This is a genomic window from Chryseobacterium barbadense, assembly GCF_042849955.1.
Taxonomy (GTDB): domain Bacteria; phylum Bacteroidota; class Bacteroidia; order Flavobacteriales; family Weeksellaceae; genus Chryseobacterium.
In genome coordinates, this window is the sequence record NZ_BAAFHL010000001.1 from 57,672 (window position 1) to 115,342 (window position 57,671).

Genomic DNA, 57,671 nt, shown 5'->3' on the forward strand with positions numbered 1-57,671 from the left:
AATATCCGAAATAAGATACGTTCGGAACCGTGGTAATCACATTCATATTGAACTCTCTGTCAAGTCTTTCCTGAACAATTTCCATATGAAGCATTCCCAGGAATCCGCAACGGAAACCGAAACCAAGGGCAGCAGAGCTTTCAGGTTCGAAAACCAAAGAAGCATCATTCAATCTTAATTTTTCAAGAGAGAATCTTAATTCTTCGAAATCCTCAGAATCAATTGGATAAATACCAGCAAAAACCATTGGCTTTACTTCCTCAAACCCTTCAATAGGGGCTGATGCCGGTTTTTCAGCAGAAGTAATCGTATCTCCCACTTTTACTTCTCTGGCATCTTTGATTCCGGAAATAATATACCCCACGTCTCCTGTTAAAATCTCTTTTTTAGGAGCCTGTTTCAATTTCAATGTTCCTACTTCGTCAGCTTCATAGGTTTTATCTGTCGCCATGAACTTTACTTTCTCTCCTTTTCTTATGCTTCCATTCACTACTTTGAAGTAAGCCTCGATACCTCTGAACGGATTATAAACGGAGTCAAAGATCAATGCCTGAAGCGGTGCGTCCGGATCTCCAACCGGTGCGGGAATTCTTTCAACGATCTGTTCCAGCAAATTATGAACCCCTTCTCCTGTTTTCCCTGAAACTCTCAGTACATCTTCATATTCACAACCGATCAGGTTCATGATCTCATCTGTTACTTCTTCAGGATTGGCAGAAGGTAAATCAATTTTATTAAGAATCGGAATGATCGTCAAATCATTTTCCAGTGCTAAGTAAAGATTACTAATCGTCTGTGCCTGAATACTTTGCGCAGCATCCACAATAAGAAGCGCTCCTTCACAAGCCGCAATGGAACGGGAAACCTCGTAAGAAAAGTCCACGTGTCCCGGGGTATCAATAAGGTTTAAGATATATTTCTCTCCTTTGTATTCATAATCCATCTGGATTGCGTGAGACTTAATAGTGATCCCGCGTTCCTTTTCCAAATCCATATCATCTAAAGTCTGAGCCTGTAACTCTCTTTGAGAAACAGTATTTGTATATTCCAAAAGACGATCTGCCAAAGTACTCTTACCGTGGTCGATATGGGCGATTATGCAAAAATTTCGTATGTTTTTCATTTAAGAACCTTGTAATTGGCAAAGATAAAAAAAAGGAGGGACAATATCGTCTCTCCTGATTTTATAGTGTGAAATTAATTTTATGGATCCATAGGAAAATCATATTTCCTGGTTAACGGATCGATATATACTTTTCTTTAATCCTTCTATTTATATTTACGAAAACCTTCTGGTAAGATATATTCTCCTGTAAGCTTATCAATTCCTACTCTATGATAGGTTGCATTTTGCCTACGAATTTTTGCAGCAACAACATCCATTACAGCTCCAACTATCCCTCCTATTGCCCCGCCTGTTGCTGCTCCTACAATAGTTGATGTATTTTGCTGCGGAAAGATCTCTTCTTCGGATGCTATGATAAAATATCCGTCATTATCTTTTTCAACCTCAATAAGACTTGTCGGAGTTCTTTTATAAGCAATTCCATTATCTACAACTGCAAAAATTGCTTTAAAATTATCATAATCATCAATCCTTTTCACTCCTTTAATCTCACCATTTTTATTCTTTTTTACAACCAGCTCTTTATCCGGTTTTTGTTGTGCAAAAGATTCGTAATCTGTATAAACACCATCTATAAAAGGATTGGAACTAAAAATTGGCATTTTTTCTGATATAGCATTTTCGTAATTCTCAAGCTCGTTCTCAGAAATGGAGATATTCAATATAGGTTCTTTATACGATTCCTTAACAATATTCGTCATTTCTGATGATATCCTGGCTGCTATAGCTCTGGTAATATAGGCAAAATCTTTCTGCGTATAATCTTTTGAAATTTTGAATTTTTTTAAAAAATAATATTGTCATTTTTCCTTAAAAAAGTAGCCATTTGCATTTTTAAATGCCCCTTTACTGATTTTTCTGTTGGAATATCATGTACTTTTAATTCTTCCAGCATAAGAAAATATTCTTTGTTCCCTTGTTCTTTATTATCCTCTATAAACCAATCTGAGAATAATTTTTCAAGATCTTCTTTTTCAAATTTTACCTCATAGGGCTCGTCTCTGTGGGAAACAGTTCCTATGGCTTTATCTTCTCTTCTGTCAAGTAAAGTGAGGGACTTAGCCGAATGGCTTCTATCTTTAATGCTGTTTCTAAGCTCTATAAATTGTGTTTTTTGCCCAAAAATAAAATAGGGAAATAACAGGAATAGTAATTTTTTTATCATTGAGTCTTTAAATTTGAGTAAAATTAAGATAATCTTTCTTTACGTATAGTTTACTTCTCAAAGATATATAATCCTGTTAGTGAATCTACATAAACATTTGATAATGTAGTTGATCTAAAACCAATTGCGGGAATTGCACCTTTATTTTTTCCTGAATCAACAGCGGCTCCGATAAGCGCTCCCACAACTCCTCCGGCAATGGCTCCTACAAACATTCCTCCCGTTTGTGTTTGAGCAAAAAGATCTGTTCTGGATGCTACAATATAGAAGCCTTTATCATCTTTGGACATTTCCAGAAATCCTACAGGTGTTAAACGAAAAGCTTTCCCTGCTTCTACATATCCAAAAATCTGATCCAGGGGAATTTGCTCATCTTTATATTTTACTCTTACAACATCCCCTTTTCTATTTTTCTCCGTATAATACCCGAAAGCCGGTTCCTGCATTGAAAAGCTTTTAAAATCTTTATAAACACCGTCTTTTAATACGGAAGCATTATATGCCGTATTATTTTTAATTAAATAGGCATTATAATTATTGATCTCATTTTCAGGAATATACTGCCCTGAAACAGAGGCAGTAAAAGACGCTTTAATAATTTCAGTGATAATTTCAGAAATAGAATTGGCCAGGTATTTTGGCATATTGGCCGTTCTCAGTGGATCAGAGACAATTACATTATCGTAACGGTTAATGAAATAATATTTATCATTTCTCTTTAAAAAACTTGAAATTTTAATCTTAGCCTTCCCAAAAGCACGCTTCTGCCCATTATCCAGTTCATCATACACTTTAAGGTCTTCCAGCATCAAAACAATATCTGTACTTCCCTTTTCTTTATTATTTTCTGAAAACCATTTTTCTATATGGCTTTTTAAATCTTCATCATTGAAATGAACATTTACCATATTATCTTTAAAGGTTAATTGTCCTATTTTTTTATCCGGCCTGTTGTCTATCATTGTAAGAGACTTCACCATTCCTTTTTTGTCCTTTATATTTCCTTTAAGATCAATGGTTTCCGTTTTTTGCCCCAATATGGAAATAGAAAATAAAAAGAACAGTATAATTTTTTTCATATTTTATTTTTCGCAAAAATAGTAAACTTCTTATGATCCTTTAAAATTAAACGACTCTCGCAATAAAATTACAAGAGTCGTCCAACATTAAAAAAATAAACTATTATGGGTTTTGTCTGTTTTTTGAAGTTTTTCCGTGAGGTTTTCTTTCATTCATCTTATCTCTCATCATTCCCTCAGACTGGAATAGCTTCAAAACTTTTTGGCAAGGAATTACCTGCTGCATTTTATCAGCATATTTTTTTCTATTATCTAGCAGTTTTTGCCCTACTTCAAAGCTTTGCTGTAATTTTAGCTTGGCTTCTTCATCCGACAATGTTTCAGGGTTGAAGTTAGGATCAAACTGGCTTTTTATTTGTTTCTGGCTTTCCAGATATTCATTATAAACTGCCGTAAATTCAGCCTTATCTCCGGGATCAATATTCAGGTTATCCATCACCATATTGTTCCTGAACTTTGTTAAAAGTTCCTTTCTTTCCTCCGGAGAAAGATTATTTATTACTTCTTTTCTTTGTTTTGGATCCATTTTTTTCCAGTCATAATCCGTCCTTTGAGCGTTCAAGCCAAAACTATAGACTATAAAAAGTGTAAATAATATCTTTTTCATCTTCCTTTTAGTTATATAAATCCAAATAAACATCCTGGGTTGAATTATTTGCTAATTCCGAAATTTCAGAATTGGTAAATGAATCCAAATATTCGTTCATCTGAGTTTCTTCTTGTTTTGAAACTGCCTTTACTGTTGGAGCCACCTTTTCAGTGGGAGCTTTCTGCATATAGGCAGTATTCTTACTTTCTTGGTTTTCAATTGTTTGATTATTATTTTCAACAGAAGTTAAATCTGCCTTCAATGTTTCATAAGCCAGCTCGCTTTCCGTTTTAGCGGTTTGGTTATTGGCAGCATATGAATTCGCAGAATTGATATTTTCTGTTGAGCCATCGCTTGGGTTTACAACAAAAGTAATTCCAAAAATCAAAGCGATAGCAGCCGCAACAGCATATGCCCAATTCATTCTGATGATTGGTGCTTTTTTCTCCACTTTTACCTCGCTCATTACCTTTTCCTGAATGTTTTCAAACAATTGATCCGTAACTTTGTAAATATTCTTTCGTTCTAGCTTTTCTATATCGAACTCTTTCATCTCTTTGTTGTCAAAAATTATCTTTCGTAATTTTCCTTGATATATTCTTCTATTTTTTGTTTGGCGTAATGATAATTTGTTTTTAAAGTCCCTACAGACATATCCACAATTTTAGATATTTCCTCATAGGGCAAATCATCATAATACCTCATCATAAATACCAGTTTCTGTTTTTCGGGCAGGCTTTGTATAGCATTCTGTAATAATATTTGTATTTCTTCCGCATCATTTTCCGCATTGTCTGCTACGAGATTCTGCATGTGATATTCCGCATCTTCATCCGTTTTTTGCATCTTTTTAAGCTTATTGATCTGCTGTAACGCTTCGTTGGTAGCAATCCTGTACAGCCATGTATACAATTGGCTGTCATTTTTGAACTGATGAAAATTCTGATACGCCTTAATGAATGTTTCCTGCAAGGTATCTTCCGCAAGGGCACCATCCACAGTAATTCTTCTTATATGCCAATACAATCTACTCTGATAAGCATCCATCAGCGCACGCAACCCTTTGTCCTGGGTCCGTGGATTCTGCATGAGCGCAATAATCTCTGCGTCCTTAATCTTCATAAGATGCTTTCATTGTTTTGGATTACAAAAATATCTAAAAGTTAAATTAACTATTCAATTTTTAGTCCAAATATTTAAAATAATATCAGGTAGTTACATCATAAGCTTTACGTCGCAGACAATAGGCGGATTTTTCAAAAGCTCCGCTTTCCTTTCTCCCATCGTCTTTTCTAACTCAACGCAAAATATTATCTTTGTTATATGCAAACTGTAATTATCGGTTCCGGAAATGTTGCCTATCATCTGGCAAAAGCTTTTGTTCTGAACGGCATCCCTTTAGCTCAACTATTTGCGAGGAATGAAAAAGAGGTAAAGAAAATCTCTGATGAACTGAACATTCCTTATTCTGCAGAAAAACTGGACGAGGCAGATCTCTATATCATCTGTGTAAGTGATAATTCTGTGGAAAATGTTTCCAAACTCATCGATAAAAAGGATTGTCTTGTTGCGCATACTTCCGGCTCTTTGCCCAAAGAAGTTTTAACAGGGGAGTATAGAAAGGCAAGCTTTTATCCATTACAAACCTTTTCAAAGTCTAAAGAGCTGGACTATAAAAAAATTCCTTTTTTCATAGAAACAGAAAATGAGACAGACAAAGAACTGCTTTTTGAAATCGCATCCAAAATTTCGGAAAATATAATGGAAAGCTCCCATGAAAAGAGAAAATATATCCACCTTACAGCTGTTTTTGCCTGTAATTTTGTAAATCATCTTTTCTCAAGAGCTAAAGAAATTTCAGATTCGCAGCAAATTCCGTTCGATTATTTTTTGCCTTTGATTGATGAAACGGTTCAGAAGATCCATGAAATTGATCCGAAATCTGCACAAACAGGACCTGCTGTGAGAAACGATGCAAGGGTTCTGCAGTTGCATGAGCAGTTATTACAAGGGGAAAGCCTTGAAATTTATAAAACAATGAATCACTCTATTAAAAAAATGTATGAGTTATAAAGAGAAATTAAAAGATATTAAGGCATTTGTATTTGATGTGGATGGTGTTTTTACCGACGGAAGCGTTTATCTTCTTCCCGGAGGAAATATGTGCAGGGTTATGAATGTGCTTGATGGTTATGCGGTGGTTAAAGCTTTAAAAAACAATTATTTAATAGGAGTGATCACTGGCGGGAACGACGAAATGGTAAAGCACAGGATTAATTATCTTGGTATTCAGGATTATTATCCTAAATCTCATGATAAAATGGTTGATTTTGAAGACTTCAAGAAAAAATATAACCTAAAAAATGAGGAAATTTTAACGATGGGAGATGATCTTCCCGATCTTCATATCATGGAAAACTCAGCGATTGCTGCCTGTCCCGAAAATGCGGTCCCGGAAATCAAAGGAATTGCCCATTATATTTCTCCGAAACAGGGGGGAAGCGGTGCGGTACGCGATGTAATTGAGCAGGTGATGAAAGTTCAGGGAAATTGGCATGATGATAACACCCAATCTGTTTAATCCTCAAGAATGAAAATACTTTTAGCATCCCAGTCTCCCAGAAGAAAAGAACTGCTGTCTAGTTTAGGATTCAGTTTTGATGTGGTGAAGATAGACTGTGAGGAAATTATTCCGGAAAATATAACAATAGGAGAAGCGGCAGCATATCTTTCCCTATTAAAAGCAGAGGCGTACGGAAGTCTGAAAGAAGAGGAGGTTCTGCTAACGGCCGATACAGTGGTAGCCATTGATGATCGGATCTTAGGAAAACCTGCGGATGAAGCTGACGCCAAAGCTACACTGAAGGCTCTTTCAGGGAAAATCCACCAGGTATATACAGGAATTACTGTAAAAACTATGGATAAGACCATTACTGAAACAGATGTAGCAGACGTGGAGTTTGATAAAATTTCTGATGAAGAAATAGAATACTATATTCAAAATTATAAGCCTTTCGATAAAGCGGGAAGCTATGGCATTCAGGAATGGCTGGGTATGGCCAAGATCAAAAAAATGACAGGCAGCTTCTACACGATAATGGGGCTTCCTACCCATTTAGTTTACAAAATTCTGAAAGAAATATAATATTTTTCAATATAAAATTTTACTATTTTTACAAAATCATCAAACTGCTTATAATAAAAAGCAGATTAGCGAGTTATATTGAATAAATGAAAAAGAATATTTTATTCCTTTTAGCAACGTGCATCATTGTTTCCTGTGCTACCAAGACCAAAAAGCCGGAACAGCGATCTAAGTTCATGAAAGGGTTTTCCACATATTATAACACTCTTTTTAATGCCAAAGATGCATTAAACAGTGAATTTACGAGCCGGGATAAAGGTCATAAAGATAATTTTTATGCACCCTATATTCCTATTCTTACCCATGAAGACCAGCCTTTAGGAAGTGATTTGGGGCAATCTGCAGCTTTTGCCGAAAACTCTATGAAAATGGCGGAGATCAACAGGCCTTCCGAAAATAACAATAACGGCAGAACAGCCCCGGGAAAGCCACCCGGAATGCCCGGAACTCCAGGGATTCCTAATGAAGGTATCCTTACAGCTGACCCCAACCAGCCGGATGCGAAAGGAGCCACCCCTTTAGAAATTGCTGAAGCGAAAGCTTTAAAAGCGATCAATAAATACTCCGTTATCAAAAACGGTGAGGAGAAAAATAAAAAAATTTTTGATGCTTATATGATCCTTGTGCAATCAAGAATTTACCAGAATAAATCGCTGCAGGCATTGGATGCCTTGAATTATGTGTTTACTCACATGAAAGACGATAAAAGATTGCCATTGGCAAAAATTTATCAGGGTGTTGCCTATGCACAGCGTCAGGATTATCATAAAGCTAATGAAACTTTTGCCCGGCTGAAAAGCGAAGGAATGGATAAGAATTATGATAAATTATTAAGTATTTACAGTTCCGAAGCTCTTTTAGATGCCGGTAAGAAGGAAGATGCAGCCAGAGAACTCGCACGTGCTTTTGATCTGAATAACAACAGAAAACTAAAAAGCAGAATTGCTTATTTAAGAGGGCAGGTCTTATCTGAATTGGGTAAAAATGAAGAAGCGAGAGAAAGCTTTCTCGATGCTTACAAATATGCCAATGATTTTGAATTTGAAGTAAAATCCCAGATTGAAATTGCCAAAACATTCAATGGAAAAGGAGATTATAACGGAGCTAAAAAATATTTGGAGGATATCAGTAAAAAAGGAACTTATGGTTCCCGGAAGAACGAATTCTATTATGCTTTGGGTTTAATGGCCAATAAGGCAGGTAAAAAGGATGAAGCGCAGGAATTTTTCAGAAAATCTTTATTGGAGAAAGTTTCAGATCCACAGGTTCGTGGCCTTACTTATTATGAAATTGGAAAATCTTATCTTGAAAAGAATGATTATATCGGGGCCGGGAGCTATTATGACTCTGCACTCGTGGCAATGACTTATGAGCCGTCCAAGCTTCTGTTAAAGGATCAGGCTGAAAATATCAAGAAGATTTCCAAAAACTATTACCTGATCAAGAAAAACGACAGTATTCTTGCTTTAGCTAAGATGAATGATGCCCAAAGAAATGATTATTTCGCCAAGCATATTGAAAAATTGAAAGCCAAAGAAGCGAAGGAAGAGCTTGAAAGAAAACGTGCGGAAAGAGCCAAAGGTTTTGATACCGGAGATTACAGCGCCAATTCTATTTTCGCGAATAGTGGCGGGAATTCTTTTGAAGATTTCGGAACTACTACCAAAGGTTTTTATTTCGGCAATATGAACACGGTGAGCAAAGGATCTGCATCATTTAAACAAATATGGGGAGACCGGGCTCTTGCAGATAACTGGCGTTATTCTAAAAAAATGAGCTCTCTTGAAGATCTTAAAAACGAAGCTTTAGGAGTAACTTCCGCTCCTAATCCGAGACGTTATGAGCCGGCTTATTATATTGAGCAGATTCCAACAGATGCCGGAAAATTAGGACAGCTGAAAAAGGATAGGGATACGGCTTCATTAGGTCTTGGGATCATGTATCAGAATTACTTTACCAACACACCTTTAGCTACCAAAACGTTATATGACCTGGTAGATAACAAGCCTGAGGAAAAAGTGATGTTACAAGCATTGTATGAGATTTTCGCCATGAATTATGAAAAAAATCCACAGGCAGGAGAGAGGGCTAAACAAATCCTTCTAACGGATTATCCTTATACTTCTTATGCTGAATTTGCGAGAAATCCTAAGAACAATTCCTTTGTAAAGTCTTCCACAGATGTGGAAAACGAATATAAAAAAGCTTATGCCTTATTTGAGTCGGAAAAGTTTGAGGAAAGTAAGGCTGTGATAGACCAGGCCATTCAAACATATCCTAAAGACGCGCTGGTTCCTAAACTCTATCTGCTGAATGCTTTTAATGCCGGGAAATCGAGCGGGAAAGAGGTGATGATCTTACAACTGGAACAGATTGCCTTGAATTATGCCAAAACACCGGAAGGAATAAAAGCGAAGGAAATGCTGAATTACCTGAAAAGTGATCTTTCCTTCCAGGCTACAGACAATAAAGGAAATACAATTCCTCAGAATCCGGGAAATAATATGCCTTTGCAGCCTTCTCAGAATAACGGGAATATCGCTCCAAAAAATTCCCCCAGTAACCTTAGCGGACAGCCTATGAATGGTGTTCCTAATCAGACCCAACAAAAACCTGTCAATAAAAATCCGCAGCAACAGCAGCAGATGAACAAACCAAATAATACAATTCCTACGAAACCACAATAATAAAAAGCGAAGATGAAATCATCTTCGCTTTTTATATGTTGTTACTTATATTTAAATCATACAGAATCTGACGATTTCTTTTTCTTTACCCCATGGAAATCTTTTAAATAAAACGGTTCAAAATACGCAGTATCTTCAAACTCTTTTTTCTCTATTTTTTCCACCGTCCTTTTAATCAGATATTGCGCGGAAGGGTAGACGTCCTCATTAAACTCAGCGTTCGGAAGCTGTACAATCTCCTTTGTCTTTTTAGCTCCGTCGCCTACGAATAATACTTTTTTATCTTTTAATTCTTCAAAAGACTGCTCATTCAAAATTTTGGCTTCGGTCTCTGAGATCTCCTTGCCCGTTCCACCGTCATAAATGGCTGTATAAACCTCCATTCTTCTTGCATCGATCAAAGGAACTATATAATCATAGTTTTGTCCCAAAAAAGGCTCTATCATGCTTTCTAATGAATTTACAGCTATTAACGGAATTTTTAATCCGTAACAAAACCCTTTTGCAGAAGAAGCTCCTATTCTTAATCCTGTATAAGAACCGGGTCCTTTACCCAAAGACACCACTTCAATTTCCTGTAAAGAGATTCCTGCTCCCTCCAATGCCCATTCCACAAAAGTGTGAAGGCTTTCGGATTGTTTATAGTTTTCTGAAACTTCTTCACAAAGACATAATAGTTTTTCATCGTCCGAAATAGCTACTGAACAGTTTTTAGAAGAGGTTTCGAGGTATAAAATTTTCATTTTTTAAGCTAATTTGTAAAATAACGAAATAGAAATCGCTTTATTTCTTGCAAATTTATGGCTTTATTTCGACACTTTGCCGGCTCCATAATTTCCAGGCAGAATTCTTTTTCTTCCAGATTTCCAATAAGGCTAAGTTCAATTCAAAATCCTGGTTTTTATAACTCCCAAAAACCTTTTTGTTCTTCTGACACTGGCGATATTTTTATATCTTTTGATTTCGGAAATTTCCAATTGCCTGATTTGTTTATACACCACTTTCCTTGAAGAAAAGTCCTTTTTAAAATCTTCCAGGTTCTGAACCCATCCGTTGGAATGTCCGAAGGATACATCTGAACAAAGAATATCGGCAATATGATCGTCATTATTCTGCAAATAGCTGTCTAAAAGCTTTATGCTTTCAACTAGTTTTTCATCTTTGGGACTTGTCCGGATATTTTGACAGCTCCAGAAAGTGAATGAAAAGAGCAGAATAAAAAGTGATCCTTTTTTCATCCTATTTTCTGTAAATAGTTCTCGGTTCAGCCTGAGCCGCAGGATAAATAGTCATATCGGAAATACAGACATGTTTTGGAGCATTTACACAATAGGCGATTGAATCTGCTATATCTTCCGCTTTTAAAGCTTCATAGCCTGCATACACAGTAGCTGCTCTTTCACTGTCTCCTTTAAATCTTACCAAAGAAAAGTCCGTTTCTACTGCTCCGGGCTGAATATTGGTTACTTTGATTCCGAATTCCGTTAATTCAAGTCTCATTCCTTCGGAAATAACGTCTACTGCTTTTTTAGTAGCACAATAAACGACACCATTAGCATACGTTTGTCTGGCCGCTACGGAGCTGATGTTAACAATATGCCCGGAATTTCTTGCTTTCATTCCCGGAATAAGCATTTTGGATACGTATAAAACACCTTTTACATTTCCGTCGATCATAGAGTCCCAATCATCTGTTTTCCCTGCTGAGAGAGGGTCTAAACCATGCGCATTACCTGCATTATTAACCAGAACATCAATGCTTTTCCATTCTTCAGGGAGGCTGTTGATCGCATTTTCAACATCTTTCAGGTTTCTTACATCGAATTGTAAACTAAATATTTCAGTGAAGATGGAAAGTTCTGTTTTCAATGCATCTAAAGCTTCTCTTCTTCTTCCACAAATGATAATTCTGTTTCCTTGTCTGGCAAGTAATTCTGCAGTAGCTCTCCCTATTCCGGAAGTGGTTCCGGTAATTAATATTGTTTTCATAAAAATTATAAATTTTAATGTAAGAATCTATCAATGTAGCAGTTTATCAATTGTTACATTGTTATATTTTTAAATTGTTACATTAATTGGCATCGAATGCTTCAAAAGCATCAGTGATATGTTCAATACTTAAATTTCCTTTTTCATCGGGAAGTACAGAAATAATATCAAATCTGACTTCATTCTGTTTATTGAATTCTTCCATGTAGTGATTGGCTGCAGAAACAATTGACCGTATTTTAGTTTTGGTAACGGCTTCCTGCGGCAACATAAAAGCATCTGTAGATCGGGCCTTGACTTCAATAACTGCAATCCTGTTGTCTTTTTCTGCAATAATATCTATCTCAACTTTCCGGAAACGGAAGTTTCTCACAAGAATTGTATAGCCGTTTTTCAACAGATATTCTACAGCCTGATCCTCTGCTTTTTTTCCAAAATCATTGTGAATAGCCATTCTTACTAAAAATCAACCTTTACCTCATCCCCAACCTTCATCTTAACCTTTCCTCCGATAATTAATGGTCTGTTATCTTTGATATGCCCGTTTGGAAAGCTAAAGACAACAGGAAATTTATATTTGGAAAGCCTGTCTGAGATCAGCTGATAAGCAAATTCATCAAAGCTTTCTTCATAGTTTTTATTCTCCTTTTCGTCACCCATATTGGTCATTCCGCCTACAATAAGGCCACTGATTTTATTGAAAACTCCGGCCAGTTCAAGACTCATGATCATACGGTCTAATGCATAGAAGTTTTCACCGATGTCTTCAATGAATAAAATTTTATCTTTAAAATCAAACGAATATTTGGTTCCCAATAAGGCATAAATGAGGGCTAAATTGCCCCCAACGAGTTCTCCTTCACAATTACCCGGTTTATTCAATTCATTGGCTTGTAAAGTATATTTTGGCATTTTCCCTTTTAGAATATCAAATATAAGGTCATAGCTTTCATTCGTAACTCCAAAACTGGAAGTTTTAATGGTTTGACCATGAATCGAAGCAAACCCTTTTTTCAATAAATAGCTTTGAATAACCGTATTATCTGAATATCCTATATACCATTTCGGTTGTTCTTTAAACTTGTTAAGCTTTAAATGCTGAACCAGATGTTGGCATCCATATCCGCCTCTGGAAGCCCAGATCGCCGAGATTTCATTGTCATTTAAAGCCCAGTTGACATCTTGTATTCTTTCTTTTTCTGTTCCGGCGTAATTATAGCCGTTAGAAAATTTAGTATACAGATGTTCCCCTAAAACAGGTTCAAAACCTCTGCTTTTGATCATTTCTATTCCCTTTTCAAGCTGAGTGGTATCCACAGCTCCCGCAGGAGAAATAACCGCTATTTTATCACCTTTTTTCAGAGATTTCGGAAAAATATTTTTCATTATTGTGTCTTTTGATATTTTACTTCTTTTTTTTCTGCTTCTTCTAATTTCTTATCAAACTGATTGAACTTTTTAAAACTCTGCAAAAAGATGAAGAAACTGAAAATAATAAGAATTCCACCAACAACCCTTCTGATCTGGTTGGCCAGCTTTTGTGTTAATTTATAGTGAAATTGTTTTGCCAGGAATATTTTAGCAAGATCTATACACAGGTACGTAGCGATCACAATCCCGATGTAAAGAATGAAATTGCTGGTATCCGGATACTGATTCCTTACCGAGATCACCGTTACCAGCCAGAAGAGAATGACTCCTACATTTAAAAGATTAAAGAAAAAACCATTAATGAATGTCTTGAAATAATTCTGATTAATGATTCTTTCTTCACCAGGCATGTGCATTTTGGTCCTGGTGACCATCATAACGATACCATAGACAAATATAAGTATGGAGGTAATCCTGTAAAATCCGGGATGTTTGTCAATTAAAGTTACTATATCCGCACTTGCATAATAGGACGCCAAAATACATAATAAATCGGCGGAGATTACCCCCAGATCCAATGCTAGAGCATGTTTTGGTCCTCTTGAGAAGCTGGTTTCAATAAGCAGGAAAAATATAGGTCCTATGAAAACCAGGCTTAACATGAATCCTAATACAATAGCAGAAAGTATAAGTTCAAACATGTATAATTCTTTTAAAGATGAAAAACATCATCTCTTACAAAGTTATACTTTCTGATTTAATTAATCAACTATCTTAAAGTCCAGTTGTTTTTGAATTAGGTTGGCTTTTACCACTTTGATCTGAACCTGATCTCCCAGTTGATACTTATTCCCTGTTCTTGATCCGTAAACCGCATGGGTTTTAGCATCGAACATATAGGAATCGTCCACTAAATCTCTCAATTTAATCAATCCTTCCGCACCGTTTTCAGGAATTTCCACCCAGAAGCCAAATTCCGCTACTCCGGAAATCACTCCCGTGAAAATTTCTCCGATGTGTTTTTCCATAAATTTCACCTGCATGAACTTAATAGAGTCTCTTTCTGCATCAGCAGCTAATCTTTCCATAGAACTGCAGTGTTTGGCTTTTTCTTCCAATTCATGTTTACTCGGCGATTTTCCGCCATCCAGATAATGCTGAAGTAAACGATGGGCAATCAGATCGGGATATCGGCGGATAGGCGAGGTAAAATGGGTATAATATTCAAATCCCAAACCGTAGTGCCCGATAGGTTCTGTAGAATAAACCGCTTTGCTCATACTTCTCATGGCCAAAGTTTCAATCATATTTTCTTCTCCTTTTCCTTTGACATCATGAAGTAATTGATTCAAAGATTCAGCTACTTTTTTGGTGTTGGCCAAATTCATTTTATAACCGAAAGTGGACACAAAGTCTCTTAATGCTTCCAGTTTGGCAGGATCCGGGTCATCGTGAACCCTGTAAATGAAAGTATTATTGGTAATTTCTCCTTTTCTGGATAATGATACAAATTCAGAAACTTTTCGGTTCGCCAACAACATGAATTCTTCGATCAAATGATTGGAATCTTTACTTATTTTAAAATAAACTCCTACCGGTTCATTGTTTTCATCAAGATTGAATCTGACTTCACTTCTGTCGAATGTAATGGCTCCTTTTCGGATACGTTCTGCACGCATGATTTTGGCAAGCCTGTCCAACACAAGAATTTCTTCTGCCAGATCTCCCTGCCTGGTTTCAATCCGTTCCTGAGCTTCTTCGTACGTAAACCTTCTGTCTGAATGGATCACTGTTCTTCCAAACCACTGTTTCTGGATTTCAGCATTATCATTCAGTTCAAAAACGGCTGAAAATGTATATTTGTCTTCGTGTGGGCGAAGCGAACACACATCATTACTTAAAACTTCGGGCAACATCGGAACAACACGGTCGACCAAATAGACTGAAGTAGCTCTTTGATAAGCTTCATCATCTAAAATAGTTCCCGGAACCACATAATAAGAAACATCCGCAATGTGGACTCCGATTTCCCAATTTCCATTTTCCAGCTTTCTTATAGATAAGGCATCATCAAAGTCTTTGGCATCTTTTGGGTCTATAGTAAAAGTACAGATACCACGCATATCCCAACGTTTGGCTACTTCCTCATCGGTAATGTTTCTGTCTATTTTATCCGCATCTCTTTCCACTTCATGAGGAAACTCATAAGGTAAACCATATTCTGCTAGAATAGAGTGGATCTCCGTCTCATGTTCTCCCGGAGCTCCTAAAACCTGGATGATTTCCCCTTCCGGGTTTTTGTCACCCGGTTTCCATTCTGTCATTTTTACGATGACCTTATCACCGTTTTCAGCACCTCCAAACTTTGTTTTCGGGATAAAGATATCTGTATTGATAGTCTTTTTATCACACACCACAAATCCAAAATCTTTATGATTGATAACCTGGAATGTTCCTACAAATTCAGTTCGGGCTCTTTCCAGAACTTCCAAAACAGAACCTTCAAGCTTTTTACCTTTATAATGATAGGTTATAATTAATACTTTATCGCCTTGTAAAGCATCTTTTACATTTTTGGAATGGATAAAAATATCATCTTCCAGTCCTTCTACATTTACGTAGGCATTACCGCTCTGATTAAAATCTATAATCCCGGTTAATGTTCCGGCAATATTAAGATTGACAATATATTTCCCTTTTTCCGCTTCTTTAATCTTTTCAGAAGCTTGTAATCTGTGCAAAGCCTGGATCACCTGTTCCCTTTGTCTGGGGTTTTTATAATCTATTCCGTCTGCAATTTGCTTATAATTATAGATTTTAGACGGATTTTCGTTCATGAAACGCAGGATCAGTCTTCCGATCTCCTTCAGTTTCATATCATTTTTATGACTTATATATCTTCCTTTTTTCATTTTAGTTATTGTTTAATTCAACTACATCAATTTTCCTTCCATCTTTTTTACAATGGGTTAGTTTGTATAAATTTAATACAAAAAGTGGTGCGGATAGGGGGAGAAAACCTTTTTATTAATATTGAAGGTTTTTGGACGGGAATAAAAGAATGTGTTTCAACTTGACTTTGCAAAGATAAGTATTTAAAAATAAATAAGGCTTGCCAATTGACTGACAAGCCTTTATAAGTTTAGCAGTATGCTATTTTATCTACTCTGTTCTGGTGTCTTCCACCTTCAAAATCGGTGGAGAGAAACTTATTAACAATTTCTATGGCTACTTCTTTTGCAATGAATCTTGCCGGAATGGAAATCATATTTGCATCGTTATGTTGTCTTGCCAATTGAGCAATTTCAGGCATCCAGCAAAGGGCACAACGGATTTTCTGATGCTTGTTAGCTGTAATCTGCACGCCATTTCCGCTTCCACAGATCAAAATTCCCAATTCACTCTCTCCATTTTCCACAGATGTTGCTGCAGGGTGCACAAAATCAGGGTAATCTACACTGTCTGTAGAGTAGGTACCAAAATCCTGAACTTCAAACTGCTCTTCGAGATGCTTCTTAATGATCTCTTTATATTCGAAACCTGCATGATCAGCAGCTATAGCTATCTTTCTTTTCATAATTATAGTATTAGACTTATTAGATTTTCTTTCCCTGCAAAGTTAAGTATTCTATTCACAACTGTTAGCTTTTCATTAGTTAATTGTGAAAACTCATGTGAATAAGTGTGGAAAACTTTTGTGAACTCTGTGTTTTTAAATTAAAAAAAATGGTTATTGAAATTGGGCTTCAAAAATTTGATAAAGAATTTTCAAAATCTTTTTTCCAGATAATCTTTAGTTTTTCCATAGCTGAGAAATTAATAATAGTTGCTGTTTACAAGTTATCCATAATTGTTAATAACCATAAAAAATATCAGATTTACAGCCAGTTATATTGTTAATTAAATATGAATTGAAAACACATTTCATGTTATGAAATTTTTGAACAAAAGTTATCCCCGAAACTCACAATACTTAACAACAATCACCGACTTTCTTTTTTTAAAAAAAATAAAATTGTTGATTAGTGGATGATTGGGGTTGTGGGAAGTTTTTTGAAAACTTTTGTCAGGATGGGGGTTTTCAAAAAGTTTAAAATCTTACATTTGTGAAAAGAAAATTCAAAGCAATTTATGAAGACAATCAATGATTTCAATTTTAGAGATAAGAAAGCTCTGGTAAGAGTAGATTTCAATGTTCCGCAGGATGATCAGCTTAATGTAACAGATAATACAAGAATTGTTGCCGTAAAGCCAACTGTGGAGAAAATCCTTAAAGATGGAGGTTCTGTGATCTTGATGACGCATTTAGGGAGACCTAAAGGAGAAGTAAAAGATGAATTTTCTCTTAAACACATCATAAATGAAGTTTCTAATGTTCTTGGGCAGGAAGTTAAATTTGTAGAGGAATCAGTAGGGGAGAAGGCAGAACATGCTGCCTCAGTACTTCAGCCGGGTGAAATCTTATTATTAGAGAATCTTCGTTTTCATAATGAGGAGGAAAAAGGAGATGAAGAATTTGCTCAACAGCTATCTAAATTAGGTGATGCTTACGTGAACGATGCTTTCGGGACAGCTCACAGAGCACACGCTTCTACAGCAGTTATTGCTCGATATTTTCCTTCAACTAAATTTTTCGGTTTATTAATGGCAAAGGAATTACAAGCTATTGATAAAGTTTTAAAAAGCGGTGAAAAGCCTGTTACAGCTATATTGGGAGGATCTAAAGTTTCAACTAAAATTACCATTATAGAAAATATCTTACCTGCTGTAGATAATTTAATTATTGGTGGTGGAATGGCGTTTACATTCATTAAAGCTTTGGGAGGTAAGATCGGTAATTCTTTGGTGGAAGATGATAAACTTTCTTTGGCGATAGAGATTTTAGGAAAGGCAAAAGAACATAATGTTAAAGTATATCTTCCTTCTGATGTTATTATTGCTGAAAGTTTTAATAATGACGTAGAAAGAAAAGAAGTAGATATTTATGCCATCCCTGAAGGATGGATGGGATTGGATGCCGGTCAGAAATCAAGAGATCAGTTCAATGATGTCCTTTTAAATTCAAGAACTATTTTATGGAATGGCCCTATCGGAGTTTTTGAAATGTCAAACTTTGCTGCAGGAACGGTTGCATTAGGAGACAGTATAGCAGAAGCTACGAAACTAGGAGCTTTTTCACTAGTTGGGGGAGGAGATAGTGTTGCTTTCGTAAAACAATTCGGATACGGAGATAAAGTAAGCTATGTTTCTACCGGTGGAGGAGCAATGTTGGAAAGTCTGGAAGGTTTGGAACTTCCGGGAGTGGCTGCAATCAATAAATAATATTTTTAAAAATTATAAATTTAAGTCCGCTGATCCTTCAGTGGACTTTTTCATTTAATTATAAATTCAATTTTCCTCTAAGATGTTAAAAAATGACGTTTAGAAAATAGCTCTACAATTAAGATAGGTTTTTGATATTTTTAATTTAAGTGAAATTTTAAATTTTCAGAATTTTAGATTGATATAATTTTTTGATAAGTTAATTATATTTGGACTTTTTTATTCCTCACTTAAAAATAAAAACTCTGAAATTTTTCAGAGTTTTTTTAATTTTTTATTTAAAAATGCTAAAAATTAACCTTCAGAAATAGGTCAAAAATCGATTTTCTATTTTTTTTCGATAATATAGATCAAACTGGAAAATTCGTTGGAAAAAAGTGCCTTTATGTTAGAAATCGTTCCGTAGCACATTGCTTTTAGCCAAAAAAGTGGTGATTTTTGGTATTTTTCGCTTAACATGGAAATATAATAAGAATCTAAAATTAAAGGTTTGATTTTTCTCATTTTCCAATTAGGTTTGGATGAAATTAAATTTTCCATTCCCTTTTTTGAAAAATGATAGATATGTCTCGGTACATCATAAGCTGCCCAATATTCCTTATAATGTATAGCATCATAAGAAGTGGGGTTGGGAACGGCAATAATTAATAATCCTTTTTCTTTTAATTTTTGATGAAAAACGTAAAGCATTTCATCCTGATTTTCTATGTGTTCAAACACGTGCCATAAGGTAATAGCATCCAAACTTCCATCTTCAATTGAATGAAGATCATCAATTATTTTTGCTGTGGAGATCTTATTTTGTGCTGCTGTTCTTGCATCGGAATCAGGCTCAAAACCGAACGCTTCAAAATCATTTTCAATATATTTTACAAATTCTCCGGCACCGCAACCATAGTCTAAAACTCTTGAATTTTTCTTTATTCTGTCTACAAGAATATTTTTCTTGTATTGTAAATTAAAAGATTGTAAGAATTTATAAAGTTTTTCTTTCAAACTCCCGGAATCCTGATGATGGGAAATATAATCTTCACTTTCATAATATTTGGAAATATTGGATGGAATAGGAGAGGTCTTGAATACTCCTTTGGTTTCCGTTTCTTTAATTTCAAATATTTCCTGAGAAAGAAAATGATCTTTAATTTTCATATTTAATTAATTCAAAAATTAAAAGATTCAAAAATTAAAAGATTGATTAATTGGCTAATTTTTTAATTCTTGAATCTTTAATAAAAGTTGATGTTTCACGTGAAACATATAACAATTATCTTCCTAAATACACTAGTAAAACGTTGATATCGGCTGGTGAAACCCCACTTATTCTTCCTGCTTGTGCAATGGTTTTAGGTTTTACATTAGACATTTTTTGTTTAGCTTCAGCAGAAAGACTTGAAATCTTGGAATAATCAAAATCTTCAGGAATTTTAATGTTTTCCAGACGATTCAATTTAGCCACATTTTCCTTTTCTTTCTCTATATAGCCTCTATATTTGATATTGATCTCTGCCTGTTCTCTTACTTCATCGTCGTACTGAGAAGCTTTTTCCTTAATGGTTTCAATATTTTCAAGCTTTTCCAACGTCATATTAGGTCTTGTAAGTATCTGAGCGGCTCTGTAAGCCTGATCTACCGGACTGCTTTCTATACTTTCCAGGATAGGATTTATAGCGCCCGGTTTTAAAGAAATTTCTCGTAAAAAATTCTCAAGTTCTTCACTTTTAGCTACTTTTTCTTCCACTCTTCTTAATCTTTCTTCTTTAGCCAAACCTAAATTATATGCTCTTTCAGTAAGTCTGATATCTGCATTATCTTGTCTTAAAAGCAGCCTGTATTCTGCTCTTGAAGTGAACATTCTGTAAGGTTCTTCCGTTCCTTTTGTGATTAAATCATCAATTAAAACGCCGATATAGGCTTCATCTCTGTTTAAAGTGAATTCACCCTTGTCATGTACCTTATTATGGGCATTAATCCCCGCCATAAAGCCTTGTCCGGCAGCTTCTTCATATCCTGTAGTACCATTGATTTGGCCTGCAAAATATAAATTGTCAATAAGTTTTGTTTCTAATGTATGCTTTAATTGAGTAGGCGGAAAATAATCATATTCAATTGCATAGCCGGGACGGAATACTTTTACATTTTCAAATCCAGGGATATGTTTCATGGCTTTGATCTGAACATCTTCGGGTAGGGAAGAACTGAATCCGTTTACATAAATTTCCACTGTTTTCCAGCCTTCCGGTTCTACGAAAAGCTGATGTCTTGTTCTTTCTGCAAAACGGTTGATTTTATCTTCAATACTTGGACAATATCTTGGACCTAAGCTTTGAATAGTTCCATTAAACATAGGGCTTCTATCAAAGCCTTCTCTTAATATATCGTGTACTGTTTCGTTGGTATAAACGATATGACAGCTTAATTGTTTGGTTAACTTAGGAGTATCTAAATAGCTGAATTTTTGAGGGTTTTCATCTCCTTTTTGTTCTTCCATTTTGCTGTAATCCAAGCTTCTTCCGTCTACTCTAGGTGGAGTGCCGGTTTTCATTCTCCCTGCTTCGAAACCTAAGGATACAAGCTGTTCCGTGATTCCGAAAGCTCTTGGTTCACCCATTCTTCCACCTCCTAACTGCTTGTCTCCAACATGGATCAAACCATTAAGGAAAGTTCCATTTGTAAGAACTACGGATCTTCCTTTTATCTCAATTCCTAAAGAAGTGATAACGCCTGTAACCTTATTATTTTCGATAATAAGTTGTTTAACCATATCCTGAAAAAAATCAAGATTTGGAGTATTTTCTAATGCTAAACGCCATTCTTCTGCGAAGAGCATTCTGTCGTTCTGTGTTCTCGGAGACCACATTGCGGGACCTTTGGATAGATTAAGCATTTTGAACTGGATGGCTGATTTATCCGCTACAATTCCTGAATAGCCTCCCATAGCATCAATCTCTCTTACGATTTGCCCTTTTGCAATGCCTCCCATGGCGGGGTTGCAGCTCATCTGACCAATAGTTTGCATGTTCATAGTCACAAGCAAAGTTTTTGAGCCGAGATTAGCTGCTGCAGCTGCCGCTTCACATCCTGCGTGCCCTGCACCTACTACTATTACGTCGTATATTTCTGAAATCATTTTATCTCATATTTGGTTTTAAAATCAATGTTTTTATTTTGTAATGTTTCACGTGAAACATTGATTAAAAAACCGGCTTATAATGGTTGTTTCCGTTTATTTAATAATAGTTTTTAAAGATATGAATCTTTATATTTGGCTAAATAAACATCTTCTTTTCTTCGCATTTCTTTTTCCTCTTCTTCTGTTTTATCCTTATATCCGCAAAGATGAAGGATACCATGAGCTAAAACTCTTCTCAGTTCTTCTTCATAATTTTTAGACAGGGTAGAAGCGTTATCCGAAATGCGCTGCAAAGATACGAAAATCTCTCCGCTTATTGTTTTACCTTTTACATAATCGAAAGTAATAATGTCTGTATAATAATCATGCTGAAGATAATCCTGATTTACTTTCAACAAATATTCATCATCACAGAAGATATAATTGATTTCACCCAGTTTTTTTTCTTCTGAAATAATAAGATCTTCCAGCCATTGGGTGTATTCTGTATTGACAGATTCGGGCAAGTTTTCGTAGAAAAATTGTATCATTGTTTAAAACCAGTGTCCTAATATCACACTGAATATGCCTTTTTGATTATTTTTAAGTGAGTGACTGAAGTTGACTTTGATTTGGCCGAAAGGAGATTTATATCCTGCCGTAAGTCCTAAAGAGCTGTAATTTAATTTCACGGTATCTTCGAAACTGATGTCATCAGAAAGATTCGCTAAAGAAAAATTTCCACTGATGAAATAATTCTTATTGAATTTAAACTGGATATCATTAGAAATTAAAATAGTATTGTTAGTATTCAGCTGTGCAAAATAAAAACCTCCGAAGTTTTTAAAATTAATTACGTTTTGTTCAAAAATTCCTCCTAATCTGTATTGGTAGAATTCAGGCAGATTGTCACCAATGGTAATTCCACCATATAGATTAAGACGATAAGAGAACTGTTTGGCCAGAGGAATATTGATTCTGATATCAGCTTTTACCTGGACAATTCTTTTTTCCACTTCAGACTTTAATAAATCTATAACTTTTCCTTCGGCAGAGATATAAATACCCTTGGAAGGGAAGTCCTTGTCGTCCTGCGTATCACTTTTTAAGAATACATAAGGGTTCAAAAAACGTTTATATCTTTGATTGGTACCATTGGCCTCGGCTTCAAAGTAATCGTGGCTTATTCCGCCTCCTATTGCGAATTTATCTTTCCATATTGATTGGATATAGGCCTCGTTCCTCAGCCACATCCAGTTATCAATTTCATAATTGTTCTGGTCTTTGATGTCAAAGCTCATTCCTGATGAATAGATTCCAAATCCGGGGATGTAACCGTTATCGATAAAATAGTTGAGATAATATCTTGGTTTATCGCCTACAATAACATCTACGGAAAGATTTGTATTTTTGAACAAAAGACGCTTGGCAGAATAATTGACCAATAATCCTGTTTTGAAAACTTCATCGTAATGTAAACCGAATTTCAGGAAATGCCTTGTATCATCTTCCGTGACATATAATTTAAGATAATTGGCTTCATTTCCCGGGATAATATCATAATTGATAAAACGATAATTATTAGTAGCAACCAATTTATCAATCATCTTATTAATACTTCCATAGGTATGCATGGAGGGAAGCCTGAGTCCCATCTTTCCTAAAACATAGTTTTTGCCATATATTTTGCTTCCTTCTATATCAATGCTGTCAATCTTATAGACATTTGAATAAATAGGATTTACACGTTCTCTAAGACGGTCGAATGAGCGTTTTGGAAGCTGATCCAGAACGGCTGTATATTTTAAACCTTCAGCATAGCCACTATCAAGTATTTTCTTCTTTTCGTCATAGCTTGTGGCCGTCATGCCTTTCAGATTAGGCTTGATATTGATATCGGTGTATTTATACTGGCGTTTTGTATCTTTTTTGATCCCGAAATCAATAACCTGGTTAAGAATGGCTATAATGTTGTTTAAATCCTCTCTTTTGGATAGATCCTGATTCAGGTCCACCCCGATAACGATATCGATTCCTTTGTCCTTTAATGGCTTTGAAGGATAGTTTACCGACATTGCTCCGTCAATGTAAATGCTGTCTCCGATTTTTACGGGATCCATCAAGGAAGGAAATGCAGAGCTTGCCATAATGGATTGCACCAGATCTCCTTTCTCAAAAATTTCCATATTTCCGCTTTCCAGATTCGTCGCCACACACATGAAAGGAATAGGAAGCTTAGAAAAATCATCGATATTGGAAACGTTCTTGAAAAGCTCTTTCAGCAGGTAAACATTCTTTTGTCCTGTGCTAATGGAGGAGGGAAGGGTTATTTTACCATTTTTAAGAGGAATGGACAGCAGGTATTTATCGACGGATTTATTGTAAAAAGTGGCTTCTTTACGGGATTTAGGGTCCATAATTAAGGAATAAAAATCCGTATCCATCACGATTTTTTCTATTTCCTTTCCAGAGTATCCTGAGGCATATAACCCCCCAACAATGGCCCCCATACTGGTTCCGGCAATATAATCAACCTTGACTCCTAAGGAATCCAGTACTTTTAATACTCCGACGTGAGAGAACCCTTTAGCTCCGCCTCCGGCCAGGGACAGTCCAATTTTTGGATTTTTAGGAATCACCAGGTCTTTTTTTACCTGCGAATGAATCAAAAGGAGTTGAAGAGTAAATAAAAGTATCAGGAGCTTTCTCATAGCTAATCTTTGATATATATCCGCTTCACCCGGGGTGAAATGGAGGTTAATACTTCGTATGTGATGGTTTTGCAATAGCCTGCAAATTCTTTTAAACTAGGGTAAGCATTAAAAACAGTTACCGTATCACCTTCTTTTACATTCGGTATATTGTCTACATTAATCATCATCATATCCATACAAATATTGCCTACAATAGGTGCTAAAGTTTTATGTACCCCGACATTTCCTACCTGGTTTCCGATCAGTCTAGGAATTCCGTCCGCATAACCTACGGGAATTGTGGCGATTTTTGTCTTGTGATCCGTTTTATATTTTCTGCTGTATCCAACGGATTCTCCTTTTTCTACTAAAGAAATCTGTGAAATTACCGTTTTAAAACTCACCACAGACTGTAGCTGCTTTTGAATTTCAGGATTGGCAGATTCTCCAAGCATTCCAATACCGATTCTCACCATATCATACTGATGATCGGTATAACTTGTTATTCCTGAAGAATTTAGAATATGCCGAATAGGTTGATACCCTAATTTTTCAATTAAATAGGCTGAATTTTTATCGAAAGTCTCTAATTGGTTCAGTGTGAATTCTCTTTCCTCCGGTACATCTGAAGATGATAAATGACTGAAAATACTTTGAATTTTTAAATTCTTATGTTCTAAAACTTCACAAAGTTCGTCCAGTTCAAATCCTTTGAAACCAAGACGATGCATTCCCGTTTCCAGTTTAATGTGAATAGGGTACTTTTTATCATATCCGGATCTCTGAACGGCTTCATAAAATAATTCCAATACCCGGAAACTGTAAATTTCAGGCTCCAGATTATATTCGATAATAGCTTCATAGCTGTGTTGCTCAGGATTCATTACTACAATAGGAGTGGTAATTCCTTTTTTACGAAGCTCTACGCCTTCATCGGCAAATGCAACACCCAGATAATCAATATGATGGTGTTGTAAAAATTCTGAAATCTCATAACTTCCTAATCCATAGGAATTGGCTTTCACCATGGCCATCATTTTGGTTCCCGGCCTCAGTAGAGATTTATGGTAATTAATATTGTGCAAAATGGCATTCAGATTAATCTCTAATACTGTATCATGCTTTCTGAGCTCGAGAATATCTTTCAATTTTTCAATCTCAAATTTTCTGGCTCCTTTGAGAAGAATGATTTGATTTTCTATTTCTGTAAGATGTTTACTTTCAATAAGTTCATGAGTATTAATGAAAGTAAAAGTTTTTGCTTTAAAAAGATGGGAAAACCTGGTGATTTCATGACCGATCAGGAAAACAGAATCAAATTTCTGCTCGTTCACAAGATCAGAAACTTCTTCATACAGCTGTTGTGAATTGGAGCTTACTCCAACAATATCAGTCAGAACTAACGTTTTTTTAGGCTTTTTATATTCATTTAAAAACTGTAGAGCTGTTTTCAGAGAATCCAGGTCCAGATTGAAAGAATCATTGATAATGATATTGCTTTTAATACCCTCAATAGCTTCCAGTCTCATTTCAATAGCTTTCAGGGCATTAATTTTTTCAACCACTTTTTGGTTTTCTATACCCAACTCTTTTAAAACGGTGATCAAAGCTAAAGCATTTGTTAAAGTCGCCTCATCACGTTGATGAACAGGAAAGATAATCTCCTCGCCCAAATATTCAACGACTACATTTTCATCCTTAAAAATATCATTTTTAATGAAAACCTGATTCTCCTTTTTTAAGCCATATGATATTAATTTTTTACTTGAATATAAATCTTTTATCTTTTGATCAACCAGTAAGTTATCACCATTATAAATAACAACATCCGAATTCTTGAAAAGCAGTATTTTTTCATCAATTAATTCTTCCTCAGACCTGAAATTGGCAGCATGTGCAGACCCGATATGGGTAAGCAACCCGACTTGCGGATGGAAAATATTTTCCAATTTTTCCATTTCGTGGGGTTTGGAAATTCCCACTTCGAAAATCCCCAGCTCATGGGTATCATTAATTTGAAGCAAAGAAAGGGGCAACCCGATCTGGGAATTAAAGCTTTTAGGACTTTTCACGGTAGGAAATTCATTCCAGACACATTGGTACAGCCATTCTTTTAAGATAGTTTTTCCATTGCTTCCGGTAATCCCGATGGATTTTAAATGAGAATTTTCAAAATGATACTTGGCCAGTTTTTGGAGGAATTCCACTGAATTTTCCACAATAATCCAGGTGATATCTTCAAATTGCGGATTATGATGCTCGGAGATAATGATATTGATTCCTCTGTCTATAGCAGATTCAATGAATTTTTCTCCAGAGTTTTTTTTAGTATTGATAGCTACGAAGGCGGTATTCCTGGTAGAGTAAATAATCCTGCTGTCAAAAGCTATGTTTTTGACAAATAACTCATTATCCCCAATAACCTGTGCATTGGTGATGGTTGCAATTTCTTTTACTGTATAATTCATTTACTGACCCCTTCAACTTTATTATAAGCGAAGTTGCAAAACTCTGAGATTGCAAAATCGCAAACCGTAAAATTCTTTTTAACTGATCATAGTTTAGAATTTTACGATTACTTATTTCTAACGTATTTATTTTTTCTTTTTTGAAAGCACTTCATCAATAAAAACCCGTCGGCTTACGGCTTCATAACTTTCTGTTTCTCCTAATTCCACAAGATTATCTCCCTGAGAAGTCCTCATGGAGTAATTAGCAAGATTACCTGTTCTCTTGCAAATAGCGTGCACTTTTGTCACATACTCTGCAGTAGCCATTAAATTAGGCATCGGACCAAAAGGACGGCCAAGAAAATCCATATCCAGGCCTGCAATAACTACTCGTATTCCGCTGTTTGCCAGTTGATTGGCTATATCAACAATGCTTTCATCAAAAAACTGGGCTTCATCAATTCCTACGACATCACAATGAGAAGCCAGCAAAAGAATTTCACTAGGATTTTCTACTGCTGTACTGCGGATTTTATTCTGATTATGAGAAACCACATCTTCTTCAGAATATCTTGTATCCAGTTTCGGTTTAAAAATTTCCACATTTTGCCCCGCCATTTCAGCCCTTCTCAGTCTCCGGATCAACTCCTCAGTTTTACCCGAAAACATAGAGCCGCAAATAACTTCCATCCAGCCACTCTGTTTGGAATGATTAATTGTATTTTCTAAAAACATTTGTTAAATTAGCCGTATATTTTTAACATCAAAAGTAAGCAATTTTAACAAGAATCTTATATGCAGAATATCCAAGATTTAAAGGAAAAGATTTTTTTCGAATCCAGAAATATCATTGATATTTTAGAGAAAATCAACAATGTAGACGAATTACTTTCTAAGCAGGATCTTGTGGATGAGCTTGCTAACAGAATCTCATTTTTAAGATTGCTGGAGAAGAATATCGAGTATTTTATTAATGATAATTCAATACAATATTCAGAGAATCAATTTGTTGAGAGCCACTATTCTGAAGCTTCTGAATCAGGAAATGAAGTTACCGAGGAAGAAGCCATTTTCAATAATGAACTGAATGAAATAAATGAAAATTCTGAAAATAAGGAAGAAGAATCTTTCAGCAAAGGGATTACTGAGGAGGAAGCTATTTTCAATAACCAGCTGAATGAGATTGTAGAAAGCGAGTTTCATGAAGGCTTTGTTAACCTGGTTGAAGGAAGTCAAACCAAGAATGTTGAAATTCCGGATGAGTCTATTGAGGGAGAAGCTGTTTTTATGAGTCAGCTCAATGAAGTGGATGAAAATGAGCCGTCTGATTATCAGGAAAATGCTTTAAGCTTCGTTGATGAAGAAAGAATTCTTGCTAATGCGGAACCTGAAAATGATGAAGATATCCATGAAGACATGTTTGTGAATGAGATGACTGAGGAAGAGGCCATTTTCAATAATCAGCTTAATGAAATAGATGAATTTGAAAATCAAATTTCAGATTATCAGGATAATAACGAAGAGGGCTTTGAAGAGGAGGAAAAAATCCAGGATAATTTTGAATCTGAACTAAAGTCGGCGGAATACACAGAAACAATCCCAAGTATTTTTGACACCGAAATTTTAGAAGAAGAAGAGATCCTGATTGAAGAAACCGAAGACCAGTTTGTTACTTCACATATTGCTATTGAACAAGGTGAGATGATAACTGAAACATCCAATGTTGAAAATATTGTAAACGAAATAAAAAGCGAAGTACAGATAGAAGAAGAACAGGAAGAAAAAATAGCTTCCGAAGATGTTGACAGAAGGAAAATTATAGATATTGACAGACCTCTGCCGGAAATAGAGAAAGAAAAGCCTGCCTCTGATGAAAACTTTGAAAACCTGGATGCCTATCAACAGGAAAGAAAGATAAAATTAGCCAATATCAAAGGGTTGAAGGTAGTTCAGACTTTATTTGATGATGATCCTCTGGAAAGAGAAATTCCCAAAGAAAAAGAAGAGCCTGTTGTTAAAAAAGAAGAAACAGGCAGTATCTTAAAAACCAATATTCCAACAGATTATATGGAAGCTGAGAAGGCCAAACCTGAGTTCAGACTGGATCTGAATGACAGAATTGCCTTTTCAAAAGTGCTATTCGGAGGAAGCCAGTCGGAGCTTAATGAAACGGTGGCAGCATTAAACAGTTTCAAAACTTTAGATGAAGCAAAAGAATATCTGAGCGAGCTTTATTATGAGAAAAACTGGAAAAAAGTGGATGAGTATGCTCAACGCTTATGGGTATTGGTAGAAAATAAATTCTTATAATTTTGAGCGGTATTCTTTATTTTGTTCCTACTCCCGTGGGAAATCTGGAAGATATGACCTTCAGGGCAGTGAATGTCCTGAAAGAAGTAGATTATATTTTATGTGAGGATACCAGAACCTCAGGCATTCTTTTAAAGCATTTTGAGATTTCAAAACCCTTAAGATCTTACCACCTGCATAATGAACATCAGGCCACGGAAAAAGTGATCTTGGACCTTAAAAGCGGACAAAATATAGCACTAATTACGGATGCGGGAACTCCTGGAATATCAGATCCTGGTTATTTGTTGGCTAAAGCCGGTGCAGATCATCAGATCGAAATGATTTGTCTCCCGGGAGCAACAGCTTTTGTTCCAGCATTGGTGGTATCCGGATTACCTAACAACGAATTCCTTTTTGCAGGGTTTCTTCCACAAAAAAAAGGCAGACAGACTAAACTGAAACAGCTTGCGGAAGAGAAAAAAACAATTGTTCTATATGAAAGTCCGCATAAGATCAATACGACTTTAGAACAAATTAAAGAATTTTTCGGAGAAGAAACCAAAGCCAGCTTAAGCAGAGAGATTTCTAAGAAATTTGAAGAAACCAAGAGAGGGACAATCAATGAGTTAATTGAATTCTCTAAAAGCAAAACCTTAAAGGGAGAAATTGTTTTGATTGTTAATAATTCTATTTAAATAAAATCTAAGTTTTTAAAGACATCGTAATTATCATGTATTTGATGTAACAGTCAACTGCAGGATTTTGATGGAATGATAGACCATAGAAAGATATAAATATTCACTAATTTAATGATTTAAAATGTATTGAATAGTAAATTATAATATCTTTGCGGTTTATTATCTATTTTAGAAAACAAAAAAGCACCAAATAACACTAAGGATTAAAATGAATGGAAAAGGGAAATAATAATTAATAAAATATGAAAATATTAGAAGGAAAAGTAGCGTTGATTACTGGAGCTACAAGAGGAATCGGAAGAGGAATTGCTGAAGTTTTTGCTCAACAGGGAGCGAAAGTGGCATTTACTTATGCAGGTTCCGTTGACAAAGCAAAAGAATTAGAAGCCACTTTAAGTTCTGTAACTCAAATTAAAGGTTACCAATCTGATGCATCAGATTATGATGCTGCTCAGAAATTAGTAGACGAAGTGATGGCTGAGTTTGGCAATATAGATATTCTGATCAATAATGCAGGAATTACAAGAGATAATTTATTGCTGAGAATGTCTAAAGAAGATTGGGACACCATTATCAAGGTAAATTTAGATTCTGTATTCAACCTTACGAAAGCGGTGATCAAGCCAATGATGAAGGCAAGAGCAGGGTCTATCATCAATATGACATCCGTAGTTGGGATAAGCGGTAACGGGGGACAGGCAAATTATGCTGCATCAAAGGCCGGAGTTATCGGGTTTACTAAATCTGTGGCCTTGGAATTAGGATCCAGAAACATTCGTTGTAACGCTATTGCTCCAGGATTCATCGAAACTGAAATGACGGCATCTCTGGATGAGAAAACACTTCAGGCATGGAGAGACGGAATTCCGATGAAGAGAGGCGGGCAGCCGGAAGATATTGCCAATGCATGTGTATTCTTAGGAAGTGAAATGTCTTCATACATTACAGGACAAGTTCTGAATGTTGATGGAGGGATGTTAACATAGAAATGAAACCAGCACAGAATATAGTAGTATTCTTGTCAATCATTTTACTTATCGGTTTGACGTACATTTCTTTTTTTAATGTATATCAAACCGATGATTATATATATTCCTATTCGTCCCGGAATAATGGAATTTTCGGAAGCATGATCAATTATTATATGACATGGGGAGGAAGATATTTTGGATATTCAATGAATACCTTAATTCCTGTTTTTTACGATAAACAAGGAATTTTGCCTAAAATATACCCCATATTTTTATTTTTAGTTTTTCTCGGGACTCTGTATTTAAATTTCAGACACTATTTTAATTACCCTGTTCAAAAAGCGCTCCTGAAAAGCATCCTGTTATTTTTCTTTTATACCGCTCTTCTTATAAGCCTTCCGGAACACTATTTCTGGGTTACCGGATCCAATATTTACTTTTTGCCGGTCATTTTATCAGGGCTCTTGCTGTATTTTTTTGGAAAGTATCAAGAATCTAAGAAACAAATATGGTTTTGGCTATCTTTACTATTAGTAATCATTTTAATGGGCTCCAATGAAATCCTGGCATTGATTATTGAAGGGATGCTTATTGTTTTTTACTTTCAGAAAAGATCAAAAGAGGCAAAAGTATTACTGTTAACTGCAACAGTGTTTCTTTTAATAAGCTTTCTGGCACCGGGAAATTTTATCAGGCTTAACGAAACTGAAGGAGGTTTTATCCAATGGATGAAAAGAATAGGTGTAATAGGCGCCAATACACTTTATATCTCCATTAAAGCCATCCTATTGCTTCCTTTATTCATGAAAATCTTTGAGGAAGACATGGGAGCAATAAAAGAAAAAATCAGCCTTAAAAGTGCTTTATTGGTTTGGATCGTATCTTTCCTGCCATTATTATTTACGGGATACATTCTCAATACAATAGCCAGGCAATTTGAAAGTGTCATATTCTTTTATTTTATTTCTTCTTCTGCTGTTTTAATGTTTTTATATTCGAAAATTAAAAAACTCTGGTGGGCAAGCTTAATTATTATCTTCTTGCCGGAAACTCACTTTTTTTCTAAAAAGTATTCCAATTTTGATATTGATTTTAATATCCATAATATCATTAGGGAAGTTTTTCACACAAATATGAAAGCTTATGAAGAAGAAGTAAATACCAGAATGACTACAATTAAAAGCTCCCCAAAAGATTCAATAACTGTTGACAGAATTAAGAATGTGCCGGTTATTTTATATTTTGCTGAAATGGCATCTGAGAAAGAAGAAAAAACATATATAAATGGTCAGCTTGAGAAATATTTTAATAAAAAATACATTAGAACAAAAGAATAAAAGCTACTATTTTGCAGTTGTATCATACATTTTCTTTACCTGAAGATCTCCATATCCGTAGATTCCGAATTTCTGTTGAAACTTTTCGAAAACGGCATTAAAATCCGTAATGCCGGAATCAACCAGTTCTCTTATATAGATTTTAGGATTTGTCGAAGTTTGATTCTCCGGAAAAGTATTTAAATAGGCATCAACGACTGTTTTTAAAAGATTAAAACAGCCTGATTGAGTTTCAGATAAAAGTGTCAGGCAGCTCTTATCCTGATTTTGATAAGCCTTCCAAAGCCTTACACCCAGTTCAATATCTTTTCCTTTACATTCAACCCTTGATTGCAGCGCTTTTTTCAGATCTTCACTGTCTGATAAGGAAAAGCCTTTCCAGTGATCTTCGAGAGAGGGAACTTGAGGAAAGACCCTGTAAATTTTAATATTTTCTTTTTCCGACAATAAAAAGAGGCAAAACCACATATTGGTCTGACAGAATAGATCATCTTCAAACCAAAGGTTTACTTCCGCACCTTCAGGAATATCCAATATTTTCAGGAATTCGGAAACTGTTTTTTCGTAATATATTTCTTTTTCAATACTGTAATCCTTTGAAATGGATTCAGCTCTCAGTTCCCAGAAATCTCTTAGAGAGTCGGCTTTTACATCACCGGAAATCAGGGCCTCACGACAGATGATCACCTTGCCGTCTATTGAAGTTTCCTTTAATTGTACAGCAAGGCAGTCACCATTGAGTATATGAAATACCTTTTTCAAAAAATTAATCTTTAAAAACCTGGTTTTCCTGCTCCTGAACCCTGATAAATGTGGTTCTTTTGGAAAGTTCCTTTAACTTGGATGCCCCAACGTAGGTACAGGTGGAACGTACGCCGCCCAAAATATCCTTCACCGTTTCTGAAACAGGACCCTTATAAGCTACTTTTACGGTCTTACCTTCTGAAGCCCTATATTCTGCAACTCCTCCGGAATGTTTATCCATCGCTGTTTTAGAACTCATTCCGTAGAATAAACGGAATTTCTTGCCATTTTCTTCTATCATTTCACCACCACTTTCGTCATGGCCGGCAAACATTCCGCCAAGCATAACGAAATCAGCACCGCCACCAAAAGCTTTGGCAACGTCTCCAGGAACTTTACAGCCTCCATCCGCAATAATATGCCCTCCCAAACCATGCGCTGCATCCGCACATTCAATAATAGCGGAAAGCTGTGGATAACCGACACCGGTTTTTACACGGGTCGTACACACAGAACCCGGCCCGATTCCAACCTTAATGATATCTGCACCTACCAAAAGAAGCTCTTCCACCATTTCTCCGGTTACAACATTTCCCGCCATGATTATTTTATCCGGGAAATTAGCCCTTGCTTTCTTCACAAATTCCACAAAATGCTCGGAATATCCATTCGCTACATCTATGCAGAGAAACTCGATTTTTGGATGCTTTTCGAGAATCTGCCTGATTTTTTCTTCGTCTGCCTTCCCGGTACCTGTACTTAAGGCAATATATTGATGAATACTTTCCGGCTGATTTTGCAAAAACCGGCTCCATTCCTCTACGGAATAATGTTTATGAACCGCTGTGATAATTTTATCTTTAGCCAGCTCCACAGCCATTTCAAATGTTCCAACCGTATCCATATTGGCTGCAATAATGGGAGTTCCCCTCCATTTCTTTTTGGTATGCCTGAAAGTGAATTCTCTTTCCAAATCAACTTCGGAACGGGATTTTAGAGTGGAACGTTTAGGGCGGAACATCACATCCTTAAACCCCAGTTTTATGTCATATTCTATTCGCATTTTGGGTAATTGATTAAAATTGTTTATCAAATAAAATTAGCAAATAATCTTAAATGTATTACTTTTGAAAAGATGGATTTTCCTGTTACTTTTCAAATATTCGGTAAAACGGTTCTGGCACACCCTGTTTTTGAAACATTGGGGATATTTCTCGGGATCCGTTTTTATTATTATTCCAAAAGAAAATCTTCCGAAAAACTGTCATTTAATACTTCTGCCGCAGTGATTATTGGAGCAACGGCTGGTGCATTATTCGGATCTAAGCTTATTGGAAATCTCGAAAACCCATATACTTTTCAAAACTTTTCACTAAAGGAAATCTGGTCCAATAATACGATAGTAGGTGGGCTTGCTTTTGGATTGATGGGTGTCGAGCTGGCGAAAAAAATTGTTGGTCATAAAGAAAGCACAGGAGATTTAATCGTCTTTCCGTTGATTTTTGCGATCATTATAGGTCGAATAGGCTGTTTTTTAACCGGGATTTATGAAGAAACATATGGAATTCCCACCGATTCTGTTTTTGGAATGCATCTCGGAGATCAGTATTTAAGGCATCCGGTAGCTTTATATGAAATTATTTTTCTTGTTATTCTTTGGATATTCCTGAAAATCATTGCCGTGAAAAGAAAATATCCATCAGGGTTTTTATTCCAAATCTTTATGCTAAGTTATTTTTCCTTCAGGTTTTTCCTTGATTTTATCAAACCCAGAGTTGAAATTGTCGGAAATTTAGGAACGATTCAGCTTGTATGTATTTGTGTAATTATTTATTACATTTATAAAATTAAAAATACTGCTTTTATTACTACATTCACATTAAAATATTAAAAATGAAACCTTTAACACTTTTGGAAGTTGGTGATCTCGGAGGGTTATTCGTAATGATCATCCTTGTCATGCTATTTATCGGTTTAGCTGTTTCTGCTGTAGTGGCGGTTATTGCCAAAATCATCTATGAATGGAATAACGACAGGAAATTTTCCAGAAAGCAATTTATTCAGACGATGGTAATCAGTTTATTGGTTTGTGGTTTGATCAGCGGATATATTTGTGGAGGAGGACTTTAAAATGAAATTTATGCCAGTAAGAAACTATACTTATTACGATTATACGATAAGTCTTTGCCCGAAATGCTTGAAAAGGGTAGGAGCGAAGATCATTATAGAGGATGAAGCGGTTTTCATGACCAAAAGATGTCCTGATCACGGGTTTTTCAAAACAAAAATAGCTTCGGATGTTCCTTATTACAAAAATATCAGAAACTATAATAAAGCTTCGGAAATTCCCTTACATTTTGGAACGGATGTGGAATACGGCTGTCCTTATGACTGTGGATTATGCGTAGATCACGAACAACACAGCTGCCTTTCCATGTGGAAGTTACGGACCGATGTAATCTAACTTGTCCTACTTGTTATGCCATGTCCTCTCCTCATTATGGGAGTCACAGAAGCCTGGATGAAATTGAAGCCATGTTTGATATCATTGTGAAAAACGAAGGTGAGCCGGATGTGGTCCAGATCAGTGGCGGAGAGCCAACGATCCATCCTGAATTTTTCAAGATCATGGATATGGCCAAATCAAAGCAGATCAAGCATCTGATGCTGAATACCAACGGGGTGAGAATTGCCAATGATCCCGGTTTTGCGGAGAAGTTAGCTACGTATGCCCCGGAATTTGAAATCTATCTTCAGTTTGATTCCTTTAAACCGGAAGTTTTAGAAGACTTCAGAGGAAAAGATCTTACCGATGTCCGGATAAAAGCGCTGGAGAAATTGAATGCGCTCAACCTTTCTACAACCCTTGTAGTGGTTTTGCAACAAGAAAAGAATATAGATGAGATAGGAAAGATCATAGAATTTGCTTTAAAACAGAAATGTGTACGAGGGATCACCTTCCAGCCGGTAGAAATTGCCGGAAGAAACCGTGAAGATTCTGTGCATAAAAAAATTACCCTAACGGAAGTACGCCAGGAAATTCTCAACCAGTTTCCGCTTTTGAATGATGACGATATCATTCCGGTCCCGTGTAATCCGGATGCTCTTGCGATGGGATATATATTGAAACTTCAGGGCGAAACTATTCCTTTAACACGATACATCAATCCTGCTGATCTGCTGAATAATGAATCCAGAAACACGATAGTCTATGAACAGGATGCCGGACTTCATATGCAACTTTTGGATATTTTCAGTACCGGGATTTCAGTAGATAAAGTAAAACCTAAAGTGAACCAGCTACTTTGTTGTTTACCCGAAGTTTGTGCTCCGAATTTAGATTATGATAACCTGTTCAGGATTATCATTATGAATTTTATGGACGCCCATGATTTTGACGTAAGGGCTGTCAAAAAATCCTGTGTTCATATCGTAAATAAGGATTTAAAGCTCATTCCGTTTGAAACAATGAATCTTTTTTACAGGGATGAAAAAAGGAAATATCTGGAAGAGCTTAGAAAAGAAGATAAAGTATTATTTTAATAAAAATGAGGTGTGAATTATTTCTTCACGCTCCATAAATTTATTTTTCCTCTATGATCAAAACCTAATTTCTCATAGAGCTTTTTTGCTCCAAAATTGCTTTCCGCTACATGCAGAAACGGAGTTTTACCATCATCAAAGATTTTATCACATACAAAAGCAACAAGCTGTTTGGCAAATCCTTTTCCAAAATAATTGGAATCTGTAATGACGGCACTTACCTCTGTCATATCACTCATCTGCATTCTTTCACCAGTAACGGCGACAAGTTTATGGTCTTTAAATATGCCAAAATAACGACCTAATTCAGGAGTTCTGCTTTTAAAATAATGAGGGTAAAACTTTTTTACAAAATCTAATAGTTCTTCACGATTCTCATCGGTTAAAGAAACAATATCTTCCGTAATGTCAAGATCAATCCTGTTTTCCAGAATATACTGATCACAAACAAGCTGAGATAAATCCGTTTTGAAATTTCCCAGATCAGGCTTTGCTCCGAATACAAGAAAATCATCACAGATCTTAGCATATTCTGTAATATCTGTCTCTTGGACAGCATCAAGCGAACCACCGAAAGAGGCCACTTCCGGATGATAAAATTTAGAATTTCCAAAGTTTAAGCAGAACTCCTGGTGAAATTCATTAAGTGAATGATAGACAGGATTATCTAGTTTCCCGAACATTGTCAAAAGTCATTACTTCTTCCAATTGCTTCATGTATTCATATGCCGTTAAATCGAACTTTACAGGAACGATGGAAATATATCCGTTGGCTAAAGCCGTTTCATCAGCATCTTCAGACTCATCCATATTATTGAAATATCCTGTTAACCAATAATATTTTTTTCCATGTGGATTCACTCTCTCGTCGAAGCTTTCTTCCCATTTGGCATGAGCCTGCTTGCAGACTTTGATCCCTTTAATCTCCTCTGCAGTCAGCTTAGGAATATTGACGTTCAGTACGATTCCTTTCGGCATTGGATTTTCCAGAGTTCTTTTAACGATACGCTGAATATATTCTTTGGCTTGGGTGAAATCTGCTTCCCAACTGAAATCAAGCAAAGAAAACCCAATCGCAGGAAGTCCTTCCACTCCGGCTTCCACCGCTGCAGACATCGTCCCCGAATAAATAACATTAATAGAAGAGTTCGCTCCGTGATTGATCCCTGAAACAACAATATCCGGTCTTCTTGGCAGAATTTTATCCAGAGCCATTTTTACACAGTCAACAGGAGTTCCGCTGCAGGAGAAATCCCTTTGCGGACCATCCAGATGAACCTCTTCATAACTTAGGGTAGAATTGATGGTAATGGCATGACCTTTTCCACTTTGAGGAGAATTAGGTGCTACCACCACAACTTCCCCGATTTCATTCATAAAACTTACAAGATTTCTGACTCCTGGCGCAGTAATTCCATCATCATTGGTAACCAGAATAAGTGGTCTTTCCATAAAAAAAATTAATTTTAACAAAAATACTCAAAAGTATTCGATAATTGTAAATAAGGTATTAAATTTGATAGTTTGTAACAGAAAATAGTTTGTTACTACTTATTACAATAATAATTTAAAAGAAATTTAATAAATACAGACAGTTTATGTGGAAAAACTTTAAACTAAATAAATTTTTACTCCTTATTCCATTAACAAGTCTTATGTTTTGCTTCAACTCACCTAAGAATGACGATGAGAAAATGCAGACGATAATGGTGAGCGTAAAAAATACACTTTCCTATCTTCATTATAGCCCAAAACCTATCAATGATGCCTATTCAAAAGACGTTTATAAGCATTATTTCGAATTGGTGGATCCGGCAAAAAGATACTTTCTTCAATCTGATATGGATGAGTTCAGCAAGCATGAATCCAAGCTTGATGATTATCTGAATGTGGGAGATCTTACTTTCTATAAGCTTACGATCGACAGATTGTATCAGAGAGTGGATGAAATAGACAAAATTACTCAGGATATCTTCAGCAAGCCGATCAATCTTGAAGAAGATGAAACATTAACCCTGGAGCCGAAGCTTAAAAAAGCGCCAACAACAAAACAGGAACAGTATAACGAATGGAGAAAGTTCATCAAATACAATATCCTTCAGGAAATTGAATCAATGAACAGCAAAGAGGAAGCTCAAAAAGAGAAAAAAGACTCTGTTCAGAAATATAAGCTTAAAGATACCATTAAGCTGCAGATTCTGACTCCTGAGCAAAAAAGAGTAAAGGCAACCGATGAGGTAAAAGATCTTGTAAAAGAAACATTTACAAGGTTTAAGAAAAGAAAGAAAATGGATTGGTTCACGGTATACATGAACGCATACACTGAAGTTTTCGATCCGCATACCAACTATTATTCTCCAAAAGATAAAGAAGATTTTGATACGAATTTCACCGGAAAAGTAATCGGAATCGGCGCTATTATCCAGGAGAAAAAAGGAAACCTTTACTTAGGTGCTTTAACGATTGGTGCTCCGGCATGGAAATCAAAACAGCTTTCGGAAGGGGATAAGATTTTAAAAGTAAAATCCAAACCGAAAGAAGACGCCGTAAATGTAGTAGGAATGCTTTCTGATGAAGCTGTAAGACTGATCAGAGGCGAGAAAGGAACACCTGTAACGTTAACGGTTCAGAAGAAAGACGGAACCATCAAAGATGTAACAATGATCCGTGAGGAAGTAGCGATTGAAGATACTTTTGCAAGAAGTATTATCGTTAATAATCCAAATGGTAAAAAATACGGCTTTATTAACCTGCCTAGCTTCAATGCGGATTTTGAGGATTCTAAAGGAAGAAACGCTTCGGATGACATCAAAAACGAGATCATTAAGCTTAAATCCCAGAATATTGAGGGAATCGTTTTAGACCTTAGAAATAACGGCGGCGGTTCTTTAACTGAAGTTGGTGATATTATGGGACTTTTTATGAACGCAGGACCCTATGTGCAGGTAAAAGACGGGAACGGTAAAATTCAGACCCTGAAAAATAAAAATGAAGCTCCGATCTGGACAGGACCACTGGTAATCATGCAGAACGAGCTTTCTGCTTCTGCTTCTGAGATCCTTGCCGGAGCCATGCAGGATTATGGAAGAGCTATGGTGATCGGTTCTCCTCAGTCGTTCGGAAAAGGAACAGTACAGACTTTTGTGGATCTTAACAGATTCTTAAACACAGAAGATGACTTCGGTTCTTTAAAATTGACGATTCAGAAATTCTACAGAATTACAGGTGAATCTACTCAGAGAAAAGGAATTGTTTCCGATATCCAGATGAAAGATTTCTTTACCTATGCTGAAATTGGAGAAAGATATGATGACTTTGCTTTGGCATGGGATAAAATTCCGAGCACCAACTTCCAAAAGCTTAGCTATTTTGATATTAAAGCACTGGAAAAAGCCAGCTCAGACAGAATGGCTAAGAACGCCAATTATCAATTGTTGCTAGAATCTGCCCAATGGAGAGAAAACCTGGATAAAGAAGAAAGCATCACCTTGAACATCAATAAATTCAATGAGCTGATGAAGCAGAGAAAAGCCCAGATCGAAAAATTCAAAGCTCTGAGTAAATTTGAAAACGGACTTCAGTTCACCATGTACCCTGGTGAAATAGAAAGAGAGAAAAAAGATGAGGCTTTCAAAAAGAAATCCGAAATCTGGATCAAGAATCTTAAAAAAGACTCATATCTTCAGGAAGCCATGAATATCCTTACCGATATGAGAGCAAAATCTTAGAAAATAAAAAACCGCTAGAAATAGCGGTTTTTTATTTTTAACGGAATTGTTATTTAATTTCTACACATCCTACCCTTCCGCCTGCATTTCCTGTTGGCTGAGTGTGAAAGTCATCTGCAGCGGCATGCACAATAAGTCCTTTTCCAATAATATTTTTAGACTCATCAGTACAACCAAGGCACCATTTATCTGTCTTAAAAGTTAATGTTGCATTTCCGTTCTGATCTGCAGTTAAATTTCCGATATCTCCCATGTGGAAATGCTCAGCACCCCATTTTCCATGATCGTCCTTTGCCGGATTCCAGTGTCCCCCTGTTGAGGTTGCGTCAGCAGCAGAACAATCTCCTTTTTCATGAATATGTACAGCATGAATACCCGGAGTAAGGTTGGTAACATTCAGGGTCATTACAACCTCATTCCCTTTTTCCGTGAACTTCGCCGTTCCTCCCGTCTGAGTACCGCTCTTAGCGTTGATGGAGTATGTTTTAGATGTTCCGCACGAAACAGCAAATAAAGCACACCCTGCTAATAATGCTAATGTTTGTCCTTTCATTGTCAATGATTTTAAGTGATTTTTTCAAAAGTCTTATAAATTTAAAAAAGATTTTCAAAACACTTTATGATTTTAGTTCTTTTTTATGTTAAATGGTTTTTACGGTTCGGGGAACAAGTTTTACGATTCAGACAGAAAAAATTGAATGAAGGCTAATTTTCATCTTATTTTTGAAGCAAATTATAACCATGAAGACATTGGGACAAAAGCTATTCCTTCTGACTACCTTTCTCACATTTACCTGGAGCTACTCTCAGGTGAAGATTACCGGGAAGGTCACCTTTAAGAATAAAGGAGTAGGAGAGGTAAATGTAACGCTTAAAGATACCTATGACGGAGCCACTACAGACCTCAACGGTAATTTCTCTTTTGAAACCTCAGAAAAAGGGAATCATTTCTTAACCTTTACTCACCCGAATTATAATGATATTGAAAAACCTGTGGTTATTGACAATCAGGATACTTCAATACATGTGGAATTGACAGAGCAGATCAGTGAGATCAATGCCGTTGTAGTTTCCGCAGGATCTATTGAGGCAAGTGATAAAAAAAGAGCCACTGCCTTATTGACACCAATAGATATTTATACCACTGCCGGAGCGGACGGACAGATTTCTTCTGCATTAAATTTCCTTCCCGGCGTACAGAAAGTAGGGGAAACAGAAGGACTTTTCATCCGTGGCGGAACAGGTACGGAATCTAAAATCTTTATGGACGGAAGTTTAATCAATAATTATTTTTCCAATTCCGTTCCGGGAATTGCCGGAAGAGACAGATTCAATACATCTCTTTTTAAAGGAAACGTTTTTTCAAGTGGTGGTTATTCAGCGTTGTACGGACAGGCTCTTTCCGGAGCTTTAATGCTGGAAAGTGTTGATCTTCCGGATCAAAGCTCTTATGATTTCGGGATCTCTCCTATCTTTTTGAGCGCAGGATTTCAAAGATTAAGCCAGGACAAAAACCATTCTTATGGGGCTACTTTAGGATATTCCATGCTGAATGTCATGCAGGAGGTTTTTAATTTCAACACAGATTTTACAGATGCTCCTCAAGGATTAAACGGCGATTTTAATTTCAGGATTAAAACAAAATCAGGCGGATTTCTGAAATATTACGGGATGTATGACAGCAATAAAATGGGTGTGAAAACAGAAAGTCTGGAGCCGGAAGATTATGATTTTTCCTTAGTAAGGCTAAAAGGGAAGAATACTTATCACAACTTGTCTTTCAGACAAAAATTCGGCAAATATTTGCTGAATGCCGGAATATCTTATTCATTCAACAGGTCTGACCTTAACCTTTCAACAGAGACAGCAGATGTAGAATCCGTTAAAACACGCTTGCTGACAGATGGGAATTATATCAATTTCAAAACGGTTTTGGAAAGAAAAGTAAACAAAATCAGTGCGGTAAGGGGCGGATTTGAGTTGAACAGTACCGATGAAAAACTGAATCTTGAAGAAGTGAACAAGCATTATAAAGATCTCATTTCCTCTGTATTTGTGGAAACAGATTTGGGTTTCAGCAATCAGTTATCAGCTAAAATCGGACTAAGAGCAGAGCATTCATCTTATCTTGGAAAAAGTAATATTGCGCCCCGCTTTGCTTTGGCGTACCGGTTAGCGCAGGATTGGACCACTTCTTTTGCGTACGGGCTTTTTTACCAGAATCCGGAAAGCAAATACATCAACAGCCCGGCAAGTCTTGATTTTCAAAAGGCACAGCATTATATTTTTCAATTGCAACGTGCTTCAGAAGGGAGAAGCTTGAGATTTGAAGCCTTTTATAAAAAATATGACCAGCTGATTAAATTCAAAAGCATTGAATATATTGATAATCAGAACCAGTATGTGCAAACGGCAGATAATAACAACGGGTATGGCTTTGCGAAAGGATTAGAGGTTTTCTGGAGAGATAAAAAAACGTTCCAAAATATAGATTACTGGATCAGTTACTCTTTCCTGGATTCAAAACGGAATTTCATGAATTATCCCGTAAGTTTAAAACCGAACTTCGCTTCGGAGCATACCATTTCAGCAGTTGCTAAAAGATTCATCCCGGAGTGGAAAGCGGGAGTTAATATTTCTTATACGTATGCAAAAGGGAGGCCTTATTATGATATTGCCTCACAGAACACCAATGGACAAACGATCAATTACATCAGACATGAAGGGAGGCTAAAAGACTATAATGCCTTAAATCTTAGCTTTAATTATCTGCCGAATCTGGGAAAAAAAGAGGCTAAAGCATTTACTGTTTTCGTTTTGAGCATTTCCAATGTATTAGGATCGAAGAATGTATATGGATATAACTTCTCTATGGACGGAACAAGAAATACTGCAGTGGTTCCGCCTGTAAACACTTTTGTCTTTGTTGGGGCCTTTATAAGTTTTGGAGCAGATAAAACCCAGGATGCGATCAATAATAATTTATAAACCAATCAATAATTTTAATAATTTCACGAACAACAGGAAATTAAAGTATATAACCGTTAAAATTTTGAATAATGAAAAAATATCTATTAAGTTTTGCTCTGACTTTGTGTAGCTTAACTGCTTTCGCCCAAACGGCGTACGAAAAAATAATGACTGAAAAAATTGCCAAGCTGGAAGCCTGCAAAACGCCGGAAGAATTCCAGACTTTGGCTAATGATTTCCAAAGAATTTCTGAAAAAGAAAAAGATAAATGGCAACCGCTTTATTATGCTGCTTTTTCATTCATCCAGAAAGGAAGGGTACAAATGAGAGACGGTAAAATGCAGGACCTGGATGCCTCCGCAGATCAGGCTATGAAGTACTTAGCCTCTGCAGAAAGTATCGCAGATAATGCAGAAATCAGGTTATTGAAAAAAATGGCCTATTCTTTAAGGATGATGGTAAATCCTGCGCAAAGATATATGACAGACGGAGCAAAAGCGTCTGCAGAACTTACGGCAGCGGAAAAACTAGATCCGGATAATCCCAGAATTGCCCTGATCAAAGCTGAAGATATGTACTTCACTCCGGAACAGTATGGCGGAAGCAAAACAAAAGGACTGGAAATGTTTAAGACGGCCTTGGTAAAATTCAATTCTTATAAGCCCAAAACACTTCTGGATCCCAACTGGGGAAAGACCGAGGCTGAATATTTTATCAGCCAGCCAACAAAATAAGGGATAAAAATAAAGAATATGCCTTCCGGAATCTCGGAAGGTTTTTTTATGCCGTTCAGTCGTCAAAATGAGCCATTCGGTTAGAAATAATTTTTGGTACCTTTAAGATCAGCTAAATTTGACCAGAAAATACTCCATGAAACGTAAAGACCTCATTATATTATTTTGGATATCATTGGGAACATCATTGTTTTTTTTCCTGTTTTTTACAGATGAACGGAGTCTGAAAAATTTTATGCTTACCCTTCTTATTTCCTCCATGTATTCCTTTTTCATAGGAATAGGAAATGGTTTTATTAATGATTTTCTCAACAAAAAATTTCCCTGGTCCGAAGCAACCACAAAAAGAGCCGTTATAAGTATTGCTGCTATTCTTGTGGTTAATTTTATAATCGTTTATTTCTGTAACTATATCAATTTTGTGGTCTTTCAGAAAGAAGCCACTCCAGAACAGTTTTTTTCAGGCAAATATAATTTTATCAATTGGTTTATGATCAATATTGCCTTATTGATCTCTGCTTTTCTTCACGCCAAAGGCTTTATGGAAGAACTGAAAAAAAACACCAGAAAAGAAGTTGTGGAGCAGAAGCTCATTGCTAAATCTGCAAATGCGCAGTTTGAAACCCTCAAAAACCAGCTGGATCCTCACTTTCTTTTTAATTCATTGAATGTATTAAGTTCGCTGATCGATGAAAATCCGGGGCAAGCCCAAAAGTTTACGGCTTCGATGTCAAAGATTTACCGGTATGTACTTGAACAAAAAGATAAAGAGCTTGTCACCGTTGAAGACGAAATCGAATTTGCCAAAACCTATTGTGAATTGTTAAAAACAAGATTCGAAAACAGTGTGGATTTTGTTTTTGATGTTCAAAAGGAAGATTACAGAAGATATGTGGTTCCGCTTTCCCTGCAATTGCTATTGGAAAACTGCATTAAGCATAATTTTGCCACATCATCGAAGCCATTGATCATTAAAGTGTTCTCTGAAAATGATACGCTATGCATTGAAAATAATCTTCAGGTAAGAGAGCAAATGAAAGAAAGTGCCGGAATAGGACTGGCAAATATTGTTCAGCGTTATTCATTGCTTACTAAGCGGAATGTCTTTATCGAAAAGTCAGAAGATTATTTTAAAGTAAAGCTTCCGATACTTTTACAAAAGCCCAACGTTATCAATGTACGATCTGATAATAGCAATGAGGCTTATGAGAAAGCCCAGAAACGGGTGAAAGAAATTAAAAGCTTCTACAGCAACCTGATTTCCTATTGCATTATCATTCCGTTTTTGGCGATCATCAACCTTACGACCTCTCCCAAAAATATTTGGTTTTATTTTCCGATGTTGGGGTGGGGAATAGGATTGGTAGCTCACGGAATGAGTGTTTTTGCCATAGGAAAAAATTGGGAAGACAAAAAGATCAGAGAAATTTTAGAAAAGCAAAATAAACAATAAAAATACACCGACCATGGAAAATATGAATGAAAATGATATCCGTTATAAAGAAGCGGCAAGAAGAGTAAAAAGAATAAAAAATTTTTATGTCTTTACTTTTGTGTATGCTGCAGTAAACTTGTTTATCCTGTTTCTGAATTATAAAGAGCTGGAGCCTGGTGAAACCATCTGGAAAGCTAAATACTTTATGCTGCCTTTCTTCTGGGGAATAGGCCTGATAGGATATGGAATGAGCGTCTTTTTACCGGGATTCATCCTGGGAAATAAATGGGAGGAAAAAAAGATTAAAGAATTGATGGATAAAAACAAATAAAATGGAAGCTCTGAATATTATTTTTTATATTTCGATGGCTGTCTGGCTCTTGAGTGAAATCATTTATAAAAGAAAATTAAGATCGGAAGAAAAAGACCAGAAAAAAGACAGTTCCACACTCAGTATATTGTGGATTGTTATTATTCTGTCCATAGCAGCAGCTGTCAGCATTTCTTATATTTTTAAGTTTCCCATTACCCCAAAAAGCTGGATTTTCTACACAGGAGAAGCTTTTATTCTTTTAGGAATTATTTTCAGACTGATCATTATCCGGTCTTTAGGAAGATATTTTACCGTTGATGTTGCGATAAGAGAAAACCATAAAATAAAAAAAGAGGGGTTTTACAAATACTTAAGGCATCCTTCGTATGCTTTTTCACTGCTTACTTTTCTTGGATTGGGGTTATTTCTTAATAACTGGCTTTCCCTTGTCTTTGCATTTGTACCGCCTTTCTTGGCCTTTAACTACAGAATGAAAGTGGAAGAGGAGGCCCTCATTGATGAATTCGGCGATGAATATATTCAGTACCGAAGATCTACGAAAAAGATTCTGCCTTTTATTTATTGATGATTCTGTTCAACTGAATCGGGAATTTTGCTATTCAGGATCCGTTTTTTACCATTCGGTAAGATAAAATTGATCAGAGGGGTCTTCCCGTAGTACATTTGACTCAAGAAAAATCAGCGAATTTAAATTTAAAAAAATAATATGGAAACAACATCATTCAACAAAGAAGCAATGGCATACGAGAAAGCGGCAAGAAGAGTAAAAGAATTAAAAGGATTTTACGGGAATCTTACTTCCTATTGCCTTGTTATCCCGTTTTTATGTATTCTGAATCTTTTAACGGCTCCAGGTCATTTATGGTTTTACTGGCCAATGTTGGGATGGGGGATAGGGCTTGCAGCACATGCCGTTAATGTTTTTGGAATAGGGAAAGACTGGGAAGAGAAAAAAATTAAAGAGCTGATGGAAAAAGAGGGTAAAAAACCAATAGATTTTTAATAATTGGCTACTTTTACCTAATTTTATTTTCAGATTTTCTAATAAAAAGCTTTTAACCAATGATCAAAACCGTCATTATTGAAGACGAAAAACCCGCGTCAAGGAAATTGGAAAGAATGTTAAGCCTTTTCCCTGAAATACAGATTGTTGCCAAAATAGAATCTGTAGAGGAGGGCGTGGAGTGGTTTTCACAAAATGAGCATCCGCAACTTATTTTTTCGGATATCGTTCTGGGGGACGGGCTTTCCTTTGATATTTTCGAGAAAGTTCCCACCAAAGGATTTGTCATCTATACAACCGCTTTTGATCAATATACCCTGAAAGCTTTCAAATTAAACAGCATTGATTATTTATTAAAACCCATTCTGGAAGATGATCTTGCAGGAGCTATAGAAAAATTTAAGTCATTCATTCCTTCAGATAAATCCGTAAGCTCACAGGAAATTAAAGACTTAATCAAAAAAGATAAGACCACACTTTCCAGAGTTCTGGTAAAGATCGGATATAACCTTAAGATTGTTCAGACTCAGGAAGTCAGTTGTTTTTTTAGTGAGAATAAGATTGTCTATCTTCAGACGAGTGAAAGGATTTACCCCTCAGATTTTACGCTGGATGAACTGGAAGATGTGCTGGATGAGAAGAAATTTTTCCGTGTCAACAGACAGTTCATCATCCATGCTGATTATATTAAAAATATTCACACATCTCCATATTATAAAGTTGATCTTGAATTTCAACCACAGGATGAAATTACAGTAAGCAGAGACCGTGTGAAAGATTTTAAGGATTGGTTGGTGAGTTAGAAGTTTCGAGATACGAGTTGTTGAGATCCGCAGTTATATCATAACTCGAATCCCGAACCCGTATCTCCATCTACTTATAATCAATCCTGTTAGCCTCGGTATCTTCAAGCTGTTTTATAATGGATGCCGGAATTTCATCACTGTCAATCGGGAAACTGATGGAATCGGGGACAAAATTTTTTCTGTCCGCCTTTTGAAAGATTTCGAATAGAGCGATCGGCTCTTGATTAAAACTAATACATGTACTTATAAAATGCAATTCATGGAGCTTGTATTCTGGATTCTTAAGCTTTTCTTTGATATCTTTTATCCTTGAAATAAAATGCCTTTGCCGGATAAACGTATTGCTGTTCATAATGATGAACACATAATCCGAATACGCCGTCACTTTTCCAAAATATTTGTGGTGATCTCCGCCGCTTCGTTCTATATAATACTCCCCGGAAGTTTCTGATTTATAGATTTCCATGGCAGAACGCCAGATCCGGTCGTCTTTGGCTTCTAAAGGATTATCTGGTAAATTTCTGTTGTACGAATACCAACAGCCGACCAGCTTGTCTAAAAGCACCGTATTTTGTTTAATATTATCCATATCAATCCGCAAATCATTAAAGTTGAATGTTCCGGTATGAGAATTAATAAAATCAATATAGTTGGAGTATCCTAAAACCTTGACGATCAAACTTAGTTTGGCCAGATTGGGCTTGCTCAAAACCGCATTTTCGTTTTGATGATATTTCTTTAGTTTGTTGATTATCAGATGCTCATAAAGGTAATTGGAACCTATGAGGTCAGCTTCTTTTTTTATACCTTTTTCAGCCCGATCCTGCACGATGAGGTCATTAAGTTCAGCCACGATATATGACCACTCGGTTTTGGTAACATTTTCCCAATGATTCTTTTTTAAAAAATGAAGGCTTAAGAAATTCATCAGTTTCTCTAAATGCAGAATGTCTTCTTTTTTCATTTCACAATTTTATAAGACTAATTTAAGGCTTTTTTAATTCCAAAAAAGATTCTTGTGAGATTTTTATATTTTGAAATCAATGGAAATTTGATAAGAAATAAAACAATAACACAACTAAAAACAAAGAATATGGAAACGAAATTGGTATTAAAAAATGAATCGCTCTGGAATAGGATCCGGCAGTTTTCCTTAGATGCTCCCGATGCAGATTTCCCTTTTTCAAAAAAACTTGCAAAAGAAGAAAACTGGAGCTTAGAGTTTACTAAAAAAGCGATAGAAGAGTATAAAAAATTTGTTTACCTCTGCTGTATTCTGCCTAAAGGAGCTTCTCCCAGCGAAACTGTAGATAAAGTGTGGCATATGCATCTTATTTACACCCAAAACTACTGGGAAGAATTCTGCCCGAATATTTTGCAGAGAAAGCTGCATCATCATCCTTCGAAGGGAGGTACTGTGGAAAGAGAGAAACATCAGAACTGGTTTACGGATACTTTGAATAGCTACCGGGAAGTATTCCACCACGAAGCTCCTGCTGAAATCTGGAACATGAAGAAAGAAAAATCCAAAATGAAATTGTGGTTAAAAAGAATAGCAATCTTTTCACCTGTCCTTGTTTTGTTTTTATTATACTCCTGTACGGAAGGGGACGATTTTATGGGACTGCTTATCAATGTTATAGTATTGGGATTCATTTTTATTGTGGCGATAATAAGATCGCTGTTTGAAAATAATGAAATCTCTGATCCTCAACAAAAGAACAAGGGAAATGACGGAGGAGGAAGTTGTGGTGGCGATGGCGGGTCGGGTTGCAGTGGAGGTGGATGCGGAGGCGGCTGTGGTGGTTGTGGTGGATGCGGAGGATGTGGCGGATAAATAAATAACGTATGAAAAATCTAATATTTCACTCCGTTTCAATAGGAATAAGCATGTTTTGGTTGGTTTCCGAACATCATATCTACAATCCTATTTTACTAAAAGGCCCCGATTTTTTAAAATTTTATCTTATTCTGTTGGCTTTATTTTATACACCTATCTTTACTCTGAAATTTTTCAAAGAGAGGATTGCAAAAATGACATTGCTTTTTATGATTTTCATTTGGGCCCTGGGGAGCATCAAACTCATAAGAGGACTAATATTAGGAAAGCCCGTTGGTTATCTTATACTGATTTTAATACTGGAAATGACTGTTATGGCATTTCTTACAATACCTAAAATAAATCATAAGATTAACTAATGTTTTTCCAATCCAAACAAACCCGAAATATGCCACTTCGGGTTTATTATTTAAATTTTTAACTTTCTTTAATGGCTTTGTTGTATTTGATAATAAGCGTAACGGCTATTCCGGAGAAAAGAAGAATCTGTGCAAAACCCGGACTTTTAAGATGGGCAATGATTTTATAAAGATTAAATCCTAAAAGAAAGGCTGCTAACAAAATAAGTATCAGGCCGGCCTGTACGGAATAATTTTTTAACGAAGATTTCATTGTATGCTTTTTTGTGTTGCTACAAAGTTAGCATAAATCAGAATTCGTTTACATAAAACTTTTTATAAATTATGAAATAACTCCGCTTCCCAGTAATTCTTCGCCCGCATACCAGGATGCAAACTGCCCTTCTGCAATAGCAGATTGAGCTTCCTCAAACTCAATATAAAAAGCATCTTCAAACTGATAAAGAGTCGCTTTTTGCAATGGTTGTCTGTATCTGATTCTTGCCAGAACTTCCATAGATTCGCCATTTTTTAATGCCAGATCTTCCCGAACCCAGTGCACTTCGGAATTGTCAATTTTTAGAGCTTTTCTGTATAGTCCCGGGAAATTGTGACCTTCTCCTACAAAAAGGATGTTGTTCTCCATATCCCTGGAAATGATAAAGCAGCTTTCTTTATGTCCGCCGATTCCTAGCCCTTTGCTTTGCCCGATCGTGAAAAACTGAGCGCCCTGATGTTTTCCGATTACTTTTCCGTCAGACTTTTTATAATGAATTTTCTGAGATAAAAATTTCAATTCTTCCTGCTTTGAAGAAAATTCAGGGGTTTCCTGTGCAAAAACAGGAGAATCTCTGAAGATTTCAACGATTTCTCCTTCTTTGGGCACTAATTGCTGTTGTAAAAATTGAGGAAGGCTCACTTTACCGATAAAGCATAGTCCCTGAGAGTCTTTTTTATCTGCAGTTACCAAACCGATCTCTTTGGCAATTTCCCTTACTTCAGGCTTAGTCAGTTCACCGATAGGAAATAACGCTTTTGACAGCTGGTCCTGGCTCAATTGACAAAGAAAATAAGACTGATCTTTATTGTTATCCTTTCCTGCTAAAAGGTGAAAAATTTCTTTTCCGTTTTCATCAAAAGTAGAAGTTACTCTCGCATAATGCCCTGTTGCTACCTTATCTGCACCCAGAGACATGGCCGTCTTCATAAAAACATCAAATTTTACTTCCCTGTTACATAATACGTCCGGATTGGGAGTTCTCCCCTTTTCATATTCCTCGAACATATAATCAACGATACGCTCCTTATAGAGCTCACTCATATCGATCACCTGAAAAGGGATTCCAAGCTTTTGAGCAACCATCAGTGCATCATTACTGTCCTCAATCCATGGACATTCGTCTTCCAACGTTACCGAAGCATCATTCCAGTTTCTCATAAATAAGGCCACCACTTCATGGCCCTGCTGTTGCAGCAAATACGCTGTAACACTGGAGTCTACCCCTCCGGATAATCCTACAACTACTTTCATTTTATTCAATTTTACGAAACTCTTAACGGGAGTTCTTAGTTTGACGCGACAAAAATACAACTAAAAAATTCGCAAAAAAACCATAATTTTAGACATCGATAAAAACAATATTAATATGAAAAAATTTATTTTCCCTTTGATGCTCACAATCTCCGGAGCAGTATTTTCACAGGTTTCCATAGGAACGACAGATCAAAACAACAATAAATGGACTTTCGGAGGAGGAATAGGATTGGGTTTTGGAAGCCAGAGCTCATTCTACTTACAGGCTTCACCAAGAGTAGGATACAGAATCACAGATGATCTGGAAGGCGGAGTAATGGGAAGTGTTTCCTGGCAGACTTCAGATTATTACAGATCAACGATGTTTGGAGTAGGCCCTTTTGCCAACTATTATTTTGCCAGGTCTTTTTATGTAGGAGCCAATCTTCAGCATTATTTCATCAACTTTAAAGATAAATACTACGACTATAAGGTCAACGACGAAGAAACCGCTTTATATCTCGGAGGTGGGTATATGCAGAGAATAGGGAACAATTCTTTTATGCAGATCGGAGTAATGTATAACGTGCTTTGGAAAGAAAATGAGAGTGTGTTTTCCAGTGGATTAGTTCCAAATATTGGATTTGTGGTGGGGCTTTAAAGCTTTATGCCTAAAAAAGACATTGAGCAGATTTATATAAAAATTACCTTTTGATAAAAAATGAATTAATACATTTATGATATACGATTGATAATTGTTTAATATAAATAAAAGAAAACCAAATGATAAATATTAAACCCAATTTCGTTTATATTGCTATATGCAGTGCCTTTTTCTTTTCTTGTACTTCAAAAAAGAATTTGGTGGCAACAGAAACAAATGCCTTTCCTGAAAAAACAGATTCACTTTATATACAAATCCAAAAAATCGGGTTGGAATATACTCAAAAAAGTAATATTCCCGGAGTGGCTGTTGCTGTGATTAAAAATGGAAAAATTGCATGGACGCAATGCATAGGATATGCTGATGTAGAAAATAAAAAACCGGTGACAACCGAGACAATTTTCAATGTTGGGTCTGTTTCAAAATTAGTAGCTGCATGGGGATTCATGCAGTTGACAGAAAAAGGACTGGTGAAATTAGATGATCCTGTTAATCAGTATTTAACCCGCTGGAAATTACCTCAATCTTCATTTGATAATTCAAAAGTTACACTTAGACGGATTCTAAGCCACACTGCAGGACTTTCCGTACATGGGTATGGCGGTTCGGAACAGGGAGCCAAACTCCTGTCTGTGGAAGAGTCTCTTTCCGGCAAAACAAAAAGGAATAGAGAAAGCGTGAGTGTTATTATGGAACCCGGAACAAAATGGAAATATTCGGGGGGCGGTTATACACTTGCACAATTACTGCTTGAAGAGAGAACTAAAGAAAACTTCAATGAGTATATGAAGAAAAATGTTTTTCATCCATTGGGATTAAATCACAGTAATTATGAATGGACAGAGGAAATGAAAGCAAATTCTGCCATTGCTTATGATACCTTAAGGAAGCCTATAAAAAATAGAATATTTACCGAGCAGGCAGCAGCAGGATTACAAACAACAATTTTAGATCTTGCCCATTTTGTTGAATTATCTATCACAGCAGATTCTAAACAATTGCATAATGTTTTAAAGCCGGAAACCATACGATTAATGCAACAACGTGTTCTGACCATTTCTAATGAAGGGGAAAACGGTCTCGGATACAGATTCTTTAATTTTGAAAATCTCCTGACGGTTGGACATACCGGTGAGAATGAAGGGTGGTGTGCTTCTGTGTTTTTACATATGCCTACTAAAAGTGGTTTAGTGATTCTTTGCAATGGTTCCAGCTGGAAATATGATGTAAGAAACCCTATTTATAGTGTTTGGGCAAAATCCGTCTTAAAAAAACAGAAATAAAAAGCGGCGAGTGAAACTCGCCGCTTTTTTATTTTTTTATGTTCAGTTTAAAGCTTTTTAGAACATTTTTATTGATTGTGCTTACAGATAGAATATAATTGCCATTAACAAGCTTATCGGTAAGATCAAATGCTTCTTCAGGCTTTTTTTCTATTTTCTTTGAATAAATAAGCCTTCCCGTTGTGTCTGTAATCGTGATTAAATGTGCATCTGTTTCCAGTATTTTGCCTTTTATGGTAAAGGAACCATTGTTTGGATTATTAAATAACTGGAGACTTTCCGAAAGATGAATATCGGAAACAGATAAGGAAACAGGGCTGAATTTAGCAATATAACCAATAGAGCCTTCGGCTGTTCCGGAGGGTAATATAATGTTTTGTTGATGAGCGTTGGCAGTCGCATAACCCGTAGGTGAAGAAGTTGTTCCATACAGATAAAAAGCATTGGAATTGGCAGAGAATTGACAGTTAATTACAGGCAGATAATTAGCATTAGTACTGCTTACAGAAATAGGCCCTCCATAATAAGAAGTAAATAGATGTGAGCCGGACGTATTGAACATAGAGAAAAAGATGTCCAGAATATTACTGCTGCTTGGTTTCACATCCTGAAAAGTACCATGAGTCGCAATATTCTGATTTCCGAAGGTACTTCCGGAAACGATAATCTTATCGTCTTTTACATCGATATTATGAGAGCTTTCCAGGATCATTTCAATGCCGGAAGTTCCTAAATAAGTTGTCCAGTCTCTCGCGCCAAGGTCATCAAATTTTGTAATAAATAGATCCCAACCTTCTGTAGTGCTTGCTTTAAATGCACCTTCCTCCCCGTAATAAGAACCTGGAGTTGTAGTGGTCCCCAAAATATAGATTCCTGTCGAAGTAACTTTTATATTTCTAATCGTTCCGTGGCTTAAATTGGTAGGGGAGCCATAATAAGTTCCCCAGATTCTCTCGCCGGAATTTCCGTTTATTTTAATGATAGAGTTAATGGCTTTAGCCTGCTGAAAAGTACCGGCTGTAGATAAGGCCGCTGTAGAGCTGTTAACATCATCACCTGCAGCAATGTACACATTGTTGCCAAACAGATCAATATCTGCAATAGTTTTGGTAGGAATATAAGTCGCCCATATTTTTTGACCCTGCGAATTAAGTTTTACCAGATAAGAATTGGAAGTCGGTGATCCGTTGGTTGAAGGAACCAGCGTAAATGCAGGTTCGTAAGTACCGGGATCTCCTAAATTCTGCCATTTTGTGGTTCCTGCGATGTATATATTGCCTGAGGCATCCGTTTTAATAAAGAATTTGGAATCTGAATTCTCGGGAACATAGGTCTTCCAGACTAAATTTCCAGCGGAATCATATTTTGAAAGGATGGAATCATCGGAAGTTATTTGAGTAGAATTCCATGTTCCATTGGGTAATGCAGGAAATTGTATAAGGTTGGATTCTATATCGTATCTATTTCCAGATACATCTCTAAAGGCAGGAAAACTCTTATTGGAATACGAATTTTTGTATGGAGTATATTCTGCCATCAATAAGCTTCCGGTCGCAGAAAAATTCCCGCCGAAATTATTTTCTGAAAATAATGTTCCGGGAGTGAAAAAATGGCTGCTGGAAAGCACAAACTGATTGTAATAGCTTTCAGGAACCTGCGCTGTAGAAGTAGGGTATGAAGAGACTGCATCTACAAAAAGGTCTGAAGAACTTTTTTCATAAATCGTCTTGATCCATGTCGTGTTACCTCCAAAATAAGTTCCCCAACTTCTTTCATAGTTAAAAGATTGAGAAAATAAAAAAGGTGAAAATAAGATAAAAAGTAAATTTTTTGATTTCATATTTTATCAATACGTGGTGATTATTGTGGTAAAGATAAAAAAAATAAAATATGATTGTGTTTTAAGCAAAAAAAGCATCGGATTCCCGATGCTTTTTTATATTGATATTTTAAATTATTTTACTGTTGAGACTTTTCAGCCTTCTTCGGTTTCTGTGTTTTCCCGATCAAAGCATCTTTCGGTTCATTAAGATCCAAGACTACCGTTTCTCCTTCAGATAATTGCTTGTTTACCAGCATTTCGGCTAATAAATCTTCAATATACTTCTGGATCGCTCGTTTCAATGGTCTTGCTCCGAAATCTTTATCCCAACCTTTTTCGGAAATAAAGTCTTTCGCTTCTTCAGTTAATTCAACTTTATATCCTAATTTTTCAAGTCTGTTGTAAAGCTTATTCAGCTCAAGATCAATGATTTTCTTGATGTCTGTCTGCTCAAGAGAGTTGAAGATAATAATATCATCAATTCTGTTTAAGAACTCAGGAGCAAATGCTTTTTTAAGGGCATTTTCAATGGTACTTCTTGCTCTAGTATCTGAACTTGACTTCTTCGCTGAGGTACCGAAACCTACACCATCTCCGAAATCTTTAAGATCTCTTGTTCCGATATTGGAGGTCAGGATGATAATTGTATTTCTGAAATCGATTTTTCTGCCTAAACTATCGGTAACATGGCCTTCATCCAGGATCTGTAGCAAGATATTGAATACATCCGGGTGAGCTTTTTCAATCTCATCCAAAAGAACTACAGCATAAGGTTTTCTTCTTACCGCTTCAGTCAATTGTCCCCCTTCTTCGTATCCTACGTACCCCGGAGGCGCACCCACCAATCTTGAAACCGCAAATTTCTCCATGTATTCACTCATGTCAATTCTGATCAAAGCTTCATCAGAATCGAAGAGCTCTCTTGCCATTACTTTCGCAAGCTCTGTTTTACCAACTCCGGTTGTTCCTAAGAAGATAAACGTACCGATTGGACGGTTTGGATCTTTAAGGCCGGCTCTGTTTCTTTGGATAGCCTTAACCACTTTCTTCACAGCATCTTCCTGCCCGATCACTTTTCCGTTCAGCTTATCGTCCATCTGAGCTAATTTATCCAGCTCATTTTTACCAACTTTAGTTACAGGAACACCACTCATCATGGAAACCACCTCCGCTACATTCTCTTCCGTTACGGTTTCTTTTTTCTCTTTTACATTTTTATCCCACTGTTCCTGAGCAGCATTAAGCTCCATCTGAAGGCGTTCTTCCTCATCTTTCAGCTTTCTTGCTTCAAGATAATCCTGCGCTTTTACAGCTTTTTGTTTCAGTTCCTTGATGTCTTCGATTTTCTTTTCGAATTCAATGATCTCCGTAGGAACTTTCATGTTTTTAATATAAACACGGGAACCTGCTTCATCCATCGCATCGATGGCCTTATCCGGTAAGAAACGGTCTGTAATATATCTTGATGTCAAATTGACACACGCTGCAATGGCTTCAGGAGTATAAATTACATTGTGGTGCTCTTCATACTTATCCTTGATCTGATTCAGAATCTGGATGGTTTCATCAATAGAAGTCGGTTCCACCATTACTTTCTGGAATCTCCTTTCCAAAGCTCCGTCTTTTTCAATGTATTGACGGTACTCATCCAGAGTCGTTGCTCCGATGCATTGAATTTCACCTCTTGCCAAAGCTGGTTTGAACATATTGGAGGCATCTAAGCTTCCTGTAGAACTTCCCGCCCCTACAATTGTGTGAAGCTCATCAATGAATAAGATCACATCCCTGTTTTTCTCCAGCTCAGTCATGATCGCCTTCATTCTTTCCTCAAACTGACCACGGTATTTGGTTCCGGCTACTAAACTCGCCAGATCCAGTGTGATCACTCTTTTACCGTAAAGCACTCTTGAAACCTTTTTCTGCTGAATTCTTAAAGCCAGACCTTCGGCGATCGCAGATTTACCAACTCCCGGCTCTCCGATAAGAAGAGGATTGTTTTTCTTTCTACGCGATAAGATCTGGGAAACTCTTTCGATTTCCTTTTCACGTCCGATCACAGGATCCAATTTCCCGTCTCTTGCCAAAGAAGTAAGGTCTCTACCAAAATTATCCAATGTAGGCGTTTTGCTTTTTGCAGAACCTAAATTTCCTGTCGGCTTTCTCATCTGCTCAAATTCCTCTCTTTCTTCATCGTCATCATACGCACTCATTTGTGGTGCTTGTCCGGAATTTTTAAGCATCGTCTGATATTCTCTTGAAACTCCCTCATAGTCAATATCATAAGCTCCCAGAATATTCGAAGTAGGATCTTCATATTTATAAAGAATACCTAAAAGCAGGTGAACGGTATTAATTTCATTGCTTTTATATTGTCGGCATTCTAACTCTGCACGTTTAACGGCGTGATCCGCCATCTTAGTGAAAGAAATATTGGTAACCTCTTCAGAAATAGGATTTAGACTTGCTGTATTTAAAGTTTCAATTTTTCTTCTGATTTGTGTTAAATCCGCATTAAGGTTTTGAAGGATTTCTTTTGCAGAGTTTTCCGTTTTTATAATACCTAAAAGAAGGTGTTCTGTATTAAGAAATTCACTTTTCAGCCTTTTCGCTTCATTCTTGCTCTGTTTGAACACTTGGCTCAAACCTTGTGAAAACTTATAATCCATAATATATCTCAATTAGAATAAAGATAAAATCATCTCTATTCATTATCTAAATTACAAATATTTTACCAAAAATCAATTAATGACTTTATGTCATAAAAAATTTTATTATCTTATTGAAAATGACTAAGTTTGTTTCCCTTTAAAAAAATTGCATGAGCCCCGAAATTGCTACATATATAGGATATGCCGCTTCTTTTTTTATTGTTCTGAGTTTTGCCTTAAAAA

At 36.2% G+C, this 57,671-nt stretch carries 54 protein-coding genes and 1 pseudogene (2 of these 55 cut by a window edge); 24 read left to right on the forward strand and 31 right to left on the reverse strand.

All coding sequences use genetic code 11. The features are described from left to right. The 7 genes from lepA to ACGHIN_RS00350 all read right to left on the reverse strand — a co-directional run. Positions 1-1,123: the 5' portion of a translation elongation factor 4 gene (lepA, locus tag ACGHIN_RS00320; protein WP_390450021.1), read on the reverse strand. It extends 674 nt beyond the left edge of the window; the window shows 1,123 of its 1,797 coding nt (coding positions 1-1,123); the start codon lies at positions 1,121-1,123; its stop codon lies beyond the left edge, outside the window. 146 nt (positions 1,124-1,269) lie between these two features. Then, positions 1,270-1,827, reverse strand: a complete 558-nt coding sequence (locus tag ACGHIN_RS00325) for a hypothetical protein (RefSeq protein ID WP_390450022.1) — start codon at positions 1,825-1,827, stop codon at positions 1,270-1,272. An 83-nt stretch (positions 1,828-1,910) separates the two neighbouring features. Continuing rightward, on the reverse strand, positions 1,911-2,291 hold the full coding sequence (locus ACGHIN_RS00330; protein WP_390450023.1) for a hypothetical protein: 381 nt from the start codon (positions 2,289-2,291) through the stop codon (positions 1,911-1,913). A 50-nt stretch (positions 2,292-2,341) separates the two neighbouring features. Further along, a complete protein-coding gene (locus ACGHIN_RS00335; RefSeq protein WP_390450024.1) occupies positions 2,342-3,370 on the reverse strand; it encodes a glycine zipper 2TM domain-containing protein in 1,029 nt (342 codons plus the stop codon). A gap of 103 nt (positions 3,371-3,473) precedes the next feature. Next, positions 3,474-3,977 (reverse strand): hypothetical protein, encoded by a 504-nt coding sequence (locus tag ACGHIN_RS00340; protein ID WP_390450025.1) that lies wholly within the window; start codon positions 3,975-3,977, stop codon positions 3,474-3,476. A gap of 7 nt (positions 3,978-3,984) precedes the next feature. Continuing rightward, a complete protein-coding gene (locus ACGHIN_RS00345; RefSeq protein WP_390450026.1) occupies positions 3,985-4,512 on the reverse strand; it encodes a hypothetical protein in 528 nt (175 codons plus the stop codon). A gap of 17 nt (positions 4,513-4,529) precedes the next feature. Then, on the reverse strand, positions 4,530-5,081 hold the full coding sequence (locus ACGHIN_RS00350; protein WP_390450027.1) for an RNA polymerase sigma factor: 552 nt from the start codon (positions 5,079-5,081) through the stop codon (positions 4,530-4,532). 201 nt (positions 5,082-5,282) lie between these two features. On the opposite strand from ACGHIN_RS00350, the gene ACGHIN_RS00355 reads away from it, so the two are divergent. From ACGHIN_RS00355 to porW, 4 genes are all read left to right on the forward strand, one after another. Next, the gene (locus ACGHIN_RS00355) at positions 5,283-6,032 is read left to right on the forward strand and encodes a Rossmann-like and DUF2520 domain-containing protein (protein WP_390450028.1); all 750 of its coding nucleotides are present in this window, start codon (positions 5,283-5,285) and stop codon (positions 6,030-6,032) included. Next, positions 6,022-6,540, forward strand: a complete 519-nt coding sequence (locus ACGHIN_RS00360; protein ID WP_390450029.1) for a KdsC family phosphatase — start codon at positions 6,022-6,024, stop codon at positions 6,538-6,540. The genes ACGHIN_RS00355 and ACGHIN_RS00360 overlap by 11 nt, the downstream gene beginning before the upstream one ends. A gap of 9 nt (positions 6,541-6,549) precedes the next feature. Further along, positions 6,550-7,104 carry a Maf family protein gene (locus ACGHIN_RS00365; RefSeq protein ID WP_390450030.1) on the forward strand — a complete coding sequence of 185 codons (555 nt, stop codon included), beginning with the start codon at positions 6,550-6,552 and terminating at the stop codon, positions 7,102-7,104. An 86-nt stretch (positions 7,105-7,190) separates the two neighbouring features. Then, on the forward strand, positions 7,191-9,791 hold the full coding sequence (gene porW / locus ACGHIN_RS00370; protein ID WP_390450031.1) for a type IX secretion system periplasmic lipoprotein PorW/SprE: 2,601 nt from the start codon (positions 7,191-7,193) through the stop codon (positions 9,789-9,791). Positions 9,792-9,847: 56 nt separating this feature from the next. Here porW and tsaB read toward each other — a convergent pair whose 3' ends face one another. The 8 genes from tsaB to rpiB form a co-directional block, all read right to left on the reverse strand. Then, positions 9,848-10,534, reverse strand: a complete 687-nt coding sequence (gene tsaB, locus ACGHIN_RS00375) for a tRNA (adenosine(37)-N6)-threonylcarbamoyltransferase complex dimerization subunit type 1 TsaB (RefSeq protein WP_390450032.1) — start codon at positions 10,532-10,534, stop codon at positions 9,848-9,850. 138 nt (positions 10,535-10,672) lie between these two features. Then, positions 10,673-11,029 carry a hypothetical protein gene (locus ACGHIN_RS00380; protein ID WP_390450033.1) on the reverse strand — a complete coding sequence of 119 codons (357 nt, stop codon included), beginning with the start codon at positions 11,027-11,029 and terminating at the stop codon, positions 10,673-10,675. Between the two features lies 1 nt (position 11,030). Then, entirely contained in the window at positions 11,031-11,780 is a 750-nt protein-coding gene (locus tag ACGHIN_RS00385) for an SDR family NAD(P)-dependent oxidoreductase (protein ID WP_390450034.1), read from the reverse strand. An 82-nt stretch (positions 11,781-11,862) separates the two neighbouring features. Continuing rightward, complete coding sequence (locus ACGHIN_RS00390) at positions 11,863-12,234, reverse strand: YraN family protein (protein WP_390450035.1); 372 nt, start codon at positions 12,232-12,234, stop codon at positions 11,863-11,865. A gap of 5 nt (positions 12,235-12,239) precedes the next feature. Next, a complete protein-coding gene (locus ACGHIN_RS00395; protein ID WP_390450036.1) occupies positions 12,240-13,166 on the reverse strand; it encodes a S66 peptidase family protein in 927 nt (308 codons plus the stop codon). Then, positions 13,166-13,852 (reverse strand): LysE family translocator, encoded by a 687-nt coding sequence (locus tag ACGHIN_RS00400; RefSeq protein WP_390450037.1) that lies wholly within the window; start codon positions 13,850-13,852, stop codon positions 13,166-13,168. The genes ACGHIN_RS00395 and ACGHIN_RS00400 overlap by 1 nt, the downstream gene beginning before the upstream one ends. A 60-nt stretch (positions 13,853-13,912) precedes the next feature. After that, a complete protein-coding gene (rnr, locus tag ACGHIN_RS00405) occupies positions 13,913-16,063 on the reverse strand; it encodes a ribonuclease R (protein ID WP_390450038.1) in 2,151 nt (716 codons plus the stop codon). A 230-nt stretch (positions 16,064-16,293) separates the two neighbouring features. Then, positions 16,294-16,728: a ribose 5-phosphate isomerase B gene (gene rpiB, locus ACGHIN_RS00410; protein ID WP_390450039.1), complete on the reverse strand. Its 435-nt coding sequence runs from the start codon at positions 16,726-16,728 to the stop codon at positions 16,294-16,296. Between the two features lie 554 nt (positions 16,729-17,282). On the opposite strand from rpiB, the gene ACGHIN_RS00415 reads away from it, so the two are divergent. Continuing rightward, the gene (locus ACGHIN_RS00415) at positions 17,283-18,473 is read left to right on the forward strand and encodes a phosphoglycerate kinase (RefSeq protein ID WP_390450040.1); all 1,191 of its coding nucleotides are present in this window, start codon (positions 17,283-17,285) and stop codon (positions 18,471-18,473) included. Between the two features lie 327 nt (positions 18,474-18,800). Here the strand turns inward: ACGHIN_RS00415 and ACGHIN_RS00420 are convergent, their stop codons facing one another. The 6 genes from ACGHIN_RS00420 to ACGHIN_RS00445 all read right to left on the reverse strand — a co-directional run bounded on the left by ACGHIN_RS00420 (position 18,801) and on the right by ACGHIN_RS00445 (position 27,460). Next, positions 18,801-19,622, reverse strand: coding sequence for a class I SAM-dependent methyltransferase (locus ACGHIN_RS00420; protein WP_390450041.1), 822 nt, complete (start codon positions 19,620-19,622; stop codon positions 18,801-18,803). A gap of 115 nt (positions 19,623-19,737) precedes the next feature. Further along, complete coding sequence (gene mnmG / locus ACGHIN_RS00425; protein ID WP_390450042.1) at positions 19,738-21,600, reverse strand: tRNA uridine-5-carboxymethylaminomethyl(34) synthesis enzyme MnmG; 1,863 nt, start codon at positions 21,598-21,600, stop codon at positions 19,738-19,740. Positions 21,601-21,713: 113 nt separating this feature from the next. Continuing rightward, positions 21,714-22,133: an rRNA maturation RNase YbeY gene (gene ybeY, locus ACGHIN_RS00430; protein ID WP_390450043.1), complete on the reverse strand. Its 420-nt coding sequence runs from the start codon at positions 22,131-22,133 to the stop codon at positions 21,714-21,716. Positions 22,134-22,136: 3 nt separating this feature from the next. Further along, on the reverse strand, positions 22,137-24,293 hold the full coding sequence (locus ACGHIN_RS00435; RefSeq protein WP_390450044.1) for a patatin-like phospholipase family protein: 2,157 nt from the start codon (positions 24,291-24,293) through the stop codon (positions 22,137-22,139). 2 nt (positions 24,294-24,295) lie between these two features. Further along, complete coding sequence (locus ACGHIN_RS00440) at positions 24,296-26,743, reverse strand: bifunctional UDP-N-acetylmuramoyl-tripeptide:D-alanyl-D-alanine ligase/alanine racemase (RefSeq protein WP_390450045.1); 2,448 nt, start codon at positions 26,741-26,743, stop codon at positions 24,296-24,298. A 126-nt stretch (positions 26,744-26,869) separates the two neighbouring features. Then, entirely contained in the window at positions 26,870-27,460 is a 591-nt protein-coding gene (locus tag ACGHIN_RS00445; RefSeq protein WP_390450046.1) for a thymidine kinase, read from the reverse strand. Between the two features lie 60 nt (positions 27,461-27,520). Here ACGHIN_RS00445 and ACGHIN_RS00450 point away from each other — a divergent pair, with 60 nt between their 5' ends. From ACGHIN_RS00450 to ACGHIN_RS00465, 4 genes are all read left to right on the forward strand, one after another. Next, on the forward strand, positions 27,521-29,035 hold the full coding sequence (locus ACGHIN_RS00450; protein ID WP_390450047.1) for a hypothetical protein: 1,515 nt from the start codon (positions 27,521-27,523) through the stop codon (positions 29,033-29,035). 2 nt (positions 29,036-29,037) lie between these two features. After that, a complete protein-coding gene (gene rsmI, locus ACGHIN_RS00455) occupies positions 29,038-29,712 on the forward strand; it encodes a 16S rRNA (cytidine(1402)-2'-O)-methyltransferase (RefSeq protein ID WP_390450048.1) in 675 nt (224 codons plus the stop codon). Between the two features lie 245 nt (positions 29,713-29,957). Beyond that, a complete protein-coding gene (gene fabG / locus ACGHIN_RS00460) occupies positions 29,958-30,701 on the forward strand; it encodes a 3-oxoacyl-[acyl-carrier-protein] reductase (protein WP_390450049.1) in 744 nt (247 codons plus the stop codon). Positions 30,702-30,703: 2 nt separating this feature from the next. Further along, positions 30,704-32,023 carry a DUF6056 family protein gene (locus ACGHIN_RS00465; protein WP_390450050.1) on the forward strand — a complete coding sequence of 440 codons (1,320 nt, stop codon included), beginning with the start codon at positions 30,704-30,706 and terminating at the stop codon, positions 32,021-32,023. Between the two features lie 6 nt (positions 32,024-32,029). On the opposite strand, the gene ACGHIN_RS00470 is transcribed toward ACGHIN_RS00465, so the two are convergent. Continuing rightward, the gene (locus ACGHIN_RS00470) at positions 32,030-32,785 is read right to left on the reverse strand and encodes a DUF1835 domain-containing protein (protein ID WP_390450051.1); all 756 of its coding nucleotides are present in this window, start codon (positions 32,783-32,785) and stop codon (positions 32,030-32,032) included. Positions 32,786-32,789: 4 nt separating this feature from the next. Beyond that, entirely contained in the window at positions 32,790-33,830 is a 1,041-nt protein-coding gene (locus ACGHIN_RS00475; protein WP_390450052.1) for a GMP reductase, read from the reverse strand. 72 nt (positions 33,831-33,902) lie between these two features. On the opposite strand from ACGHIN_RS00475, the gene ACGHIN_RS00480 reads away from it, so the two are divergent. The 3 genes and pseudogenes from ACGHIN_RS00480 (at position 33,903) to ACGHIN_RS00490 (ending at position 36,310) form a co-directional block, all read left to right on the forward strand. Further along, positions 33,903-34,658, forward strand: coding sequence for a prolipoprotein diacylglyceryl transferase (locus tag ACGHIN_RS00480; RefSeq protein WP_390450053.1), 756 nt, complete (start codon positions 33,903-33,905; stop codon positions 34,656-34,658). 2 nt (positions 34,659-34,660) lie between these two features. Continuing rightward, positions 34,661-34,897 carry a hypothetical protein gene (locus ACGHIN_RS00485; protein ID WP_390450054.1) on the forward strand — a complete coding sequence of 79 codons (237 nt, stop codon included), beginning with the start codon at positions 34,661-34,663 and terminating at the stop codon, positions 34,895-34,897. 10 nt (positions 34,898-34,907) lie between these two features. Continuing rightward, positions 34,908-36,310, forward strand: a pseudogene (locus ACGHIN_RS00490) (radical SAM protein). Between the two features lie 17 nt (positions 36,311-36,327). Here the strand turns inward: ACGHIN_RS00490 and ACGHIN_RS00495 are convergent. Continuing rightward, complete coding sequence (locus ACGHIN_RS00495) at positions 36,328-36,993, reverse strand: GNAT family N-acetyltransferase (protein ID WP_390450055.1); 666 nt, start codon at positions 36,991-36,993, stop codon at positions 36,328-36,330. Next, positions 36,974-37,762 carry a 5'/3'-nucleotidase SurE gene (gene surE / locus ACGHIN_RS00500; protein ID WP_390450056.1) on the reverse strand — a complete coding sequence of 263 codons (789 nt, stop codon included), beginning with the start codon at positions 37,760-37,762 and terminating at the stop codon, positions 36,974-36,976. Before surE ends, ACGHIN_RS00495 begins: the two co-directional genes overlap by 20 nt. 146 nt (positions 37,763-37,908) lie before the next feature. On the opposite strand from surE, the gene ACGHIN_RS00505 reads away from it, so the two are divergent. Next, on the forward strand, positions 37,909-40,038 hold the full coding sequence (locus ACGHIN_RS00505; RefSeq protein ID WP_390450057.1) for a carboxy terminal-processing peptidase: 2,130 nt from the start codon (positions 37,909-37,911) through the stop codon (positions 40,036-40,038). Between the two features lie 49 nt (positions 40,039-40,087). On the opposite strand, the gene ACGHIN_RS00510 is transcribed toward ACGHIN_RS00505, so the two are convergent. After that, the gene (locus tag ACGHIN_RS00510) at positions 40,088-40,591 is read right to left on the reverse strand and encodes a superoxide dismutase family protein (RefSeq protein ID WP_390450058.1); all 504 of its coding nucleotides are present in this window, start codon (positions 40,589-40,591) and stop codon (positions 40,088-40,090) included. A 188-nt stretch (positions 40,592-40,779) separates the two neighbouring features. Between ACGHIN_RS00510 and ACGHIN_RS00515 the strand changes: the two genes are divergently transcribed. The 7 genes from ACGHIN_RS00515 (at position 40,780) to ACGHIN_RS00545 (ending at position 47,317) form a co-directional block, all read left to right on the forward strand. Continuing rightward, complete coding sequence (locus ACGHIN_RS00515; RefSeq protein WP_390450059.1) at positions 40,780-43,026, forward strand: TonB-dependent receptor; 2,247 nt, start codon at positions 40,780-40,782, stop codon at positions 43,024-43,026. Between the two features lie 71 nt (positions 43,027-43,097). Then, on the forward strand, positions 43,098-43,742 hold the full coding sequence (locus tag ACGHIN_RS00520; RefSeq protein ID WP_390450060.1) for a hypothetical protein: 645 nt from the start codon (positions 43,098-43,100) through the stop codon (positions 43,740-43,742). Between the two features lie 136 nt (positions 43,743-43,878). Continuing rightward, positions 43,879-45,195: a 2TM domain-containing protein gene (locus tag ACGHIN_RS00525; RefSeq protein WP_390450061.1), complete on the forward strand. Its 1,317-nt coding sequence runs from the start codon at positions 43,879-43,881 to the stop codon at positions 45,193-45,195. Between the two features lie 13 nt (positions 45,196-45,208). Next, the gene (locus ACGHIN_RS00530) at positions 45,209-45,508 is read left to right on the forward strand and encodes a 2TM domain-containing protein (RefSeq protein WP_390450062.1); all 300 of its coding nucleotides are present in this window, start codon (positions 45,209-45,211) and stop codon (positions 45,506-45,508) included. 1 nt (position 45,509) lies between these two features. Continuing rightward, positions 45,510-46,076 carry a methyltransferase family protein gene (locus ACGHIN_RS00535; RefSeq protein ID WP_390450063.1) on the forward strand — a complete coding sequence of 189 codons (567 nt, stop codon included), beginning with the start codon at positions 45,510-45,512 and terminating at the stop codon, positions 46,074-46,076. Between the two features lie 141 nt (positions 46,077-46,217). Then, positions 46,218-46,514 carry a 2TM domain-containing protein gene (locus ACGHIN_RS00540; protein ID WP_390450064.1) on the forward strand — a complete coding sequence of 99 codons (297 nt, stop codon included), beginning with the start codon at positions 46,218-46,220 and terminating at the stop codon, positions 46,512-46,514. Positions 46,515-46,573: 59 nt separating this feature from the next. After that, on the forward strand, positions 46,574-47,317 hold the full coding sequence (locus ACGHIN_RS00545) for a LytR/AlgR family response regulator transcription factor (RefSeq protein WP_390450065.1): 744 nt from the start codon (positions 46,574-46,576) through the stop codon (positions 47,315-47,317). A 70-nt stretch (positions 47,318-47,387) separates the two neighbouring features. Here the strand turns inward: ACGHIN_RS00545 and ACGHIN_RS00550 are convergent, their stop codons facing one another. Next, positions 47,388-48,284 (reverse strand): hypothetical protein, encoded by an 897-nt coding sequence (locus tag ACGHIN_RS00550; protein WP_390450066.1) that lies wholly within the window; start codon positions 48,282-48,284, stop codon positions 47,388-47,390. Positions 48,285-48,413: 129 nt separating this feature from the next. Here ACGHIN_RS00550 and ACGHIN_RS00555 point away from each other — a divergent pair, with 129 nt between their 5' ends. Then, the gene (locus ACGHIN_RS00555) at positions 48,414-49,157 is read left to right on the forward strand and encodes a glycine-rich domain-containing protein (RefSeq protein WP_390450067.1); all 744 of its coding nucleotides are present in this window, start codon (positions 48,414-48,416) and stop codon (positions 49,155-49,157) included. 420 nt (positions 49,158-49,577) lie between these two features. Here ACGHIN_RS00555 and ACGHIN_RS00560 read toward each other — a convergent pair whose 3' ends face one another. Together ACGHIN_RS00560 and mnmA are read right to left on the reverse strand one after the other, a co-directional pair. Beyond that, complete coding sequence (locus ACGHIN_RS00560; protein WP_390450068.1) at positions 49,578-49,772, reverse strand: hypothetical protein; 195 nt, start codon at positions 49,770-49,772, stop codon at positions 49,578-49,580. Between the two features lie 69 nt (positions 49,773-49,841). Further along, positions 49,842-51,029 (reverse strand): tRNA 2-thiouridine(34) synthase MnmA, encoded by a 1,188-nt coding sequence (gene mnmA / locus ACGHIN_RS00565; protein ID WP_390450069.1) that lies wholly within the window; start codon positions 51,027-51,029, stop codon positions 49,842-49,844. Positions 51,030-51,144: 115 nt separating this feature from the next. Here mnmA and ACGHIN_RS00570 point away from each other — a divergent pair, with 115 nt between their 5' ends. Together ACGHIN_RS00570 and ACGHIN_RS00575 are read left to right on the forward strand one after the other, a co-directional pair. Further along, a complete protein-coding gene (locus ACGHIN_RS00570) occupies positions 51,145-51,672 on the forward strand; it encodes a hypothetical protein (protein ID WP_390450070.1) in 528 nt (175 codons plus the stop codon). Positions 51,673-51,875: 203 nt separating this feature from the next. Beyond that, positions 51,876-52,958: a serine hydrolase domain-containing protein gene (locus ACGHIN_RS00575; protein WP_390450071.1), complete on the forward strand. Its 1,083-nt coding sequence runs from the start codon at positions 51,876-51,878 to the stop codon at positions 52,956-52,958. A 28-nt stretch (positions 52,959-52,986) separates the two neighbouring features. On the opposite strand, the gene ACGHIN_RS00580 is transcribed toward ACGHIN_RS00575, so the two are convergent. Beyond that, the gene (locus ACGHIN_RS00580) at positions 52,987-54,798 is read right to left on the reverse strand and encodes a T9SS type A sorting domain-containing protein (protein ID WP_390450072.1); all 1,812 of its coding nucleotides are present in this window, start codon (positions 54,796-54,798) and stop codon (positions 52,987-52,989) included. Positions 54,799-54,917: 119 nt separating this feature from the next. After that, complete coding sequence (locus ACGHIN_RS00585) at positions 54,918-57,446, reverse strand: ATP-dependent Clp protease ATP-binding subunit (protein ID WP_390450073.1); 2,529 nt, start codon at positions 57,444-57,446, stop codon at positions 54,918-54,920. Positions 57,447-57,598: 152 nt separating this feature from the next. Between ACGHIN_RS00585 and ACGHIN_RS00590 the strand changes: the two genes are divergently transcribed. Further along, on the forward strand, positions 57,599-57,671 hold the beginning of the coding sequence (locus ACGHIN_RS00590) for a uroporphyrinogen decarboxylase (protein ID WP_390450074.1). The gene runs 152 nt beyond the window's last position; 73 of the gene's 225 nt are visible here — the first part of the coding sequence; the start codon lies at positions 57,599-57,601; its stop codon lies off the right edge, out of view.

What these genes read in the sequence shown, in the direction of transcription:
- ACGHIN_RS00385 (WP_390450034.1), bottom strand. Translation starts at nt 11,780, where the DNA reads ATGAAAACAATATTAATTACCGGAACCACTTCCGGAATAGGGAGAGCT.
- ACGHIN_RS00465 (WP_390450050.1), top strand. Translation starts at nt 30,704, where the DNA reads ATGAAACCAGCACAGAATATAGTAGTATTCTTGTCAATCATTTTACTT.
- porW (WP_390450031.1), top strand. Translation starts at nt 7,191, where the DNA reads ATGAAAAAGAATATTTTATTCCTTTTAGCAACGTGCATCATTGTTTCC.
- ACGHIN_RS00355 (WP_390450028.1), top strand. Translation starts at nt 5,283, where the DNA reads ATGCAAACTGTAATTATCGGTTCCGGAAATGTTGCCTATCATCTGGCA.
- ACGHIN_RS00360 (WP_390450029.1), top strand. Translation starts at nt 6,022, where the DNA reads ATGAGTTATAAAGAGAAATTAAAAGATATTAAGGCATTTGTATTTGAT.
- ACGHIN_RS00435 (WP_390450044.1), bottom strand. Translation starts at nt 24,293, where the DNA reads ATGAGAAAGCTCCTGATACTTTTATTTACTCTTCAACTCCTTTTGATT.
- ACGHIN_RS00400 (WP_390450037.1), bottom strand. Translation starts at nt 13,852, where the DNA reads ATGTTTGAACTTATACTTTCTGCTATTGTATTAGGATTCATGTTAAGC.
- ACGHIN_RS00480 (WP_390450053.1), top strand. Translation starts at nt 33,903, where the DNA reads ATGGATTTTCCTGTTACTTTTCAAATATTCGGTAAAACGGTTCTGGCA.
- ACGHIN_RS00485 (WP_390450054.1), top strand. Translation starts at nt 34,661, where the DNA reads ATGAAACCTTTAACACTTTTGGAAGTTGGTGATCTCGGAGGGTTATTC.
- ACGHIN_RS00585 (WP_390450073.1), bottom strand. Translation starts at nt 57,446, where the DNA reads ATGGATTATAAGTTTTCACAAGGTTTGAGCCAAGTGTTCAAACAGAGC.
- ACGHIN_RS00560 (WP_390450068.1), bottom strand. Translation starts at nt 49,772, where the DNA reads ATGAAATCTTCGTTAAAAAATTATTCCGTACAGGCCGGCCTGATACTT.
- ACGHIN_RS00545 (WP_390450065.1), top strand. Translation starts at nt 46,574, where the DNA reads ATGATCAAAACCGTCATTATTGAAGACGAAAAACCCGCGTCAAGGAAA.
- ACGHIN_RS00540 (WP_390450064.1), top strand. Translation starts at nt 46,218, where the DNA reads ATGGAAACAACATCATTCAACAAAGAAGCAATGGCATACGAGAAAGCG.
- ACGHIN_RS00445 (WP_390450046.1), bottom strand. Translation starts at nt 27,460, where the DNA reads ATGTTTTTAGAAAATACAATTAATCATTCCAAACAGAGTGGCTGGATG.
- ACGHIN_RS00365 (WP_390450030.1), top strand. Translation starts at nt 6,550, where the DNA reads ATGAAAATACTTTTAGCATCCCAGTCTCCCAGAAGAAAAGAACTGCTG.
- ACGHIN_RS00535 (WP_390450063.1), top strand. Translation starts at nt 45,510, where the DNA reads ATGGAAGCTCTGAATATTATTTTTTATATTTCGATGGCTGTCTGGCTC.
- ACGHIN_RS00570 (WP_390450070.1), top strand. Translation starts at nt 51,145, where the DNA reads ATGAAAAAATTTATTTTCCCTTTGATGCTCACAATCTCCGGAGCAGTA.
- ACGHIN_RS00505 (WP_390450057.1), top strand. Translation starts at nt 37,909, where the DNA reads ATGTGGAAAAACTTTAAACTAAATAAATTTTTACTCCTTATTCCATTA.
- ACGHIN_RS00390 (WP_390450035.1), bottom strand. Translation starts at nt 12,234, where the DNA reads ATGGCTATTCACAATGATTTTGGAAAAAAAGCAGAGGATCAGGCTGTA.
- ACGHIN_RS00450 (WP_390450047.1), top strand. Translation starts at nt 27,521, where the DNA reads ATGCAGAATATCCAAGATTTAAAGGAAAAGATTTTTTTCGAATCCAGA.
- ACGHIN_RS00350 (WP_390450027.1), bottom strand. Translation starts at nt 5,081, where the DNA reads ATGAAGATTAAGGACGCAGAGATTATTGCGCTCATGCAGAATCCACGG.
- rpiB (WP_390450039.1), bottom strand. Translation starts at nt 16,728, where the DNA reads ATGAAAAGAAAGATAGCTATAGCTGCTGATCATGCAGGTTTCGAATAT.
- ACGHIN_RS00380 (WP_390450033.1), bottom strand. Translation starts at nt 11,029, where the DNA reads ATGAAAAAAGGATCACTTTTTATTCTGCTCTTTTCATTCACTTTCTGG.
- ACGHIN_RS00340 (WP_390450025.1), bottom strand. Translation starts at nt 3,977, where the DNA reads ATGAAAAAGATATTATTTACACTTTTTATAGTCTATAGTTTTGGCTTG.
- rnr (WP_390450038.1), bottom strand. Translation starts at nt 16,063, where the DNA reads ATGAAAAAAGGAAGATATATAAGTCATAAAAATGATATGAAACTGAAG.
- fabG (WP_390450049.1), top strand. Translation starts at nt 29,958, where the DNA reads ATGAAAATATTAGAAGGAAAAGTAGCGTTGATTACTGGAGCTACAAGA.
- ACGHIN_RS00325 (WP_390450022.1), bottom strand. Translation starts at nt 1,827, where the DNA reads ATGACGAATATTGTTAAGGAATCGTATAAAGAACCTATATTGAATATC.
- ACGHIN_RS00335 (WP_390450024.1), bottom strand. Translation starts at nt 3,370, where the DNA reads ATGAAAAAAATTATACTGTTCTTTTTATTTTCTATTTCCATATTGGGG.
- ACGHIN_RS00495 (WP_390450055.1), bottom strand. Translation starts at nt 36,993, where the DNA reads ATGTTCGGGAAACTAGATAATCCTGTCTATCATTCACTTAATGAATTT.
- mnmA (WP_390450069.1), bottom strand. Translation starts at nt 51,029, where the DNA reads ATGAAAGTAGTTGTAGGATTATCCGGAGGGGTAGACTCCAGTGTTACA.
- surE (WP_390450056.1), bottom strand. Translation starts at nt 37,762, where the DNA reads ATGGAAAGACCACTTATTCTGGTTACCAATGATGATGGAATTACTGCG.
- ACGHIN_RS00520 (WP_390450060.1), top strand. Translation starts at nt 43,098, where the DNA reads ATGAAAAAATATCTATTAAGTTTTGCTCTGACTTTGTGTAGCTTAACT.
- ACGHIN_RS00550 (WP_390450066.1), bottom strand. Translation starts at nt 48,284, where the DNA reads ATGAAAAAAGAAGACATTCTGCATTTAGAGAAACTGATGAATTTCTTA.
- tsaB (WP_390450032.1), bottom strand. Translation starts at nt 10,534, where the DNA reads ATGAAAATTTTATACCTCGAAACCTCTTCTAAAAACTGTTCAGTAGCT.
- ACGHIN_RS00395 (WP_390450036.1), bottom strand. Translation starts at nt 13,166, where the DNA reads ATGAAAAATATTTTTCCGAAATCTCTGAAAAAAGGTGATAAAATAGCG.
- ACGHIN_RS00420 (WP_390450041.1), bottom strand. Translation starts at nt 19,622, where the DNA reads ATGAAAATTAAAGATCATTTTCTTTCTCAGGAAATATTTGAAATTAAA.
- ACGHIN_RS00510 (WP_390450058.1), bottom strand. Translation starts at nt 40,591, where the DNA reads ATGAAAGGACAAACATTAGCATTATTAGCAGGGTGTGCTTTATTTGCT.
- ACGHIN_RS00345 (WP_390450026.1), bottom strand. Translation starts at nt 4,512, where the DNA reads ATGAAAGAGTTCGATATAGAAAAGCTAGAACGAAAGAATATTTACAAA.
- ACGHIN_RS00525 (WP_390450061.1), top strand. Translation starts at nt 43,879, where the DNA reads ATGAAACGTAAAGACCTCATTATATTATTTTGGATATCATTGGGAACA.
- ACGHIN_RS00555 (WP_390450067.1), top strand. Translation starts at nt 48,414, where the DNA reads ATGGAAACGAAATTGGTATTAAAAAATGAATCGCTCTGGAATAGGATC.
- ACGHIN_RS00515 (WP_390450059.1), top strand. Translation starts at nt 40,780, where the DNA reads ATGAAGACATTGGGACAAAAGCTATTCCTTCTGACTACCTTTCTCACA.
- ACGHIN_RS00330 (WP_390450023.1), bottom strand. Translation starts at nt 2,291, where the DNA reads ATGATAAAAAAATTACTATTCCTGTTATTTCCCTATTTTATTTTTGGG.
- mnmG (WP_390450042.1), bottom strand. Translation starts at nt 21,600, where the DNA reads ATGATTTCAGAAATATACGACGTAATAGTAGTAGGTGCAGGGCACGCA.
- ACGHIN_RS00415 (WP_390450040.1), top strand. Translation starts at nt 17,283, where the DNA reads ATGAAGACAATCAATGATTTCAATTTTAGAGATAAGAAAGCTCTGGTA.
- ACGHIN_RS00440 (WP_390450045.1), bottom strand. Translation starts at nt 26,743, where the DNA reads ATGAATTATACAGTAAAAGAAATTGCAACCATCACCAATGCACAGGTT.
- ybeY (WP_390450043.1), bottom strand. Translation starts at nt 22,133, where the DNA reads ATGATACAATTTTTCTACGAAAACTTGCCCGAATCTGTCAATACAGAA.
- ACGHIN_RS00530 (WP_390450062.1), top strand. Translation starts at nt 45,209, where the DNA reads ATGGAAAATATGAATGAAAATGATATCCGTTATAAAGAAGCGGCAAGA.
- ACGHIN_RS00580 (WP_390450072.1), bottom strand. Translation starts at nt 54,798, where the DNA reads ATGAAATCAAAAAATTTACTTTTTATCTTATTTTCACCTTTTTTATTT.
- ACGHIN_RS00475 (WP_390450052.1), bottom strand. Translation starts at nt 33,830, where the DNA reads ATGCGAATAGAATATGACATAAAACTGGGGTTTAAGGATGTGATGTTC.